Below are 57,671 nucleotides of genomic sequence, written 5' to 3'. Positions count from 1 at the left end.
TTTATTAAACAAAGTCCCCTCCTGATCAAAGGGGACTTTTACTTTCTGTATTAACTCATCAATGAGTTAATACTATTATTATGCGCGAGCTAGCTCTTGCTCTTGTTGTTCGTTAACAACCGCTAAACGTTCACCATAAATTGGACGAAGTGCAGCAAGAACGTCATTTCGTGCTAGCATCCCGACAAATTGACCATTTTCTAATACAGGAAGAACATGGGGCTTACTGACTTTCATGCTTTTCGCTCGTTCTTCGACAGATAATGCATTAAAGCGAGTCGCGATGCCCATATTCGTTGTAGGGAAGAGTTGTTCTTTATCAATACATAAAAACTCGGTAATATCAACGAGCGAATCATTGGCATCAATCGCAATAACATCACGGGTCATCAGATCAACCACTTTTTGTTCTTCATTCGGCAAGTAGTCTTGACACCATAAATCAACCATTACATCGTGAGCAGAGAACATGCCCACCAAACGGCCTTGAATATCTACCACAGGAGCTGCTGTTAGGTGGTTATCAACCAATGCATCGATAGCGAGAGCAATCGGCATCTCAGCATTAAGAGTTATCGGTTGGGTGTTCATCATATCTTTCACAATTATTGAGTTTTTCATGGTGGTTTCCTTAACTGACTGTATTGGAGTGGTTTCGGTGATGGTAGTGATCTGTGCTTCTTTTAGGTAAGGGCGACGGTAAATTGACCAGTTCGTCAATCCAACGAGAACCGCTCCACCGACAATATTTCCTAACGTGACGGGAATTAAGTTTGCTGTGATAAAGCGTGTGATATTTAAATCTGCATACTGTGAGGCTGTCACTCCGATTTGTTGCCAAAAACTATCTGGTGCAAAGTGATGGATAACAATACCAAGCGGCACCATAAACATGTTGGCGACGCAGTGTTCAAATCCACTTGAAACAAACATTGCAACAGGTAAAACGGTCATAGCTGCTTTTGTCATGGCGTTTGCTGAACTAAAGGTTAACCAAATCGCCAAACAAACGAGTAAGTTACATAACACCCCAAGTGAAAATGCTTGAATGGGCGTGTGATGCAGTTTGTGCTGTGCAATGTTGAGAGCATTAAGCCCCCATTGGCCATGATCTAGTTGGTACATCCCTGCGGCTGAAACCAACAACAGCAAAAACATTGCTCCAAGAAAATTACCGACATAAACCTTGCCCCAAATAGACAGCATTTTGCCAAAGCTGATCTGCTTGTTCGCCCAAGAAATGCTAGAAAGGACAGAACTAGTAAACAGTTCACCGCCACAGATAACAATAAGAATTAACCCCATGCTGAAAGCGATGCCTCCTGCGAGTCGGCTTAACCCCCATCCAGAGTTATCACTTCCGGTTGTTACGGTAATATAAAATAGAAAAGCAAGCCCAATGAATGCTCCAGCCATTATGGCTAAGCTCAGTATCATGCCGCTGGTTTTCTTGGCTTTACTCAGGGCAAATTTTTCAGCTTCTGCCATCATTTCATGGGGCGAAAAATAGAGTTGATTTTCAGAGTTCGCTGCTGACATTTTCGCTCCTCAGACTTAGATACATAAATAACTCCTGACTAAATTAAACAACACCTTGTGGGTTGCTTCACCGTTAGATTAGAGAGCGAAAGGAAGAAGGTAAAATTGATAATTCTTTAAAACCTCATCAATTATATTGATATAGTAAAAGCAAGCAGTAGAATGACACTCGTGGCCCAGTGAATTGGGGTTGGTATAAATCGTTCCATAGGATAGGTTGTGCGATATTCATTAAAACAATTGGCCGTCTTTGATGCTGTGGCAGACTTCGGCAGTGTGAGCGCGGCAGCTGAACAGCTAGCTTTAACCCAGTCTGCAACAAGTATGTCTTTAGCACAGTTAGAAAAAATGTTGGGACGCCCGCTCTTTGAGCGTCAAGGAAAACAAATGGCATTGACCCATTGGGGAATGTGGTTACGTCCAAAAGCTAAACGTTTGCTACAAGATGCTCAGCAAATTGAAATGGGCTTTTATGATCAGCATTTGTTAAGTGGCGAAATTCGATTGGGTGCAAGCCAAACTCCAGCGGAACATTTAGTGCCTGACCTTATCAGTATTATTGATAGTGATTTTCCGGAGATTCGCATTGAACTGGGGGTTCGAAGTACCCAAAGTGTGATCGAGGGAATATTAGATTATAAGTACGACTTAGGCATCATTGAAGGGCGTTGCGATGATAATCGAATTCATCAAGAAGTGTGGTGTCGGGATCATTTATGTGTGGTTGCTTCTGCACATCACCCATTCGCTAAACGAGAAGTGGTTAGCTTAGCTCAGCTAGAACAAGCTAAGTGGGTGCTTCGAGAGCAAGGGTCTGGAACTCGTGGCATTTTTGACAGTGCAATCCATAAGTTAATCGCTGATTTGGATGTTTGGCGTGAATACGAGCATGTTCCTGTCTTACGTAGTTTAGTGGCTAATGGCTCTTATTTGACTTGCCTGCCTTATTTAGATGTTGAGCGTTTCATTCAAAGTGGTCAATTGGTTGCGCTTAATGTCCCACAATTAAGTATGGAGCGTACGCTTTCGTTTATCTGGCGAGCCGAGATGGCTGAAAATCCATTAGCTGAATGTATTCGACGTGAAGGCTTGCGAATGATGAAAGGCAAGCCCTATGTGCTATGATACCATCATCTGTTGATTTATCGATTGCATCACTATTTTTTGTATATCAAATAAATTGTTGCACAAAAACTGTGATTTAAATCGTTTGTTGTTTTGCCGCATCGCTTTACTATTCTCTCATTGTCGGTTGTCACATCATTAATGTGTCAACCGCGTTTTATTTAAGGGAGAAGTTATGAATGCGCTTTTTGCTATATCGTTAACGACCGGCATCTTATCCGGTATTTGGGGTTGGATCGCTATCTCCTTTGGCTTACTTTCTTGGGCTGGCTTCTTGGGTTGTACCAGCTATTTTGCGACTCCGCATGCTGGGCTCAAAGGCTTGGCACAAAGTCTATGTTGTAATTTGAGCGGTGTCTTTTGGGCATGGGTGATGATGTTACTCTCTCAGTTTATGACATGGGAGATCATCGGTTATGTTATCACCGCTTTTGCAGCTTTCATGATGTGCATTCAAGCTAAAAATGCTTTACTCGCTTACATTCCTGGTACTTTTATTGGTTGTTGTGCTACGTTTGCTGCAGATGGAAACATAGCACTTGTTATCCCTTCTTTGTTATTAGGTGGCGTGTTTGGTTATACCATGAAAGCGAGCGGAGAGTGGCTGCATAAGAGAAGTGAAGAAAGAAAAGAATCAGAGCATGGGTTAACGTTACGCTGTAATAAAAAAGCAGTCACCCCTCAGTAAAGCGTTCTTCATAAAAGTAAGGCTGGTCAATAAGAGCAAAACGTACTCTAGAGAAAAGCATTATCACTAATATTGATCGGGCGGTTTATCCCCTTTGTAAATGATGATTAACACAGGGAATAAACTTATACCCAAACAACTTGGAGTTGCAGTTAGGCGGCAAGTGAGTGAATCCCCATGAGCATAGACAGGCTATGCGATTGGGGTGAAAGAACGTAGCCAACACCCCAGCAGCTTCAAGTAGGAAGGGTATATTCATTTTGGTTATATATTTCCGTTTGCCAGTGTGACCACTCTTTTTAGCGTCCAACGCAAGAGTAGGGGAATCGACTCGACACCGTTTTCTTCACAATGAGAAACAATGGCCAGGGCAAGATCGGGTTTGGCATGCTTTTTAAGCACCTTATTAACGACTTTTTTTGCCGGTATAGGGTGTTCGTGTGGGATTTTAACCATATCTTTGAAAAAGAACTCAAAACCATGGGAATACAAAAAGTGCTCAATATCACGATCGGGCAATTCAGTAAGACGATGTCGAGCTTGTTCATGTTCTAGCATGTTGAGTACTGTTGCTGCGTATTTTTTACCCGCAGGATCACCATCGGTCACCACATGCCATTCAATCGCAAAAGCTTTTGCAACTTTGATTAACGATTTCAACCCTGATTGTGCAAACTCGATAATCTGTACTCCTTCCGCAGCTAGGTTATAACCACATTGTCTGGCTAACTCACTGAATAGCCAAACTTCTGTTTCTCCTTCAACCAATAACCAACAGCGAGCAAAAAGAGCGCCCGGACGATGAAAGCGAATATGAAAACCAATGCGGCGTAACTCATCACGCCCTAGTCCTCGGCTTGGCATACTTGTCGCGACAACCTTATCTGACGTTCTCACCAAACGTCGAATCGAATGTAGTGGTACCGAGGCGAGTAAATCACCACTATTGGTGGTTAGGATTTTTTGCATAGGAAGTAAATCAAGCAAATTCCAGGCTCGAGCAAGATGCGTCGGGTGTAAACGCCCTTCAGGATCTTCAATAATCAGTATGGGTCGCGCATAGCGTCGTAGATCATTGGGCCCTTTGGCTTGTAAATAAGCATTGAGTAACCCCATCAGTAACAGTCGGGTTTGGCGATTTTTGGTATCATCAACCACTTGCGACAAACTTTTATCATACCCAGGAGGGCCATAAACCAAGCTTTCTCTTTCTCGACGTGGGTTTTTACGCTTTTGATCTTTAAATGAAAAATAATGCTCTATTAATGCCTGCATTGAATTTAAGCTACTGCGCATTTCGCCTTTATTCACATGACCTGGGATAGCCATTAAACGACGACACGTATTATTGATCCGTTTCTCTATGCGTGCATTTTTGCCATTCCCTTCTATAAAAGGTCGATCAAATTGGCGCGAATCTCGTAACCGAATAACCGGATGCAAACTCATTAATGATTGAGCTAATTGCTCACTATCATGAACTGCAATAGTATGCCCTTCTAAATCCAAGAAGGCGTAGTGGGTGGAGATATCATACTGTATGCGTGAGGCATTAACACGGTAAATAATGCGATGGCAGCCATGTTCATCCTGACGCCATACTGGTTTTAATTTCCGATAGCGACCCGCACGATGCTCGTGTTTGTCGGAGGCAATAAAGCTAAGAATAATCTGGATATCTTGAGTTTGTGGATGAGAGAGAGCATAGTCTACGTGAAAGTCTTGCAATTCGAACTGATAAGGCTTTCCATCCGGCGGTAGTATGACGGATAACGCATCCAGTAACGAAGACTTTCCCCATGTATTTTCTCCGATTAATGTGGTGAGTTCATCAAAGGTTAGCGATAAGCGACGAATGCCTCGAAATCCTGATATTTCAATACGTTCTAAATGCATAAAGTGAGTTCCTCTTGCTCAACGTTCTCGACAGCTTGCGTTGAGTTTTTGTTAAGCATAAAGGAAAATGTGTGAATAAACAGACGCTCAAGTCATTAAACTGCCCAGTACTTCACAGAACCTTCATGTTTCAGAATGATTGAAGGCCTTAAGCTTTATATTTTTTCCATGGTCTTGCAAAAATATTTCATAAAAGTCACGACTTTGTCATGATTTTTAAGCTAGGATGGAGGGGAAAGAGAAGAGAAAATATTATGAAAAGAATAAAAGACATGACATCGATTACTCTGGCTCATATCAATGACACCCATTCTTATTTTGAGCCAACCTCACTACAACTATCTTTAAACATTGATCAACAAACTTTAACCCCATTTGTCAGTGCGGGTGGCTTTGCTCGTATTGCGACCCGAATTCATCAGCTTAAAGCCGATGCTCAGCGTATGAAGCGTGGCTTTATTTTTGTCCATGCGGGTGACTGCTTCCAAGGTACTTTATATTTTTCTTTATTTAAAGGTCAGGCTAATGCTGAGATGCTCAATGCGTTAGGTATTGACGCCATGACACTTGGTAATCATGAATTAGATATGGGAAATGAGCCCGTTGCGCAGTTTGCTAAACGTATACAATTTCCGTTATTAGCGGGTAATTGGGATTTGTCCAAAGAGCGGCAAGATAAACAACATCGTCTATCTAACAATTCGCAGGTGTATGCTTTTGATTCACAACGACAGTGTGCTCGTTGGATGGTAAAAGAGGTTGATGGCAGTCAAGTGGCCATTTTTGGTTTATCACTGGATAAGATGGAAGATATCGCCAACCCTGATGGGGATACTCCATTTGTGTCATCGTTGACAACCGCAAGTAAAACCGTTGAAGCTATACATCATTCAGGAATTAATAAAATCATTCTTGCCAGTCACTTGGGATATGAAGCTGACAAAGAACTGGCGGCTAAGATTGACGGCATCAGTGTCATCGTTGGTGGACATAGCCATATATTACAAGGTGACTTTAGTGCACTTGGACTTTCCCAAGAAGAATCTTATGGGCAATTTATTAATGGAACTTATGTCGTTCAAGCTGGGCTTTATGCATTAGCATTAGGGCATTGTCACATTGATTTCGATAAAAATGGCCGAGTTGTCAATTTTACGGGTCGCAATGAATTGCTGTTAGGACGCCGTCTTTTTCTTGATGCCAGTATGAATGAAGCGGGGTGCGATACAACCCACCTTGATGCGTGTGAGTTTGTCAATAATCATCCTCATGTCGTAGTCTGCAAAAAAGATCCAGATGTCCATGGTATTTTACAAAACAAATACATACCCAAAGTCCGTGAGTTACAACATCAAATCATTGCCCATGCATCAGAAAAACTACGCCATGTACGCATCCCGGATGAAGAAGGCCCAAGCCAAGTTGCTCCTTTAGTTGCCAAAGCTTTTGCTTATGCAATGGAAAAGCGAGGCTACCGAGTTCAGTTTGCCATTCATAATGCCGGTGGGGTGAGAACCTCCATTTTGCCGGGTGAAGTTTCTGTGGCCGATATTGCCGGCCAACTATTACCATTTGCCGTTCCGGTTGGTGTCTATAAAATATCCGGAGATGCACTTGCTCGAACATTAGAAGGCGCAATCAATAATGCTTTCAATAATGGTGTAGAAGGAACGGGATCGGGTAGTTACCCTTATACGCATAACCTTTCTTTCGAATACCAAGCGAATAATCCTATTGGCCAAAGAATTCAAAATCTATCCATTTTTATCGATGGAGAGTGGTATTCGGTTAATCCAAACGGGGAGTATTACGGTACTTCATCCGCCTACACCATGAAAGGCAAAGAAGGTTACCATGCTTTGACTGAAATGAAAGGTGAGGGGAAAGTGACCAATGTGTCTATGGCTGATGCTTTTATTGAATTATTAACCGATAAACCTTACTTATTAAGTCAAACTGCGCAAACTAATGTTTCCAACCAATCAAATTAATTTGTTGGTCCACTTTTTGCTCTCTTTTCATACGATGACAGTGAACAGAGGCCGGTTATGTGGAATTATTGGAGTGACCTATTAGCGATTGTAGCTTGGATTAGTGTGTGGGTCGGATTGGTTTATTTTTTACCTTTAAATTAAATTATGTGGTTGTCGCTAGACGAGATAAAACAACCATAGTAAAGTAGCGCTGTTTGGGGAGTAGTCGCCATCATGTTGTTTACTTGTCGTCATCCCGTTAAGCGTTAAGCTTATCCGGCAAGTATAAATAGGTTGCAGCCTAACCTATTTCGACGAGACCAACGCATCCATGCTGTTTTATACAGTATAACTTGGTATGCGGAAGGTTTCGTTTTGCTCTCTAAAACGTTTTTCCTTCCGCTCGTGGAGGAAACATGTCCCTAATGACTTATCTAAGCTTTATGCTTCTTACCGTCACATTGGTTGCGCTAGATATTTGGCAAACTCGTGATAATAAAATTTCTTTGCAGCGTGCATTAAGTTGGAGCTTGTTTTGGATTCTGCTTGCCTTTATTTTTGCGGCAATCATTTTCCTATTTTGGGAGGTTTATTTACCGAATAGTGATTATAGTGCCTCACAGGCGTCGCTAGCCTTTTTAACTGGTTACCTACTAGAAAAATCACTCAGCATCGATAATTTATTCGTGTTTGCTATTATCTTTCATCAATACTCGGTTCCCGCTTCATGTCGACCAAGGGCGCTCTTATATGGTGTGATTGGAGCTTTAATTTTACGAGGTATTATGATTGTGATTGGCGCGCAACTATTGAGTCAATACCATTGGATTTTATATGTATTTGCTGTGTTCTTAATTTGGACAGGGGTTCAATTAGCAAGAGAAAAACAACACAGTGAACTTAACCCACTTCCTGAACGCGTGATGAGACGCTGCTTTAATGTAACGCAAGATTATTCTGGGCATGCATTATTGATTCGTCAACAGCAAGGTTGGTGGGTAACGCCCATGTTTATTGTTGTTGGTATGATTGCTTGCATGGATATTATGTTCGCGCTAGATTCAATTCCAGCTATCTTTGCGGTAACACGAGAGCCCTTTTTGGTGTTAGCAGCAAACGTTTTTGCCTTGTTAGGGCTGCGCTCGTTGTATTTTGTGCTGGAAGGAATGATGAATAAATTTATCTATTTAAAACCGGCACTCGCATTTATTATGTTATTTATTGGTATAAAAATGTTATTAGTTGGCTCGCCGTGGGAGATACCAACCCCAATTTCTTTATTGGTTTTATTGGTAACGATGTTGATTGCGATTGTGGCTTCATGGTTCAAAGGCCACTCAGACAAACTGAATAGTGCGATCAAAGTCGAAAAATAGCCTTTGCATTAAATGTTAAATAAAATAAACAGAAATGCAACCGGTGAGTTTTTATGCAAGAGGTGTGACGGTTTATGATTAGTTAATTGCAGCGAATGCGCGATTACTCATTCAATTGTTAACCATATGTTTTATTAGTTTTATTTATGCAAAAGTCCAAATTTTGTCATTTTATAAATCACAGGGTATTGCTTAAGATCTGTTCATATAAGTTACCGGCTTATCAAGAGAGGCTTCTATGGCACAAGCAATACGTTTCGGTACCGTTCCAGTACCTACCTCTATGGATAAAAAAACCTATTCGGTTAACTTCAAAGGATTGATGGCTCATTTAGTTGATATTCTTTTTGTCGAATCGACTTCGGCACATCGTTATCATGCCGGAGAATTATCTGATCACATACAACGAGATATTGGTTTAATGCGCTAATTAAAAAGCCGACAATTTGTCGGCTTTTTGTTTTTTCTGCTGCCAAATTATTTTTTACGGCAGTATTCCGCAATAATGAACATGGTTTGTCCATTTACCTTTCCTTGAATGTGCTTGGGATCATCCGTTAAGGCAATACCGCGAACAGCGGTACCTTGTTTAATTACCATGCTTGACCCCTTAACTGGGAGATCTTTGATTACCGTCACATCGTCTCCTTTTTTCAGCTCAACACCATTAACATCACGCGGTTTTTCTTCGTCATCGTTCATACCGATTTCAGCCCATTTCTGGACTTCCTCTTCCATGTACATCATATCTAGCAAGTCTTGTCCCCAACCTTTTGCCGCAGACAGACGTTTTAGTTGACGCCAAGCAAGGACTTGAACGGCTGGAACTTGATTCCACATACTGTCATTAAGGCAGCGCCAGTGGTTGATGTCGGCAGATTCTGGCTTTTCAATTTGGTCTTTACAAGTTGCACAAAGCATTACTGCATGGTCAACTGTCACTTGAGTGTGTGGTGCAACCACATAAGGAGAAAGCGCTGACTCTGAAGAGCAGAGTTCACATTTTGATTCACAGCGTTCGAGTAAAGTAGCTTCAGTAGACATTGTTCCCACCTTGTAAAATTAATTTGTGGGTATTATCCACTTTATGCACAAAATTTAAAGAGATATCCTATGGTTAATCATAGTTAATGCTCTATTTTGAGCATTTAAGGGCAATTTGGTGCGGAAAGTAAATAATTTAGCAAACTTTACTCTTGCTATTCCCAAATCACTTGGAGTGAACCAACATGGTTAATGGTGGCAAGTGAGTTTATCCTCACGAGCATAGACCGGCGATGCCATTCGGGTAAACGAACGCCGTCAACACTGTTGCATCTTTAAAGTCAACAGGAGATATCATACCAATCTGTGAGATCATGGGCTTCAACACCTACCTTTTAGCGTTTTGTAATGAGCAACCCCAAGTAGTTTGGGTATATAATCAGGCTGTTTATACTTTGAAAATATTAGGATACGCATGGCCATCTGGAAAAGACCCATCAGTTTAGCTGACTTAAATGCCACATCAAAAAATACGCTGATAGAACACCTCAATATTATTTATACCGATGTTACTGAGAATACCCTTAGTGCCACTATGCCTGTCTGTTCTTTTACTCACCAACCCTTAGGCATGCTGCATGGTGGCGCTTCTGTCGTCTTGGCGGAAACCTTAGGCTCATTAGCCGCCAACTTTTGTGTTGATGACTCCCGTTATTGTGTAGGACTCGATATTAATGCCAATCATATCCGAGCAATGCGTGAAGGGATGGTGATTGGCACAGCAAGTCCAGTTCACTTGGGCATCTCAACGCAAGTCTGGCAAATTGAAATAACGGATGAAAGAGAACGGCTTGTTTGTACTAGCCGTTTAACCATGGCTGTAAAACAGGCGAAATACCCTCGTTCAACATGTCATGAGTCTTAGCGTATGGTTATTGAATTAAAAAGCGGAAAAATCATCGTGACAGCTCATGAAATTTTAATTCGTTTAGAAGGCGCGTCTCGTATTACTTTACATGCTGTTCGTGATGCGGTGAGTTTAATATCAGAGGCAAATATGGTTGTCGCGCACGGTAGTGAAACTAAATGGTCGATTAAACTCGATAATGCCCAACAACTACAAACCCTTGCTCAAGTTTTAGGGTGTGATATCGCTTAAATATCCTGATTCATGACTTGCGAAAAGCATCATAAATAGGGAAACTGGAATAGTTTTTTATTATGGTAAGTTTCCCCTTTATGAGTAGCCCTCGATTGCGTGTTCAGTTTGAGACTCTTTTTGAACATTTTGATGGTCAAAATACAGAGACTCAGTTGGAAGACCTAACAGATATCCTCTTTTGTACTCGACGTAATGCCCGTATTGTTCTCAATAAAATGGAAGATGAAGGTTGGATAGAATGGCATCCGGCTGCCGGGCGCGGAAAATTATCACAACTGATTTTTAAACGAAGTAGAACCGATGTCAGTGAAAATTTAGCCCGTCGATATTTACAAGAAGGGAAAATTGGTCAAGCATTGTCGGTTCTTGATCAGGATGCGGCAAAATTAACCCAGGTGATCCAGAGTTATCTTGGTGTTCAACACCAAGAAGGGCGGCAAGTGGTGCGCCTTCCTTATTATCGACCACTGTCCATGCTCAATCCAACCAAACCGATGCGACGTTCAGAGCTTCACATTGTAAGACAAATCTACAGTGGGCTCACTCGTTTAGATGAAGAAGAACAATTACAAGCGGATTTAGCCCATCATTGGCAAGCGCTGAGTCCTTCACACTGGCGATTTTACTTACGTCCCGGTGTTCGTTTTCATAACGGTGAACCATTAACCACCGAAGGCGTGGTGCAGAGTTTATGGCAGCTTCGGTTCGTCAATTTATTTTCCCATATCGAGCAAGTGACATCACCTGAAGCTTGGGTGGTCGATGTGATACTCACCAAACCAGATTATCATTTGCCTTTATTACTTGCAGAATCTTGCGCCAAAATTTTATTACCGAAAGTGCTGCGCTCAGACGATTTTGATTTAATGCCAATAGGAACCGGGCCTTATAAAGTCATAATTAACGATGAAAAACGTTTAATACTACAAGCGTTTGATGGTTACTTTGGTTTTCGCCCTTTACTGGATCGGGTGGAAGTGTGGGTTATTGATGAAGTGCATTCAACGATGGTATTTCCAAGTTTGACACACCCGATAAAAAGTCAGCGAGGCTCTTTTACTGAAGATGTTGAGTTGGATCCCGGTTGTACCTATTTACTTCTGAATCGTCGTAAAGGTTTAGCCGCCAATATACACTGGGCGAATTATTTTCAAAAAAAACTGAATTCGTTGAATTTATTTCGCTTATTACCAGAGGAAAAAGTTATCGAATTGGGTGTTTTGCCCGCATATGGCTTAAAGCCAGGATGGTATCATCAAACCCCCAATAATAGCGCGATTTCACCACCAGAACAGCGTACAGTAACGATTGCGTATCATGCTAAACACCCGATGTTTCCAACTTTAGCAAAAGTCATTCAACAGATTTTAAAAACCGATAATATTGATGTGAATTTCATAAAATATGAGCTTACGGTTGAAGCCATTGATCAGGTCGATATTTGGATTAAAGCGATGGGGATAGCGAACCACCGAGACGATGCATTAGCTGGCTGGCTACTCAATTATTCTGATATAGAACATATGAGCCAAAGTGATGATTTTAACCAATGGTCTAAACTGGTTGATCAATGGCGGGCTCAAGAGGGAGAGAGCTTCCCTGCGAAAACACTGGGAAAATCATTAATTGAGAAACAACAGATTATCCCAATGTTTCACTGTTGGTTGGGCGTGAGCAAAGATCAATGTGGTTCATTACAAAACGCTAAATGTAATGCCTTAGGATGGTTTGATTTTAGCCAAGTCTGGGTAAAACCTGATATTCTTTCCGAATAACAGCAAAATATAATTAAAAATATCAACAAATTGGAGGCACTTATTGTCGTAGGCAATGGGTGATTCGATAGAAGTGAGGAGAGGCGTTTTGCAAAGTCCAATTACACTAGAAGCCTTACATATTCTTGATGCGATTGATCGGCGAGGAAGTTTTGCTGCGGCAGCCAATGAGCTAAATCGAGCGCCAAGCTCGTTAAGTTATCAAATTCAAAAATTGGAACAAGATCTTGATATTATGATCTTTGATCGTTCTGGTCATAAGGCAAACTTCACGGAAGCGGGAGTATTGATTCTTGAGCGAGGCAGAATGATGCTTGCCGCCGCAGAAAAATTGGTCAATGATGCGACGCTCTTGGCGCATGGGTGGGAGCTCGATATTACGTTGGCCTTTGATGGTCTTATTCCTATTACCCATTTTTTCCCTTTAGTTGAAGCGCTTGGCAACGTGAGTAAAACACGTATCCGCTTACAAGAAGAAATTTTGGCCGGTTGTTGGGAAGCGCTAGCAACGGATCGAGCGGATCTCCTTATTTGTCCCAAAATCGACGTGCTGCCTCACGATGTAAAGGCTGAGCCGCTTGGTAAAATGACGCTAGTTTGGGTCGCGGCTAATAAACACTACGTTCATAAGCGTCGAGGGGTATTTGATGATGCAGCACGGCAAAAATATCGAATTATAGCCATTGCTGATACAGCAAGAGAGCAGCCAGCCATAAGTGTCAATATTCTTGAAAAACAACCTCGTTTAACGGTGACTAATTTTAATGCTAAATGTCAGGCATTGATCGATGGGCTCGGGATTGGTACCTTGCCTTTAATGGTCGCTGAAGACTTGATTGCCAACGGACAACTAAAAATTATTGAAGGCAGTCAAGATAAGTGCATCGATATTATTTTGGCTTGGCGGCGGAATAAAATTGGTGAGGCAAAATCATGGTGTATACAGTATCTTAAAAAAAATTGGCCGAAAAATCATGGATAGTGTGCTTGTCTCGATGGAGCTTCAGTGCTATCAAGCTTGAGCGATATCCTCCCAACTTGAAGCTGTTCTGTAACTCTAAAGGTTTGGCGATATAAAAATACCGCTACCCAAACAACTGAAGGTTGCAGATAGGCGGCAAGGGAGTCCCCATGAGCATAGACAGACGATGCGATTGGGGTAAACCAATGCCAACACCGTTACCATTTCAAGTAGGAAGGGCATATCCACTCGAAAGCGGTAACACCATATTGGCTTCACCGTCTTCAAAATGAATGTCGATACTAAAGCCCATTTTTTGTGCCAAAGTGAGCATGCCTCGGTTACTTGGCATTGTCATTCCTGATAGTTGTAAGGTCTTTTTGCCTTTACAATAATCGATAATTTTTTTCATCAAAACGGTTCCTAACCCTTTACCTTTGAGATCGGAGCGGATCAGTATGGCAAATTCAGCATCACTATTTTCATGATTAATGAGCGCTCGTGAGACACCGATGATTTCAGGCTGGCCATGTTGGTGGCGAATGGCAACAAAGGCCATTTCTCGGTCGTAATCTATCTGGGTAAGGTTGGCGAGCGCTTCATGGTTAAACTCCCCAACATCAGAGAAAAAACGTTTATAGAGATCTTCTTTCGACACTCGTTGAATAAATTCAGCATGCAAAGGTTCGTCTTCCGGTAAAATGGGTCGTAAAATCACTTGCTCGCCATCCTTGTCTATAAACTCATCAATTAATTCAGAAGGATAAGGACGAATGGCTAATCGACTCTGTGCATCACCGCTAAAACGTTTAAGTGTGAGATCGGCGTCTAAAATAGTGAATTGATCACCATTAACCAGAACCGGATGAATATCGAGTTCGTAAACTTGTGGGCAATCAACCACGATTTGTGAAATTCGAACTAAAAACTCAGATAACCCATGAATATCAATAGGCGTTGGCTGTTTCTGCAAACGAATTTTCCCACTGCTGATCGCACGAATAATTAAGTAGCGAGCGAGTGTCATATTTAATGGAGGTAAAGCCGCTTCGGCATCAATGGATTCATCCCATTCTGAGCCACCTTGACCAAGTAATATGACTGGGCCAAATGTGGTATCGTGTTTGACTTTAATTCTCAGCTCTTCTCCTCCGGCTAACTTCGCCATCGCTTGCACAAGTAATCCGTGAATACGTGCTGAGGGATAGGATATCTGACTACGATCAAGAATCGCCTGTGCCGCATTAGCGACTTCACTGCTGTTGCGCAAATTAAGCATGACCCCTTGAACATCAGATTTATGGGCAATATCAGGCGAGCGTAACTTTACTGCAACCGGGTAACCAATCGTCTCGGCAATATGAACCGCTTCACTGGCATCAGAAGCCATCCAAGTTGGTAGTACAGCAAAGTGGAACCATTTAAAAAAAGCCCCAATTTGATGAGTATCAAGATGAATCGACGGTTGTTCGACTAAATGCTCTTCAATCCAATTTTTAGCGCTCGAAACTTCAGAAGAGTGTACCGCTTCAGCGGTACTGGGGGTTTCCATTAAATGTTTTTGATTTCGCCGGTACTCGACCAGATGCATGAAAGCCACAACGGCACTTTCAGGTGTACGGTATGTTGGAATACCAGCGTGAGTAAAAATTTGCCGCGCAGGTCGTGCGGTAAGCTCACCAGACCAATTGGTTAAAATATTAAATCGGCGTGCTCGAGGGTGATTTTTGAGCACCTCTACAATGGCTTGAGCCGTTTGTTGGGAATGAGCAATCGCAGAAGGAGAATGCATAATTAAAATAGCATCAACGTCATCACTCTCTAACACTATGTTTAATGCCGTAATATAACGTTGAGCATCAGCATCACCCACGATATCAATTGGGTTGCCGTGCGACCAACTAGGAGGGAGGTTCTGATTTAGCTCATTGTAGATATCAGGGCTCAATTTAGCCAATTGCCCACCTCTCTCAAGTAAGGCATCAATGGCCATAATAGCAGGCCCGCCGCCATTGGTTATAATGGCAAGTCGTTCCCCTCTTAATGGCACGGCATGAGTTAGGGTTTCAACTGCGGCAAAGAGTTCGTGAGTATTATTCACGCGTAACATCCCTGTGCGTCGAATTGCTGAATCATAAATGCTATCGAGTGTATTATCACCGCCAGTATGTCTTTGGGCGGCTTTTCGTCCAGCGGCCGTTCTTCCACCCTTTAAGACTAATATCCGTCGATTGCGTGACGCGGCACGCGCTGCCGATAAAAAACGGCGAGCATCTTTAATCGTATCAACGTAAAGCAAAATAGCATCAGTATGCCTGTCTGTGCTTAAGCAATCGAGCAGATCGGAAAAATCAATATCACTGGCATTACCGAGGGAAACAAAAGCAGAGAAGCCTATCTGTTTATCATTCGCCCAGTCTAAAATTGTGGTACACACCGCTGCCGATTGAGAAATAAAAGCAAGATTACCTTTAATCGCTGTCACTGGAGAAAAAGAACCATTGAAGTGGCACCAAGGAAGAATCAATCCTAGGCTATTAGGGCCAAGTATTCGCATGCCTGATCGTTTGGCTATATCGTTGCATTGCTGTTGTATTTCATGATCTTGGGCATCGTTGGCATACATATCCGCTGACAAAACGATGACATTAGATACGCCTTTCTCTGCCAATTGCTTGAACAGAGTGACATTCCGTGAAGCATGGGTACAAAGAATCGCGATATCAGGAATAACCGGAAGGGAATCGATAGTTTTATAAGCCAGAACGCCACAAACCGCAGGATAATAGGGGGTAACAGGCATGATTGCCCCCTCAAAACCACCTTGTAGTAAATTTTTCATCACGATATTTCCGGCCCGAAAAGTACGGACAGAAGCGCCAACCACCGCGACAGACTTTGGCGTGAGTAACTGACTCAAATTATTCATAATGCTTACACCTTAAGCGAGGGACACTCACTACTTTAGTGGGGAGATAAATCGTTCGAAAGTGCGCCAGATGGATCTATCCTAGTGAATTTTTCGTATCCCTGTTGGCGAATTTCACATGGATGTGATCATAACGATATAATATGAAAACAAGTTTGTGTCATAAATCACAGGATCACCCGAGATTATGCCAGAGGGTGCTTGATTCTGAGTCTCTCTATCGGCATGATTTACATTACTTTCTACTTAGAGTGTTATGAGTCCATGAAAAACGTTGCAATAGTCAGTTTGTCAGTCCTTCTCGCAGCCTGTGCCTCAGAGAGTTACATTACTGATGTCACTACTGAAAGTCATACAGAAGAGTTTGCGGTCGCGGAAGTACCAAAACCCGTGGTATCGGAACAAGGGACCGCTGAAGGTGTTTCTGAACAGAATGTTGAAATGAATGTCATCAAAATGGCGTCGGCAGAAGAGAAAAAAGTAGTCAAAATCAGTCCACAAACAGAGGCGAAACCAGCCGTTACTATCATTGCTCCAACAGATAAGCAAACTGCAATGAATCCTCGTTATGGGTTTACCATTCAAGTTGTAGCGGTGGGGTCACAAAATAAAGTGGACCAATTTGCCAACCAGCTCCCTAAAAGGGATCAACCAATTTGGGAAAATTATAAAGTCGTCAATGGTACCAAGTGGTATACCGTATTGTATGGAGATTATGCAAGCCGTTATGAGGCCGCTCAAGCGATTGAGACTCTTCCAGCAGAGTTTAAAGCGCTCAAACCATTTGTAAAAAGCCTTGATAGTATCAAAAATTCCGAATATCCAACGTTGAATAAACTGAATTAATCAGAAATATTGGTTTTCAACGGACTATCAACTCAGTGAAGAGGCTTTATCCGTCTCTTTACTGTTTATTCTCTAGGCAGTTAAACCGTGGACAAGGTAATTAATTTATCCCAATAGTGCACGTCTGTTTTTAATTGTCTATCATAGCGCAAGGTTACAAAACCAATTTGGTGTCATGGACAAATTTAATGATAAAAACAACGATCTTACTTCTGTGCGGCGGTGGCTCGTCGGAGCATGAAGTTTCTTTAGTTTCTGCAAATTACATACAGCAACAACTTTTGCTTACGCCTGATTTTAATGTGATTCGTGTGGAGATTAAACCAACAGGCTGGTTTACACTGTCTAATGAGTTAGTTTCACTGGATATCAATACTGCTTCACTTAATGGTGGAAACTGGTCAAAAAAAATTGATTTTGTTGTCCCCTGCATTCATGGTTATCCCGGAGAAACGGGAGATATTCAATCCTTACTTGAGTTAGCAGGTATTCCATATTTAGGCTGTGGACCGGAAGCAAGCTCAAATAGCTTCAATAAAATTACCTCGAAGTTATGGTATGACGCGCTAGGCATTCCCAATACGCCTTATCTGTTTCTGACCGAAAATAGTGCTACAACGAAAAAAAATGCAGAGCAAGCGTTTGAACAGTGGGGGGCTTTGTTTATTAAAGCGGCTAGGCAAGGTTCATCCGTTGGATGCTACAAAGTGACCGAATTAGAACAAGTGAGCCATGCGGTGGAATCCGCTTTTCATTACTCAGAGCAGGTTCTTGTTGAGCAAGCGGTTAAACCTCGCGAATTGGAAGTGGCCGCATATGAGTTAAGTGGTGAGCTTTATATTTCCAAACCGGGTGAAATCATTGCGCCTGATGATGCATTTTATAGTTACGAAGAAAAGTACAGTGCGGATAGTCATTCGAGAACCGAAGTCGAAGCAAAAAATCTCACGGAAGAGCAACGTGCATTAATTCATGCATGTGCTAAAAAAGTCTTTATCCATATGAAATTAAGACATCTTTCTCGAATCGACTTCTTTTTAACTGAGCAAGGGCATATCTATCTTAATGAAGTGAATACCTTTCCAGGCATGACCCCGATTTCGATGTTTCCTAAAATGCTAGAGCATAATGGACATAAATTTAGCGATTTCTTAGCAGATTGCGTTCACCGATCGCTTACTCGCACGGTTTAAAACGAACGAACTTTAGCTTTTCTACTTCTGCGGTGTGCAAATTTCCTAAGTATTGATTTGGCATCGCAGGGCTTAACCAACGGCCAAATTGTTGAATTTCTTTTGTTTTATACCCTTGTCGAGCCAATTCTTTAACCGCACCAATACGAGTCGACTGACCGGAAAAAGGTAATTCAGGCTGAGAAAGAAGCCCTCCGGCTCGCCTTAAAATACGGAAGATAGACGAGTCATCAAGTCGTAGATGAGCGATATTGCCGTGCCGATCGATGGCTCTAAAAACTGGACCACTAGGTTCATTAACTATTTTTATCCATCTAAGTAATGCGCACTGAGCATTGGCAGATAGTGAATATTGCTCCGTACCAATATTCAGACATTGAATATTGATCTCATTTAAATCAATATGCTCAATTGTGAGTTGTTTAAGTTCTGAGCGTTTCATCGCACATTCAAACATCACATGATAAATCGCTAAGTCTCTTATATCTCTACTATTATTGCTACGTATTAATTTTTTATGCAAGCGATTCAAATGCAATCGAGTAAAGGATTCTGCTTGTTTTTCCTCTCCTTTTTTATCCAGACGAAAATGACGAAGTTGATTACGAACCTGAATACTGTTTGTGGGATCAGGCTGATTTAATAAGTAATGCACTATGCTTATAGTTACCACGTAACGTTTTAAGGTGTTATATTTTCTCGTTTTGGCTTGATGATGTATAAATTGATTAACAACTAAGCTTGAAGCGGGCAGTATCTGTACAGCATGTTGTTGGCCGTATTGAATAAATAAATTCCAGTCTTTAGTCAAAGCGAGCAAAGAGTTGTGCTTATAGTACGATTGTGTGAGTAAAACCATCTGCTCAGTGGAAATCGTATTACGAAACCGTTCAACCATTTGTTTTATTTTAATTTCATTACTGAGAGGTGTGAGGTTTTTTTTCATACTAATGCACTATAACTTAAGATATTACCAATAAATATACTTGCTAACCGGTCAGATACAATTATTATTTAACTATTAGCAATAACAAACAGAAGCGGATCTCTATGGCGATAGCAACTTACCGAGGATTTACCTTAAAGTCAGCACCGAATTCCAGTGAGGTCTGGCAAGTTAAAATAAAGACACACGTATTAACCGGAAACTTAGCGGCAGTTAAAAAGAGTATCGATTGGTGGTGTGATACCGCATCAATTATTGATCCAAGCGAATTTGAATCGGTAGGTAAAGCACGCGAAGAGGGTCATAAACCTACACAAGAGCAGTTTAATGGTTTTACTTTGAAAAATGATACAGGAGAGGCGAATGCTTGGTATTGTTTTTTCAATGGTCGCTTAATCAAAGGTTCTAAAATTGCTATTCAAAAACATATTGAAGCTCATCTGCTTGCTAAACAAAAAGCGGAAACTCAACTAAAGAAGTAAGAAAATGTTATGACATTGGTATATTCAACCGAAACAGGCCGTATTCAACCTGAACCAGAAAAAAAAGTACGTCGCCAAGGTGATGGTATTATTCGCATACATAAAGAAACTAAAGGACGCAAAGGCAAAGGTGTTTCAATCATAAAAGGACTAGACCTTGACGATGCACCGTTAAAATTGCTCGCGGCGGAACTTAAAAAAAGCTGCGGCTGTGGCGGCTCACTAAAAGATGGAGAGATTGAGATTCAAGGTGATATGCGTGAGAAATTAAAACAGCTATTAGAGAAAAAAGGATTTGTTGTCAAACTAGCAGGAAGCTGAACTCTGTATTTACAAAGAAATTAATCTTTACTCTGTATCGCATAATTGGCTTTATTGGTCAGCCATGACACAATAAAGCTAATTATATACTTTATGGTAAATAGGTTATGTTTAATGGAAAATAGCGCGAGTGAATAGAAGTCATCTAAGCCTGAAAGGAATAGTCATTTATTGATTATAACCACGTTATCATATTTAACATAATCCATATAATGCGCACTAAAGTGAGGTTTCTTGTAATCGATATCCTGGGCTATTTAAACTCTAATCATAGGAAGTATCATCAATAATTGTTATAAGTGTCGATCCTCAATATGAATTCTAATAATGTATTCCGGTTGTTGATAAGAATACTTTTTTCCTACTCGTATCAATTGCTCGATCTCTTTGCATTGATGTGATGACCCCGTCGAGGTCGCTTTCCTTACTTCTGCCTTTTTAGCAGTGACATGACGCATATATATAAATACGTCACAGTAACCAGATAATGAAAACTGATCCTTTTTTAGCTGCTTAATCAGTTGCTGCTTAATTTTCTTTGCTGTTGGATTCGTTTCAGCGTCATCAGCAAAAGCCGACATCACCATACTACTTAATATCAATCCTAACATGACGCTTTTCTTTATCATCAGACGCTCCTAATCAAATGCAATTGAATACATCATATGCGATTTATTCAGTCTTTCGAGTGTGATTAGGTTAATGTTCGATTCACTTAATAAGGAAATGAAATTAGTGTTGTTACTCAATAAATGCGTTTAGTGACTTTTCTTTGATTTCCCACGACTTTTAAAACCTTGATGAGGAAAAACATTACGAATCCGTTGCTGAACTTTTTTAGGAACGTTTTTAGAGAAAACAAGTTTCATTCCTGCTCTCTGATGATATACCTTCATTTCACCATCAAAAGGTGTGGATTCAGCTATATCACTCACATTGTGTTTAAACGTTGGAGGGAAATGCCCTTTTGCTGTAGTCATCTGGCCGGATTTAAATGTCACCCTTAAAACGGGTCGATCAACAGCAAACAACCAAAAAATGACAATCCCAGCGATAATGATGGCGTAAATCATGTTATTCGTTCCTAATTGGATAGTAATTTACTTAAATCTTCTTTCAAACTTGTCACAGCACGGCTTGCTTTTTCACTACGTGAGGCTTCACTTAGTAAATATTCAATCGCATCTGATAAGGTGCAGCCAAGCTCATTTGCTCTTAGAGATAATTTCTCCCAGACCCGATAATCTAAATCGATAGACTTTTTACGCGTATGAAGCTGCTCTGCATTAAAATGCCGCTTACGCTTCGCTCTTATCGCTTGTTTAAGCTTATTATCCAAAGCAAGCGCCATATGTTTATCAATCCAATCGAGTACTAATGTGGGTTCGTGTTCAAGAGCTTTGAGCTGCAGAACCGCCGCATCGGCTTCACTGCGATCAATATGGCGAGTAATGGCTTCACCATCTTTCCATTTTTTCATTAAATACTGCCATTTCCAACCAGATTCTAGATTTTCGAGTTGTTGATATTTCATATTCGGCAAATCCGTATAAATTTTGAGTGACAGTGTAACCATGCCGGCGCTAACTTTCAATTCTCTCAATCAAAAATACGATAGAGATCATTAATAATAACAACGCTATTCGCAGCGGAGATTTTTCTATATAATTTCAGTTCTTTTAATCACTTCGATGACTCAATGACACAAGATATCTGGCGTTTAGTGACGCCCCAGTATGACGATTTTGACTTGTTATTTGCCCAGTTTGAACAAATTCCGGTACATTCTTTTTTTCAAACCCAGCATCGCCTTTCTCAAGCCATAGAGCGCTTCATACAGATACAGGGTTTTAGCCGGGTTCTGTTAATTAATGCGCCAGATAATTCCGTTTACCGCTCTTTGGTGCAAGAACATATACAAAACAAACGGTTAGGAGTGCCTATCGTTCGTACAGAGAGTTTGGATATGTCCACCCTTTTTGGCCAAATAAAAGCTGAAAATGGGCAGATTACCAGCCAATCCACTGGGTTATTAGAGCAAGCTAATAATGGTTATCTTATTGTTTCTGCTAATTTATTGTTAGCAAATCCTCGTTGCTGGCCACAATTAAAATCTGCCGTACTTGGTGAATCGATTTCTCCTATTAATTGTGATAAACGTTCATTACTTCCCGAGCTACCCAGCCAATCTTATAACATTAAATTGATTATTGTCGGTGATCGCCATCAACTCGGTGACATTGATTTTTTGGACTCAGATATTCATGCCGGTTTATGTTTATTTAGTGAGTTAGAATTAGACATCAAAATCGATCAGCATACTATGCCACTTTATTTAGGCTATCTTCGCTGGATGATTGAACGTTACCGTCTACCGACATTAACCTCAGGTGCTATTGAAGCGGTAATGACCGCAGGGGCAAGATACACCGAAGATCAACACTATGCCCCACTCTGCCTTATGTGGCATCGTGCTTTACTTGAAGAATCAGCAATTGAGTCTCAAGGAAAAAGTATTGAAAAATCACATGTTATTCAAGTTATCGAATCACGCTATTACCGTGCTTCCTATCTTCCAGAGCGGGCGTTAGATGATATTCTTGATGGTCAGGTGATTATCGAAACACAAGGAAAACAAGTAGGTCAGGTTAATGGATTAACCGTCATTGATGTTGCAGGACATCCTATTTCTTATGGAGAACCCGCACGTATTTCGTGTGTTATCCATTTTGGTGATGGGGATATTGCTGATGTAGAACGTAAAGTTGAGCTGGGTGGCAATCTGCATGCCAAAGGTATGATGATCATGCAAGCTTTTGTCAGTAGTGCGCTTGACTTAGATGTACCGTTACCCTTCTCCGCTTCGGTTGTTTTTGAACAATCTTACAGTGAAGTCGATGGCGATAGTGCTTCACTTGCTGAACTTTGTTCTTTAGTCAGTGCGCTCTCTGAATATCCGATAGATCAGCAAATCGCGGTCACCGGTGCCGTGGATCAATTTGGACGAGTTCAAGCCGTTGGTGGGCTAAATGAAAAGATTGAAGGTTTTTACCGAGTCTGTCAGCACCAAGGTTTTACCGGGCAACAAGGTGTTATTTTGCCTAAGAGCAACTTAAAACATCTGGCTCTTCATCCTCAAGTAATCGACAGTATAAAAAATGGCCAATTTACTATTTGGCCTGTCTCAACTGTTGATGAGGCCATTCCCTTGCTTATGAATAAACCATTTAGAGGGGAGGATGAAGACAGTGTGATTAGCAAAATTGCGGCTCGTATTGCTTATTTTGAAAAACATATTCAACCACACGGAATCATGGAACGGATCAAAAACTGGTTTGTCTAGTACTGATCGGAGTTGTTTAGCGTACACCTGTTCACTAACATGCTTCCTATTGGAAATTGGAGTAGTAAAATAATGAATAATAAACGTGATTCATACAATCGTGATGATCTTCTAGCCTCAAGCCGTGGTGAATTGTTTGGTGAAGGCTACCCTCAGTTACCTGCGCCTAATATGTTAATGATGGATCGAGTGACCAAAATGTCAGAAACCGAAGGAGATTTCGGTAAAGGGCTGATTCTTGCAGAATTGGATATTTCCCCTGATCTTTGGTTTTTTGATTGCCATTTCCCCGGAGACCCGGTGATGCCTGGCTGTTTAGGGCTGGATGCCATGTGGCAATTAGTCGGCTTCTTTCTTGGTTGGGTTGGAGGAAAAGGCAAAGGACGCGCACTTGGTGTCGGTGAAGTAAAATTTACTGGGCAAATTCTTCCGACAGCGAAAAAAGTTACCTATGAAATTCATATGAAACGGGTGGTGAATCGTAGGTTGGTCATGGGGTTAGCTGATGGTCGTGTTTTAGTGGATGGTAAAGAAATTTATGTGGCTAAAGATCTAAAAGTTGGTCTTTTTCAAGATACTTCATCATTCTAAAGGTAATTAGGCAGCCGATCCGGCTGCCTAATTTTAGAACAATAAAATTAGTTATAGTGCACTAGGGCCTATTGGCCATAAGTACGTAATAAAAACAAAAAGCCCCTTTCGGGGCTAAGATCCATGGTGTATGTGGAAAATTATTTGTAGAGACCAGAGTTTTTATCATCTCTAGCATCACGCCAACCACCTAACCAATACGAACGAGCGTCAGTTTGTTGATAAGGACATTCATCGGGTGAACGTCCATTCAACCCAGCTTTATATCCTTGAGATTGCGCTCTTTCTAGGCGATCACGCTTTTGTCTCTTCATAGTGCAGTCCTCATACAGTAACTTGTGTTTAACGTACAACTATTAAAACGATGTGGCAAATTGATGACCACATCATTAAGAATTGACCAATAAATGGACTTTCTCAAGGCATAAAAAAGGCACAAGTCCAAATCTGTGAACTTGTGCCCTATTTAACAATTTTCTAGTCTTTCTTACGGAACCCAACGAGCCCAAATAACATCAAAGCCCACAATCCTATCGTTGCTCCTTTACGATCAATCGATTGATCGTCGGTGCCACGTTGAACAATATCTTCACTCGTCGCGCCAGCAATTGGAATAAGCTTAACCGCAACCGTAGTTTCTTGATTACTACAGGTAGCATTGTGAGCGGTTGAATCATAACCACCAACACATTTAAATGCGCTGGCCGCAATAACACCTGCATCATTAATATCAGTTGCATCAATAATGCGGTATTGGTTATTGTTATTTGAGAACTCACCACCATTGGTGAGATCATCTAACCACCAAGCTTGGTTATTAAAGATATTTTTGCGCTCATCATTGCTATTCTTACCATTATATGGGTAAATAAAACCACGTTTACGACGTGGTTTACCACTCACTTCACGAGTATTATCGGCATCGATTTGGCCAACCATTTCATTATAGTTATTCATTGCGCCCGCTTTACCCCCTGCACCTTCAAAGAAAATGCCTCCCGATAAGAATGCAGCGGTTGGTGAAGAAGAGGAAACATCCGGCACAATAAATAATCGATTGGCATACGCCCCTTTCTCTGCGGTTGCTCGTTTTGCTTCACCAATTGCAATTAAATTTGCATTGACTGAAGTTAAAAGGGAATTGGTGTGGATTCTATCTCCACTTGTGCCGCCACCAGAATAGACCGTCGCCCCTTTTACAGCTATCGCTTCTTTTGGAGCTAAATTATCGTCTTGAATGGTTAGTGGAGTAATACTCGCTTGCATATAATGATTTTTATCATAGAAGGTGTTAAAACCAACCGCATAAAGTGTTTTATTATCACCTGAAATAACAAAATCTCTTAAGCTAGCTTGTGCGAGACGTTGATCCCTTTGTTCAGAAACTCCAGCCCCCCAAGGTAACGATGTCATACTGTCTTTAGGACTCGAATTTTTCCAAATCGCTCCTTTCGAAATATAAAAATCCCCTTCATTATTTACTTTTCCGCTTGCTACACTGCCTACAGTATAAGTACCATCCGTTTTCCAAGATCGAGTTTGTAATCCAAGGTCGACATCTTGAGTACCAACGAGTGCAGTGACAGAGTTACGCCTATATCCTGTTACATTACCGAGGTCAGAAACAATACCGACCGGTTGTCCAGCTTCGGTCAAACTATTGACAACAACATTCTTGGTTTCATCAATTGCTATCCCTTCGTCTTCAATAAAAGCGATGGCATTTGGTGTTTGCTCACCATTGATTTCTTTGTGCCAAAGATTCCAACGAATCGATGCCCAACTTTCACAAGTAGAATAACGTAACTCGTTATTACAATAACGCTCAAAATCACGCAGTTCTTGAATATACACGAAGGTATTATCAATTCTAAACGGCACTTCTTCTCGGTAGCTAAGGCCATCTATCGCTTCACCATCATGAGTTTCGATTAACCGCGTTTCACCGGCAAGTTTAAACGATGATGCACAATCTGTTGCTCCATTGGCAAAGCAACCTAATGGTTCATTCACCATACCAGGCTGAATGGCGACACCATAACTACTTTTATAATCCAAGTTTGTTGATGGGCTAACCTCAACCACTTGATACAGTGCTGCTGAGGCTGAGGTTGAAGATAAGATGACGGCACTAATCAGCGTCCGTTTAAACGTATTACTACTCATTCGTTTCATTAACTATCCTGTTGTATCGCTTCAAGCTCTTCCCAACGCTCAAAAGCAACTTCAAGCTCCTGCTCATAAGCAGCCAGCTTCTCTAAAATGGGTTGGGTAATCTCTACAGCTTGGCTGAAAAAGTCGGGAGTATTGACCTCTAACTGTAGCGTTTCAATTTGTTCTTCTAACTGTTCAAGCTGGGCCGGCAAAGCTTCCAGCTCACGTTGTAGTTTATACGATAACTTCTTCGCTTTAGGCTTTGGTGATGTGGCTTTTAGAGGGGGCTCAACCGATTGCTCTTGTTTCTGCCTCACACCTTCATTTGCACGAGCTTGCTGCACTTGTTGACGCTGCTGCTGCGCATCGTGATAACCACCTACAAACTCTTCAATGTGTCCATTACCTTCAAAAATCCAACTGGTCGTCACTGTATTATCAACGAACTCACGATCGTGACTCACTAATAATAATGTGCCCTGATAGTTGGCAAGTAAATCCTCTAAAAGTTCCAATGTTTCGATATCTAAATCGTTAGTGGGCTCATCAAGTACTAATAAGTTATTGGGTTTTAAGAAAATTCTCGCTAGCAATAGCCGGTTTTTCTCACCACCTGACAACGCTTTGACTGGTGTTCTAGCCCGCTTTGGCGCGAAAAGAAAATCTTGTAAATAACTTAAGGCATGACGTTGACGCCCAGCTACCGTCACTTCTTGTTTTCCATCAGCTAAATTATCAATCACGGTTTTTTCAGGATCGAGTAATTCACGATATTGATCAAAGTACGCGACGTCCAATTTTGTCCCGCAGTGCAATCGACCGCTATCAGGGGTCAGCTCACCCAGTAACAGCTTAAGTAACGTACTTTTCCCACAGCCATTTGGACCAATCAGTGCAATACGATCACCTCGCATAATATTAAAACTAAAGTTACGAACAATCGGTTTGCCTTGAATGGAAAAGTTAAGGTTTTCCGCTTCAAATACAATTTTTCCTGAGCGGGATCCATCATCAATTTTAAGATTCACTTTACCTTGAACTTCACGTCGCTCGCTTCGCTCTTGTCGTAACTGCTTTAAGGCTCTCACTCGGCCTTCATTACGTGTTCGGCGCGCTTTTATGCCCTGACGAATCCAGATTTCCTCCTGAGCCAATTTTTTATCAAACTCAGCATTTTGCATCTCTTCAATACGCAATTGCTCTTCTTTTTCAACCAAGTATTGATCGTAGTTACCAGGAAAAGAGTTCAGTTTTCCTCGGTCTAAATCCAAAATACGAGTGGCCATTGCTTTAATAAACGTACGGTCGTGAGAAATAAAAATGATGGAACCACGAAAATCTTTAAGGAAACCTTCCAGCCATTCAATGGTTGTGACATCCAAATGGTTGGTTGGCTCATCAAGGAGTAAAACGTCAGGTTCACATACTAAAGCACGAGCTAAAGCCGCTTTGCGTTGCCAACCTCCGGAAAGTTCACTTAGTTTCGTTTGACCATTGAGTTTTAACGCCGTAAGCACATTGTTAATTCTGTCTTCCAAGCGCCAAGCACCAGAATGTTCTAGTTGCTCTTGAACCGTGGATAATTTCTTAATATTGGCGTCTGTTGGCGAATGAGTCACAAGATCAAGTAGATCGTTATAGATCTTAAGTTGCTCTCCTGCTTCTTTTAAGCCTCCAGCCACATAGTCATATACATTGCCTTGCTGGTTACGTGGCGGATCTTGTTCTAAACGAGAAACCACGACATCTTGCATTACCTGCATTTTGCCATCATCGAGCAAGATCTCACCCGCGAGCACTTTCATTAGGGTCGATTTCCCTGCACCATTACGACCAACAAGACAAACCCGTTCGTTTTCTTGCAGAGCAAAATCTGCATGATCCAGTAAAGGATGGTCACCGAACGCCAGTAACCCGTTATGAATGGTAATTAATGCCATTATTTTCTAACCACTGAGTTAATTCATTAAAATCGAAAGGCCAGTTAAGTTCACTGCCTTGGAATGCAATCACCGGTATGGTGACACCGTAACGAGAGAATAGCTCATCGTCAAAAGCAATATCCACAATAGTGATCGGATCGGCAATATTCGCCTTGGTTAGCAACTGATAAGCTTGCTCACACAAATGACAACCTGAGGTGCTATAAAGTTTAATCACGCTCGCCCCTGCTCTTGTGGTTTATGGGTAATTAACCAGCAGTTATGGATTTGCTTGTTACGCTCAAAATCCATCGGCAAGGTCTGAGTTGAAATATTCTGCGCAAGTAAATCAAGTTCATCTAACCGATCGATATCCATTTTAAAATGGCGCTTATTATTAGAAAATACGATGGTTCCACCGGGGCGTAAAATTCGTTTAAGGTTTTCCATCAATAGAATATGATCTCGTTGCACATCAAATGTCTGCTCCATACGTTTTGAGTTAGAAAACGTAGGAGGATCAATAAAGATTAAATCGTAATGTCCCTGTGCGATGCTTAGCCATTGTAAACAGTCCGCTTGTTCATACTGATGTTGCCGCCCAACCTGCCCATTCAACTTCATGTTTTCTTTCGCCCACTCAAGGTAGGTTTTTGACATATCGACCGTCATGGTGGATTTTGCTCCGCCGCAAGCGGCATGAACCGTTGCCGAGCCGGTATAAGCAAATAAGTTAAGAAAGTCTTTTCCTTTGGCCATTTGTGCAAGACGACGTCGAGTTAACTTATGATCTAAAAATAGCCCCGTATCCAAATAGTCATGCAGGTTAACCAACAATTTGACCCCATATTCATTCACCGTGAATGTCTGAGATTGCTGGGCTAATTTCTGGTACTGAGCCGCGCCTTTCTTACGTTCACGCACTTTGAGTACCACGTTATTTGCATCAGTGCCTGTCACCTGAATCGCCGCACGAATGATGTCTGTTAAGCGACGTTTCGCTTTTTCTTCAGGGATCGTTTTGGGCGGCGCATACTCTTGGATAACGAGTTGATCTAAATAAACATCAATCGCGACGTTGTACTCAGGAAGATCTGCATCATAGATCCGATAGCAGTCTAACCCTTCTCGTTTTGCCCACTTACTGATTTTTGTGAGGTTCTTTTTCAATCGATTAGCGAAATCAGGGGCAATGAGTGACGGGCTTGATGAATCCGTTAATTGAGAAGTATCGCGCTCTGCAATCGTGTAGTTTTTTTGGTGACAAGGTAACGCACCATTATTCAATTTAAACTGCTTTTCTGCCCGCATACGCAAACAACTCAGTAGTTCATCAGAGCTGGAAAAGATAGAAGCCTGACAACCACCAAACTCAGCTTTTAACTGCCCACCAAAGGCAGTATAGAGAGCAATCAAACCAGGATGAGTACCTAGCCGTTCACCATAAGGTGGGTTACATACGATCACACCATGCTCAAAACCTTGTGGACGAGTCAGTTTTGCCGCATCAGCTAACTCAAATTGAATCAGTTCATCAACCCCGGCTCGTCGGGCATTCTCTTTTGCCATTTGCAAAACACGAGGGTCATTATCGGCCCCAAAAAACTTAGTGTCAGCTTTTTTGACACCTTTACGTGCTTGAACGGCCGCTTCTGATTTTATCTCAGCCCAGAGCTCAGGTTGAAAGTCTTCTAAAGCTTCAAAGCACCATTTGGCTCTTTTTAAGCCTGGAGCAATATTAGCCGCCATCATCGCCGCTTCAATTAATAAGGTACCAGAACCACACATGGGATCGAGCAATGGTCGACTAGGCTGCCAGCCACTGCGAAGAAGAATGGCGGCCGCGAGTGTTTCTCGTAAAGGAGCGCGCCCCGATTCAGGACGATAGCCACGAATATGTAACCCTGCCCCAACCATATCAATACCGAGTAAGGCTTTTTCTTTGTGGAGTCGGACGTGAACCCGAAGATCAGGTTGATCTTTACTGATCGATGGCCGAGGTAGATTCTTCTTGTTAAAACAGTCTACGATCGCATCTTTTACTTTCATCGCCCCATATTGACTGTTACGAATTTCACGGTTAGTACCATTAAAGTCCACCACAAACTTCTTTGAACTATGAAAGTGGTTCACCCAGTTCACCGCTGCGGCAGATAGGTATAAATCCATATCATTCTGGCAAGTAAATTCAGCAACAACACGTACGAATCGAGAAGCAAGTCGGCTCCATAAACAGCAGCGATAAATACATTCATTAGAGGCAGTAAATTTAACCCCTGCTTGAACAGGTTTGGCGTCAGAAATCCCAAGTTGGGTAAGTTCTTCTGCTAATAGATTCTCAAGACCGTTGGAGGTCACCGCTAGATATTGATTCATAGTGTTCTTTAACTGCTAAAAATGGTTTCAGATTATAGCTGACAACTAAAGCCCATGGCTAAGCTAAACAACGGATTTTAACAAAAAACTCTCAGTCTGCTTAATCATTAAACAGTTAAGTCATTTAATTTTGCCTAAATCTCATGCTGCAATCACATTTTCAATTTGAGTAAAAATCACCACGATACTGACTCAGCCTTTTTAGTTTCTTTGATAAATATCTATCGTTCTTAGTGCTTCGCATGAGAAGTGAGTATTTATTCACTTAAAATCTGGACTATACCAAACACATAAAGTCGCTGTAATTTAACAACAAACGTTGCTAAAAAGGGAATTTTTCCTTTATTTTGGCTAGAATTATCATAGCTATGCGTCACATCTAACAAAAAAAGAAAAGAAAAAATGCGTAGAATATCGCCTTCTTTAACCAAATTTGAACTGTGTTATAAACGAGAGACCGAACGGTAGGCAAAAAAAATCGGCGAGATGCCGATGGGAAATGAAACAAAGGAACGAAAACAGTTAGGTAAAATTAACCAACCAGTGCCACAGACTCTGGTTGTAAAATATGATTGGCTAATGCCATTCTGTCGTGCATCACCTTAATCACTTGTCCAAACTCTAAGGTTTTAGAGCCGGTTAAAATAAATGGTTGCAGATCAACCAATGCACATAAGCTCGCGCTCTCTCCTACTTCGAGAACAATGAAATACCCTTGATTATGGCCATTTAGTAAACTGACCATATCGCCTTCTTGAGGCGCAAGCTCATCGTCCGATTGCTGGTAATCGAAAAACCAACTTCTGGGTTGAACCGGCTTATGGAACCGTTTAGCTGCCACACAATACAGGGCTAATTCAACTTTACGAGGTTCCGGCAGATCTAAACCACTAACACATTCTTTATAGGTTTGGTAATCCGATGCATCATCAACAGAAAAATGATTTTCTGCAAACGCACAATCAACCAGTAAATTGCGACTAAGATTGGTGCGAAACACCATCTCCTCGCCGAGATCGAGCATCAAATAGCCTTCGCTATCTGAATAGTACCAACGCCATTTATCACTGGGTTTTAGCATTATTCTGGCTCTCTATTTACTTTACTGGAATAATCAAACGATGAGGTAAACGACTTTATTACCTATTAGTGCCATTTTAGGAAGGACATCATAAAAAAAAAGAGGAAATGAATGATTCATCTCCTCTGAAAGTCACCTTGTCACTTTATAAAATATCTCAATGAATTATAAATTTTTAACAATATCGCTCACCAGCTTAGGCCCGTGATAAATGAATCCGCTATAAACTTGAATTAACTTAGCTCCGGCAAGCAATTTTTCTTTCGCTGAAACATAAGAATCTATCCCCCCCACACCAATGATAGGGATCTGTTCACCAAGTTGTTGGTAAAGAAGTTTAATCACTTCTGTACTACGAGATTGTAATGGTCGCCCACTTAGTCCACCAGCCTCATTCGCGAACTTCATCCCTTCGACTAATGTTCGATCTAAGGTTGTATTCGTCGCGATAACTCCGTCTATTTTATACTTTAGTAGCGACTGGCAAATCTGTTTTAGCTCTTGGTCGGTTAAATCTGGTGCAATTTTCAATGTTAACGGAACATACTTATTGTGCTGTTCGGCAAGTTCATTTTGTTTTGCTTTAAGTGTCGCCAATAGTTCATCAAGAGCTTGACCATATTGTAACGTACGCAATCCTGGCGTGTTTGGCGATGAGATATTAATCGCAATATAACCCGCATAAGGATAAACCTTATCCATACAGATTAAGTAATCCTCTACCCCTTTTTCTATCGGCGTGTCTTTATTCTTACCAATATTAATGCCGATAATCCCGTCATAATTTGCTTGTTTAACATTCTCAACCAGATGATCGACACCTAAATTGTTAAACCCCATACGGTTGATGATTCCTTCCGCGTGCACTAAGCGAAATAACCTCGGTTTGTCATTACCCGGTTGAGGGCGAGGAGTCACGGTTCCAACTTCAACAAAACCAAATCCCATCGCTCCAAATGCTTCTATGCATTCACCATTTTTATCAAGCCCAGCAGCCAAGCCCACTGGATTTTTGAAGGTAAGCCCCATGCATTCAACAGGACGTTGAGGAAGGTGTTGACGGTAGAAGAGATCGAGAGGTGTACCAGTGAAACGTTTGAAATTTTGAATGGCGAGATCATGCGCCTTTTCAGCATCCAGTTGAAAAAAGCCAGCTCTGGCTAAGCGGTAAAGCATACTGCCTCCGAAAAAAATAAGCCCCGAATAAACGGGGCGTTATTATTGACTTAATCGGTTAACAATTCAATGCTTATTCTACGCCCTGACAATTTAAGTTCAGTAGCATCAATTCACGCATGGCAACCGAAAATTTAGCAAACTCATGTACTGCTCCAACTTTAAATTCATTAAGAATATTGTCCCAACGCTGCAAAGCATTAGTATTATTTTGCATCCATCGCTCTAGTGCATTGAGTACATCTGACGAGTCAGTGTGACTGAAGCACGCCAAAACTTGCGCGGTTAATTGACGTTGTTGCCAATCCAGATCTTCTCTGAATGCCGCTCGCGCTAACGCTTGCCAGTTGTTTTCGACGGCCTGGTGATTAATTTGTTTCAAAAACCAATGTAATGATAGGCGATCACCTAAATTAAAATAAAGTTTTGCCGTAAGCTCAACCGGAACCTGTTTTTCGTGTGAAACCGCAGAAATGTCTAAAGCAGAATATAAGCTAGATAAGCGCGCAACATAATGGGCTAATTCATGATTGACCCCTTGATTTATCCAGCTTTCAGCAAGAGTATTGTGCTCTAGCACTTCACTTTCGACTAGTACCAGATCCAATTGTTGAGCGATCTTTTGCACATCAGACTGGTAATGCTCCACAACAGAAACAACTGAAGACTGATTTATTCGATTGCGTAATAACCAACGAGATAAACGGCGTAATGTTCGACGAACTTGGAACATCATATCGTATTGTACTGAACTTACCGCTTGATTATCGAGTCCACGAATCTCTTGTAACACTTTCTCTAATTGATAAATCTCACGAACGGCCGAATACGCATTAACAATATCAACGACTTTAGCTCCTGTCTCTTCTTGCAAACGGGTGACAAAGTTGCAGCCCATTTCATTAACCATCTGGTTAGTCAATGCCGTGGCGATAATTTCTTTACGTAGAGGATGTTGTTTCATCTTTTGCGCATAGTGACCGCGTAACTTTGATGGGAAATAATCGATCAATTGCTTAGCATGAAATTCATCATTCGCGACCTCATCGCAGGCAAGCTCCTCTTTCAAGCGCATTTTTCCATAAGCGACTAAAACGGCAAGCTCTGGACGAGTTAACGCTTGCCCTTGTTTTTCTCTTTCAAGCAATGTTTCATCATCTGGAATATACTCTAAGCTTCTATCTAAATAGCCTACTTTTTCCATATGATGGATAAAACGAATCTGCTCTTTTACCGTTTCAAGACCAAGAAATTCAGTCACAGAAATCGATTCAGCCTGTGTATAGGCATCTTGGATAACAATCTGCCCCACCTCATCTTCCATCGATTCAAGCAGTTGATTACGCTGTTTTACCGTTAAATCATCGTGAGCAACTAAACTATTTAAAAGAATTTTTATATTCACTTCGTTATCAGAACAATCAACACCACCGACATTATCGACAAAGTCGGTGTTAACACGGCCTCCAGATAAGGCGTATTCAACCCGCCCTAACTGAGTCATACCTAAATTGCCGCCCTCACCAATAATTTTAGCTTGCACCTCATTGCCATTAATACGCACCATATCATTGGCTCTATCCCCAACATCGGCATGCGACTCGTTAGATGATTTTATATAAGTGCCAATACCACCATTCCACAGTAAATCGACCTTCATTTTCAAGATCAATTTGATCAATTCATTTGGTGCAAGTGAACGCCTTTCGGTTGCTAGCATCGCTTGCATCTGAGTTGAAAGAGAAATCGATTTTGCCTTACGGGAAAATACCCCTCCGCCTTCAGAGATTAAGGCTGGATTGTAATTTTCCCAACTGGATCGAGGGAGTTGAAATAAACGTTGACGCTCTTGCCAACTGACATCAGCATCGGGATTCGGATCAATAAAAATATGCGCATGGTTAAACGCCGCTTGCAGGCGAATATGCTGAGAAAGGAGCATTCCATTTCCAAACACATCCCCTGCCATGTCTCCAATACCAATTGCTGTAAAATCTGTCGTTTGGCAATTAATCCCTAATTCACGAAAATGACGCTTGACCGACTCCCAACCACCTTTTGCGGTGATCCCCATGGATTTATGATCATACCCATTTGATCCTCCTGATGCGAAGGCATCTCCTAGCCAAAAGTGGTCATCGGCTGATACTGCATTTGCTAAATCTGAAAATGTAGCCGTTCCTTTATCAGCGGCAACAACAAGGTAGGGATCGTCCTCATCATGGCGAATCACATTAATGGGAGAAACAATTTTTCCGTCGACAATATTATCTGTCACATCTAATAACGACTGGATGAACCGTTTATAGCATCGCTGGCCTTCGGCAAAAATTTCATCTCGATGATTCAATAAAGGCTGTCTTTTACAAATAAAACCACCTTTGGCTCCGACAGGCACTATCACCGTATTTTTGACTTGCTGGGCTTTGACTAATCCGAGAATCTCGGTACGGAAATCTTCTTGTCGATCCGACCAACGTAGTCCACCACGAGCCACTTTACCAGCTCTGAGATGAACACCTTCAATATCCGGGGCATAAACAAATATTTCAAAAGCTGGCACGGGGGCTGGAATATCTGGAATATCGCGTGGCGTAAACTTTAAAGCAAGGCAAGCTTTTGGTTTTTTATGATGATCTACCTGGAAATAGTTGGTGCGAACGGTCGCACAAATCATTTCCATATAGCGTCGTAAAATACGATCGTCATCAAGGCTTTCAACATGATCAAATTGCTCGGTTAATTGATCGATCAATCTCGCTTGTCCCTTTTCTCTCCCCTTATAACTGGGATCAAAGCGACACATAAATAAGGCGACAAGATCTTGAGCTAACTCTGGATAATGGTTTAACGTCTCCTCAATGTACTGTTGACTAAAAGGAAAACCAACTTGACGCATATAACGTGCATAAGCCCTTAAAATAGACACTTCCCGTCCTGTTAATGATGCGCCTAACACTAAACGGTTAAATCCATCACTCTCTAATTCACCGTGCCAAATTGCAGAAAATGCTTGCTGAAAGCGATCTCGTGCTTCACGAAGATCCACTTGTTTATTACTTTTGTGAAGCATGGAAAAATCGAGAATCCAATACGTTTGTCCATGGTTTTTTTTGATCTCATAGGGAGATTCCCCAATAATCCGCAAACCCAGGTTTTCTAGCATCGGCATCACATCGGATAAATGGATAGGCTCATCACGATGATAAAGTTTAAGTCGAACTGCTTTTGAGTCTTTTTGCTCTTCTTGAGGTCGATAAAAGAGCATTCCCAATTTATGCTCTTCATTTAAAGCTTCTAGACGTTCAAGATCAGAGACGGCAGATCCGGGCATGACACTCTCTTTATAAGATCGAGGAAAAGCGCTTAAATAGGCTTTAGCGAGAGGACGCCCGTGACTTTCGCCAAAATTGGCGATTATCGCTTGAGAAAGTCGATCATCCCAACTGGTTGATGCTTCCATTAAATTTTGCTCTATTTTTTTTACATCAATATTGGCATTATTATTATCCACTCGCACGATGTAGTGGGTTCTTGCTAAGGGACTTTCTGAGAAATAAGTGGTAAATTCAACATCTTGTTCACACCCAAAATAATCTTTCAAAATCCGCTGGGTTTGTTTCCTTAGCTCGGTGTTATAACGCTCTTTGGTCACATAAACCATGCAACTGAAAAAGCGTCCAAAGGGATCTCGTCGTACAAAAAGTCGGATAAGATCTCGGTCTTGCATTTGGACCACTCCCATCCCTACGGCTAATAATTCTTTTTCATTGGCTTGTAGCAGTTCATCGCGGGGATAATTTTCTAAAATATTATGTAACGCTTTATAGGCATAAGACCCGACTCGATATCCACTGGCCAACAAAATACGTTGCACTTTCTCTCGAATAAGGGGAATGCTTTCTACCGTTTGGTTATAAACCGCCGAGGTGTATAAGCCGGTGAAACGATGCTCTCCGATGACTCGGCCATTCTGATCAAACTTTTTAATTCCAATGTAGTCGGTATAAGCGGGTCGATGAATGCGTGATTGTTTATTGCCTTTAGTAATAATGAGTAAAAATGGTTTTTTGGCTTCTAAACGGGCAGCATCCGAAAATTGAGCCAGCTTCACTTTCCGAACCCGCTTTATCTCTGAAAATAGACCTAACCCGACTTCTTGGGTGGGATGCAACTCGGTATCCCCTTCCACATTAACTAAGTCAAACTCTTTATACCCCATAAAGGTAAAATTATGGTCTCCGAGCCAACGTAAAAAGTTTAACGTTTCTTGATAATGGGCTGACTCAACAGGAATAAATTTTTTTTGTTGTTCAAGTTGGTTGATGACCAATTGGAGTTGACTGACCATTGGCTTCCAATCACGTACAACCAAGGTAACATCACTCAACATACCCACTAGTTCATTTTGCAGTGCAAGCATGTCTTGCTTGGTGTTTAACTTGTCTACTTCAATATGGAATAACGACTGGAGTGAACCTTTTCCTTGATGGATACTTTGCACTCCCCCCTGCTTATCATAGTCAATATGAGTGGGGCCGTTGAGCATCAAATGGCACGTTAATCCTAAACGACTTAACGTCATCTTAATTGAATCAACTAAAAATGGACTATCGGGTAAAACTATCTCAACGATCGTGTGAGTCGATTGCCAACCATGCTTACTCACTGTGGGATTAAACACGCGGACTGACAATGCTTGTGAATCTTTCTCGGTAATATGGTGCCAAAGGCTAACTAAAGCCCCATAAAGATCGGATTCATTTCGCTTGGTAAGATCATCTTGTGCGACATTGCTAAATAGATGTTCTCCAAGCTGAGTAACTAGGGGCTGTTGGGCAGGATCAAGTTGGTTTTGAATGAGTTGATACACTTTTTCTAGGAGAACCGGCATCAAACCTTCACGCACAGTCATAAACGACTCCAAATATTAGAATATTAGATAGGTAGGGTTACGCTGTAAGCATAGTTGCTGCTTACAGTAATGCGATGAATATTGTAAAGATTTGCTAACTGAACGTTAACAATCCTAACCTATCGCTGGTCGTGAAATGTTTAAGACTGTGCGCTGTATATCAATTCACATAGCTATATATCCTTCCCACTTTAAGCTGCAGGGGTGTTGGCTACGTTCGTTACCCAATCACAGCATTTCGAGCTTCACAAATTTATGCTGTTGATCCGTCGTTAAACGAAATCGTCCTTTGATGCCAAGTTGGCTAAGAAATGGTCGTAATTTTGCCGCAGACAATTGCAGCTTAAGGCCATTATCAGTCATGACAATGACGTGACTGGCAGCACCTGAATAGTGTGCGAGAAAAGTTTGATAAGAGATATTGAGGGTAAAAAAGTAATGATTCATAGCCCAATTCAGCACCACAGTTGAGTCGGTACTCATGCTAAGCATAGTACCGACTCTGTGCGACTCATTTTTATTATTAATCTAACGCTTTGGTCACTTTTTCAAAAAGATCGTTGGCTAAATTATCTAAGTTCTTTAATGCTTCGAGTTCTTTCTTCATCAAGGTTTGTCGATGTTGATCATATAGACGGAACTTAAGTAATGGATCGATTAACCGTGAAGCAACCTGAGGATTACTGGTATTTAATTCACGTAAGATCTCGCCAGCAAACTGGTACCCTTCTCCTGTTTTTGCATGAAATCTTACCGGGTTCATCGCTAAGAAAGATCCAATAAGACTGCGAATACGATTAGGGTTTTTCATGCTAAACGCTGGATGTTGCATGGTATTTTTAATCACCAATAACGCATCTTTAGCAGGGTTTGTCCCTTGTAGCGTAAACCACTTATCCATCACTAAGCCATCGTGCTGCCATTTAGCACTAAAATCATTCATTAACGCTTCTCGACATGGCAACTGAGCACTATTGGCGGCATTCATGGCCGCCATGGTATCGGTCATATTATTCGCTTGCTGGTATTGATGATTGACTAAACGTTCACCCTGCTCAGTATAAGCAAGATACCCTAAACAGGTATTGCGTAGAGCACGTCGGCCAATCGCCGCATGGGCAATCGAATACTCTTCTTGTTTCAGTAAATGGTAAATCGCACTCAACTCGTCTGCTAATTCCGTCGCTAAAATCACTTTGAATTGATGCAACACTTGCGCGATAGCATCCACATCGACCTGTTTATACCAACCAGATACCTCATTATGATTCGGCAAAGTCAATACTTCTGCAATAAAGGCTGGCTCTAATGTATCGTTGAGCAAAATCCCCCGGAAGGCATCAATCACGCTATCTGGGAGTTCAATCATCCTTCCTTGCTGTATCGATTCAATATGAGTCCGAATATATTTAGCCAGTAACATTTGTCCGGCATCCCAACGTGCAAAATCATTCGTTGCGTGCACCATAAGGAAGCTCAACTCTTGATCGGTATAATCATACTCAAGTTTAACTGGCGCTGAAAATTCACGTAACAAAGAGAGAATCGGCTTTTCTGGCACCTGATCAAAAACAAAAGTTTGCTTTGACTTAGTAACGTTCAACACATGATGAACCACCTCTCCGTTACATTGTAACGGAATAACCGTCCCATCCTGTTGGTAGAGTTCAATATCCAACGGAATATGTAGCGGTTGCTTATAAGGTTGATCCGCCGTTGGTTCGGTAGTTTGCTCTATCGTCAAAGTATAAGTTGATGAGCTGGCTTGATAACTGCTGCTAATTTTGAGTAATGGGGTACCTGATTGGCTATACCAAAGACGAAATTGTTGTAAATCAATACCACTGGCCTCTTCCATAGCAAGCACAAAATCTTCGCAGGTAGCTGCGGTTCCATCATGGCGTGCAATGTAAAGTTTCATTCCTTTCTGGAAATCGTCTTCACCGAGTAAAGTATGTAGCATACGAATGACTTCACTGCCCTTTTCATATACCGTTAAGGTATAGAAGTTATTCATTTCTATCACTTTCTCAGGGCGAATTGGGTGAGACATAGGGCCTGCATCTTCTGCAAATTGTGGCCCACGAATAATACGGACATTATGAATACGATTAACGGCTCGAGAACCGAGATCTGAAGAAAATTCTTGATCTCGGAAAACGGTTAACCCTTCTTTTAAACTCAGTTGAAACCAATCGCGGCAAGTGACTCGGTTTCCCGTCCAGTTATGGAAATATTCGTGTCCAATGACCGACTCAATACCTAAGTAATCGGTATCAGTTGCAGTATTTTCATTAGCTAACACAAATTTGGAGTTGAAAATATTTAATCCTTTATTTTCCATCGCTCCCATGTTGAAAAAATCAACCGCAACGACCATATAAATATCAAGGTCGTATTCCAGCCCAAAGCGCTGTTCGTCCCAACGCATTGAGTTTTTAAGTGATGCCATGGCATGGTTAGCACGATCTAAATTGCCTTTATCAACAAAAATCGCTAACTCAACCTTGCGTCCAGAGCACGTAATAAATTGATCACGTAATACATCAAAATCTCCCGCCACTAACGCAAATAGATAAGCGGGCTTAGGGTGCGGATCTTGCCATTTCACCCAATGTCTGTCGTTCTCTAACTCACCTTGATCGATCTTATTGCCATTACTTAATAAGAATGGATAAAGCGTTCTATCAGCAATGATGGTTGTTGTGTATTTAGCCAGTACATCTGGTCGATCAAGATAATAAGTGATACGACGGAACCCTTCAGCTTCACACTGAGTACAAAAGGCACCACCAGACTTGTATAAACCTTCTAACGCGGTATTCGCTTGCGGATCAATTTCAGTAATGATTTTCAAAGTAAACTGCGTTGGCAGTTGATAAAGCGTCAAACTTGATTCTGTCTGAGTATAATTGCTCCAATCTGCACCATTCACTTGGAGCGATTGTAAAATAAGCGCTTCTCCATCAAGTACTAACGTTGAGCTTTCTGACTGCTGCTGAATGTGAGAAATGGCGGTCACGGAAGTTTGGTTATCATGGAGATCAAAGAGCAACTCAATCTCACTAATGGTGTGCGTAGGGGCTTGGTAATCTTTGCGATATTTTGCTTGCGGGCTTGTCGCCATGGTCGGGATCCTTTTTGACGTAATCACTGTGACTGATAAAGTTCATCACCGTTATCATTATCTTGTGATCTTAAGCTTGTCAGGGTTAATAACAACCCCCCTAGATAAAAAAAATACGATTATTCTTACCTGGTTTTGCCTCATATCGATACACAAATACTACCCTGACTGACTTTTCAAACCGATAGTAAGCTAAGTGGTTGTGATAAAAAAAGAGCGGACGATAAAGTCCACTCTTCATTATCAATCAAACGTATTACAGCTTAAGCATATCCACCATGATCGCGACAGATTCATTCAGATATGCATCAGGCGTTTCATAATCTTTTGGTACATCACTCAACTTAGCAAATGGTGTTAACCCCAAAGATTTTTGACGAATATTAATCCGTTCTAAACGTTGTCGGTCTGCTTTTTCCATTTCTTCTTTACGTTTTTTTTCATTTAAAGACAATAGGTTATCATCTTTTTCAGCTTTATATTTCTCAATATCTTGCAATATAAAACTAAACTCACGATCAGACATCACTCGCGCTTGATGCTGCTCAATCAGTTTGGGAAGCTGTGCTGTAAAATCATATAACTTGTCATATTGAGCTTTGTCTATGCTATCCCAAGGCAGTGCGTTATCTTCTACACTTTCCCCCGTTTCTTCAGCATTGACTGGCGTTGGGAAGATGATATCAGGAATCACGCCTCGATTTTGGGTACTGCCACCATCAATTCGGTAGAACTTTTGTATCGTGTACTGCACATACCCCAGCTCCTGTTCAAATAAATCATAGATATGATTTAAAGAACGGTGCTGCTGAACCGTCCCCTTACCAAAGGAGTTTTCACCAAGAATGATCGCACGTCCATAATCTTGCATTGCTGCGGCGAATATTTCTGAGGCTGATGCACTGTAACGATTAATTAATACCGTCATGGGGCCTTGGTAACTGATTTTTCCATCCGTATCACTATTAACGTTAACTCTGCCATAACTATCACGAACTTGTACCACAGGGCCACTGGTAATAAATAGTCCAGAAAGTGCCGTTGCTTCCGTTAAAGCACCACCACCATTGTTGCGAAGATCAACAATAATACCATCCACTCCAGCCGTTTTTAGTTCAGAAATGAGGGTATCTGTATCTTGTGACAGACCAACATAAAAACTAGGAACTTCCAATACACCTATTTTTTTACCGTCTTTTTCAATAATTTGAGATTTGACGGCTCGATCTTCTAAACGAATCTTATCGCGAACTATAGTGACAATGTAACTTTTAGCCTCTTTCCCTTCAGGTAAAACTTGTAGCTTAACTTTCGTGCCTTTTGGGCCTTTAATCAGTTGAACCACATCGTCTAAACGCCATCCGATAACATCAACCATTTCACCTTTTTCTTGGCCGACCCCAATAATTCGATCACCTTCACTCAGCTGTTTGCTACTTGCGGCAGGCCCACCAACAACAAGAGAGCGAATTACGGTATAATCATCGGTCATTTGTAGTACGGCACCAATACCTTCCAACGATAAATTCATTTCAGACTGAAATTGCTCTGCATTACGAGGAGATAAATAGCTGGTATGTGGATCAATTTGGCGCGCAAAAGCATTGATGTAGACCTGAAAAACATCTTCACTATGCGTTTGGGTCAAACGTTTAATCGCGTTGTTGTAGCGTTTTGCTAACGTTTCTTGAATTTCAGGCCATGTTTTACCCGCTAATTTCAGATTGAGTGCGTCAAATTTAACTCGCTTTTGCCAAAGTGAATCAATTTCGGCTTGATCTTTCGGCCAAGGTGATTGGGTTCTATCTTGCTCAATCGCATCATCTGAATCAAAAGTAATTTCTTTATCTAGTAACGACAGAGCATATTGAAATCGCTCAAATCGCTTACGCATGGATAGATTATAAAGATCAAAGGCTATTTGGTTATTACCTACTTTTAATTGATCATCCAGTTGCAATGACCAATCTTTAAAAGAATCAATATCCGCTTGAGTAAACAAATTACGGTTATAATCTAGCATGCCAATGTAGCGTGCAAAAATTGCTTGAGAAAACGCATCATCTAAAGAGAAATGTTTATAATGAGAACGAGTAAAACGCGAAGTCACTCTTTTACTCGCCGTTTCATGCTGAACTTCTGGCGTTAAATGAGGAAGATCGTTAATTTTGAGGTTGGCTTCAATAGCCTGAACAGAAAAGGCTGCCAGCAGTAAGCTAGCAGCAATTGATGTTAATTTTAAACGGCATTTCATGCGTAGGAATATCTCCTTTATGCGCGCAGGTGCTCCGTCTTCACAACCATTTGTAGGCCGTTACCGAGTTGGACACGCACATCTTCCTTATTAATCTCAACAATGGTCGCTGCCATGTTGCCTTTACCCATGTTCACATTAACTTGCTTACCAACACTGAGTTCATCAGATTGTAAAGCGCGTGTTTCAACTGGTTTTTTCTCATTTTTTGCTGCAGAGCCCTGAGGGCGACGAGCTTGAGGCTTCTTCGCTTTAGGTTTTGCCTTCGCTTCCTCACGAGCTTTTTTTGCTTGCTCCTTACGACGAGCATCCACTCGAGCTTTGCTCTCAGCTAATGCGGTTTGAGCATGTTCAATATGTTGCTCTTCTAGTTCGCCACAAGCATTACCATCAAGATCAATCCGAACTGCACCAGCTTTTACTCCGTGTAGATAACGCCATGACGAGGTGTATTGCCTTAGCGCAGCTCGAAGCTGAGTTTTGCTTACTTTAGGGTCATCATTAAGACGTTCAGCAAGATCTTGAAAAATACCAATTTTAAGAGGCTTTGCCTCACCTTCTAAAGTAAAGCATTTAGGGAAACATTCAGCAATATACGCAATCACTTCTTTGCTGTTTTTTAACTTTTCAGTGTTTTCCATGAGGATTCCTGGTTGATGCGGCTGGTCCGCGGAGCATTAAATATAAATATGTTCGGTATTATAGTGACCTGACAACGAAAAACCACAGGCAAAGGCGAAATTATGCTTTGTTCGCATGTGAATTGAGCACCTTTTCTACTTCAGTCATTAAAAAAACCAATCCTTGTTGATCGATTGGTGAAAAACGCGCAGTCATTGGGCTATCAATATCGAGAACACCGACCACTTGCTGATGGATAGAAAAAGGGATAACCAGCTCAGAAAGGCTGGCGGCATCGCAGGCAATATGTCCAGGGAAAGCATGGACATCATCCACCCGTTGAACCGTATTGCTCGCAACCGCGGTGCCACAAACCCCTCGACCAACAGGGATTCTCACACAAGCAGGTTGGCCTTGAAATGGGCCTAATATCAATTCATCGTTGCGTAATAAATAGAAGCCAACCCAATTAATGTTATCCAGCTCCATATTCAATAGTGCACTTAAATTGGCAAGATTTGCGACTAAATCGGATTCTGATTCCAATAAGGCGATCGCTTGCTGAGTTAAGCGTTGGTAGTCCTCTATGTTCATTACCATTTTCCATTAAAGAGTTGTGCTAAAAAAGATGCAGCCATGATCAAGATAAAACAAGTCATCTTGGCTTCATTGTTGGTGTTATTTACTCTTTTTATCTGCTCGATTTAAAAAACTCAAGAGAAAATCACTTTCTATTTGCTATCACTTCTAAAGATAGTGAGACTTTTCTCTACCAATAAATTCAGCTCAACTACACTTGATACTGTGATTGTTCACTCGGCGAGAAAATTTGGATTCTATTTATGCAAATAAAAGTATCCGTCAACATGCAAGATAAAGAAACACAGATTCAATTGTGCCAGGGCTGTGAGCTTGCCGTTTATCGTGTTGCCATTCAACCAAAGCAAAGTGCCTATTGTCCCCGGTGCGGCTCGCTGTTATATCAAGGTACTCATCCTTCATTATCTGGAAACCTTGCGCTTGCAATAACCTGCCTACTACTACTTATCCTCGCACACTGGTTTAACTTTTTAACCATTCGACTGTTTGGAATAATGATCTCCGCTTCTTTACCTGCTGGAATATGGGCTATCGCTTCTGAAGGTTACCCTGCTTTGGCCCTTCTGGTCTTTTTTTGTAGCTCTTTGGCTCCATTACTGATACTCATGACGATCATGCTGGCGCATTTCGCGCTGCATTATCGCTGGTTTAATATCTTTCGTTATTCACTGCTCGCCATGCAAAAATTAAAACCCTGGTCGATGATTGATGTTTTTCTGGTCAGTGTTGCCGTTACTTGTTTTAAGCTAATCGACTATGCCGATATTTTTATTGGGCCTGCCCTTTACAGCCTATTGCTCCTACAAATATTAACGATTTTGTTAATCAGTAGAATAAGTAATCAACGCTATTGGGAAGCGTGGCAGCCAGAAAGTCATTATCCTAAGTTGAGTCAAAAACGCATGCATTGTCATTATTGCCACTTGTCTCAAGACGTAAACGAGTACTGTATACGCTGTAACCAAAAACTCCATTACCGAAAACCACTATCGATTCAACGTACATGGGCTTATACCTGTTTGGCCGCCATTGCAATTATCCCTGCCAATGTTATTCCTATCTCTATTTTCATTAGTCACGGCCAGCGGCTAGAGGATACTATTTTTTCCGGCGTTGTGACTTTAATCAACAATGGCATGTACGCTATTGCCGCTATTATTTTTATCGCCAGCATTGTGGTACCAGTTGTGAAAATTTTAGCGCTGATTTATCTACTTCTGACTATTCAATATCACTGTACTCGTTATCATCGTCAACGAATGACGATCTATTACATCATTAAGTGGATTGGTAAGTGGTCGGTGATGGATCTTTTTGTTATCTCTATCATGCTATCTTTGATTGACCATGGCCAATTGCTTAATTTTACACCAGGATACGGCGCGGTTGCTTTTGGCTGCGTTGTTATTTTGACCATGCTGGCGACTGAAAGTCTAGATTCCCGTTTAATATGGGACTCTATCGCGGTTAATACAAATCATAGTGAGTCTTCTGATGAATAAGCAGCCCATCTCTTACTCTCCTGAAATTAAGCGGAATACAGGGATTTCCCCGTTGTGGATATTACCCATTATCACCGTTTTATTGGCTGCTTGGTTTATCACAAAAGCTATTCATGATTCCGGAGAACGTATTCAGATCTATTTTTCTAATGCTCAAGGTCTGATCGCTGGTCGCACAACAATTCGTTATCAAGGATTAGAAGTCGGGATCATAAAAGCGATCAAGCTGGCCCCAGAACTTGATCGTATTTACGTTGACGCCGAGATCTATCCAGAAGCCACAACGTTACTTTCGAGCTCAACACGTTTTTGGCTCGTCAAACCGACAGCGAGTTTATCTGGTGTTTCAGGGCTTGATGCGCTCGTATCTGGTAACTACATTGCCATTCATCCCGGTAATACAGAATCAAAACCAATAGAACATCCAAAAGTATTTGCTGCTGATGATAATGCACCATCCGATTTAATCGCGAATGGCGGATTAATTATCTCTCTACTCGCTGATGATTTAGGAGGATTATCGATCGGATCACAAATTATGTATAAGAAGATTCCTATCGGGGAAGTGTTTCGCTATCAACTGGATCAACAGACTCAATTGGTACTCATTCAAGCGTCAATCAAAGAAGCATATCGTCATTTAATTACCTCTAAAAGCCGGTTTTGGAATGTCAGTGGTCTCGGGGCTCATTTAGGTGTTCATGGTATAGATATACAGTTAGAAAGTTTAAGTACCCTGGTAGGTGGAGCCATTGCTGTTGACTCTTCGGAGGGGGGGAAGCAAGTAGCACAACATCACCAATTTAAACTCTACAAAGACTTAAAAGCTGCCGGGCTTGGCATACCGATTACCATCCATTTACCTGATAATAGCGGCATAAATCCATCCGGTACATCCATTATGTATAAGGGGATTAAAATCGGTCAAGTCGTACGTTTACAACTTAGTGATGATCACACTCACGTTATCGCACATGCAGCGATCCAACCGTCATTTAGTCAGATGTTGACTCGCGGTAGTCGATTTATTTTGCAAGAAGCTAACGTTTCCATTTCAGGAATAGAAAACCTCCCCAATCTGGTAAAAGGCAATTATTTAACATTGATCCCAGGTCAGGGCGATCACACTCGACATTTCACCGCTCTAAGAGCAAAAGACGACGCTAAGAGGTACTCACAACAGCTCGAAATAACACTATTGTCAGAAAGTACATATGGCTTGAATGAAGGGTCGCCATTGCTGTATCGAAACTTAACCGTTGGTAAAGTCGAACGCTTTATTCTCACACCTAACGGAATTGAGATTGTAATTAACATCGATGATCAATATCGCCACCTCATCGATGACAATACCGTTTTCTGGAACCAATCGGGCGTCACAATCGATGCTTCTCTCGTTGGCATCCATATCCAAACAGCACCGTTACCAAGCCTATTACAAGGTGGCATCGCCTTTGACAATCTGCCGGGAATAGAAAATAAACATGGGCAATTCTGGAAATTATATGAAAGCTATCAACGCGCGCAAAAATTTGGTGAGTCGATAACGTTAATAGCAGCAACCAACCCAGGAATTAGCCAAGGAACGCCGATCAAATACCGAGGCGTTAAAATTGGTGAAGTGATGGCTGTTTCACCTAACTTTACGGATAAAAGAGTGACAATTTCTGCACGAGTCCAACCGAAATATGCCTCTTTTATTACTCGCACCAATACCGCTTTTTGGGTCGCAGAGGTAAAAGTGGGTTTCAATGGAATTACCAATTTAGATAGCTTGCTCATCAAAACCATTGAAGTTCAGCCCGGTAATGGAAACAAGAGGCACACATTTACCTTAGCGACTCGCCCCTATCACCCCGAAGGCATTCAATTTACTCTACAAAGTGAAGAAAAAGGCTCTGTTTCGATCGATACACCAGTCAGTTATCGAGGCATGGAGGTGGGGAAAGTTATTGATATCCAACTGGGCTCTCTTGCTGATCGGGTGATCTCCACGATAGAAATCGCTCCGCAATATGCCTATCTGGTTCGTAAAAATACCGTGTTCTGGAATACCTCCGGCATGGATGTTTCTATCGGTTTATCTGGCGCTAATATTAAGTCAGGGACTTTTGATAGTTTGGTCCGCGGGGGTATCGCCTTTGCAACCCCAGATCATCAAACATTATTCGAGCCAGCACCACGAGGGCACACTTTCTACTTGCATCCACATGCACAAAAAGATTGGAAAAAATGGAAAACTGCCATTCCCAAACCATGACCATGAAAACCATGACCATGAATGGGTTGAAACTTCTCCTGTGACCGTGTTCAGTATATAATTATGGCCTTTAAATTTTCAAACGAGACTCCGTTTTGCATTCCAACGTTGCCCTACCCGAAGAATTTCTTACCACTATTGCCGAAATTCTTCCTCCCCATTTAAATCTGTCTGACTTTATTCAAGCCTGCCAAAGGCCGTTACGAAAAAGCATTCGAGTTAATACGTTGAAAATCACGGTGTCAGATTTTATGCAGCAGGCACAAAGTAAAGGCTGGCAATTAGACGCTATACCTTGGTGTGATTGCGGGTTTTGGATCACCGCTGATGAAAGTGAAGTTCCGCTTGGAAATACAGCAGAACATATGGCGGGATTGTTTTATATTCAAGAAGCCAGCTCAATGATGCCCGTTTCAGCCCTATTTATGCAGCAAACCGCAACGTTTGATGCGGTATTAGATATGGCTGCAGCGCCTGGTTCAAAAACGACTCAAATGGCGGCATTAATGGATAATCAAGGTGTATTAGTCGCCAATGAATATTCTGCCAGCCGGGTAAAAATTCTTCATGCTAACATTGAGCGTTGCGGAATAAGAAACGTTGCTTTAAGCAACTTTGATGGCCAAGTCTTTGGGGGATGGTTGCCAGAACAGTTTGATGCCGTTTTACTAGATGCCCCTTGTTCGGGAGAAGGAACCGTTCGTAAAGATCCTGATGCGATGAAAAATTGGAGTAAATCTTCAGTACTTTCTATTGCTTGTACCCAAAAAAGCTTAATTGAAAGTGCGTTTCAAGCATTAAAAGTGGGCGGTATCATGGTCTACTCTACTTGTACTTTAAGCCGCGAAGAAAACCAAGACATATGCTGGCATTTAAAGAAAACCTATGGTGATGCAGTGACTTTTGAACGGCTAGATTCGCTATTTGAACAAGCTTCTCATGCCATCACTGAAGAGGGATTTTTACATATATTTCCTCAAATATATGATTGTGAAGGTTTTTTTGTTGCTAGGATAAGAAAAAATGCTGCGGTACCTTCACCACAAGTGAAAAAGCGCTTAGGCCAATTTCCTTTTGAAAAGGCCAACGCTAAAATTTGTGCCGAAATAAATCAACAACTAAAAACGTCTTTAGGGATTACGCTCCCCAACGAAACCAGTCTCTGGTTACGAGATAATGATATTTGGCTATTCCCCACGGCATTAGAACCCATGCTAGGTGAACTCAGGTTTTCTCGCATGGGCATTAAAATCGCAGAGACTCATAAACATGGATACCGCTGGCAGCACCAACTAGCGACCACACTGGCAGTTGGCCATAATATCCATCGTATAGAACTAACAAAAGCACAAGCAAGGGAGTGGTTTATGGGCAGAGACATCCGCCCAGAGCAGAGTCAAAACCAAGGTGAAGTGATCGTCTCTTACCAAGGGCACGCGATCGGATTAGGTAAATGGGTCAGTAACCGAATTAAAAATGGACTTCCAAGAGAGCGAGTCAAGGATAAAAACTTATTTTAGTCCACGAGGCAATGCGATGGTGAAGCCAAGAAGCCAACCTGCATCCTGATCTTCAAAAAATGAACTATACTTGGGTTGTTATTCTCGAATAACGAAGAAGATATTCAGAGAGTAATGCTGTTCCCTTATGAACTAACTTCCCCTAAGGCCCAAAACCTTGAGTTTCGGGCCTTTTTTTATCATTAGACACTACACTAAGCGAATACCATCTTGTTCAATGATGATCTTACCTTGCTTAAATAAACTACCAATCGTTTTCTTAAACGTGCCTTTACTGGTGCGAAAGGTAGCAAAAATAGCTTCTGGAGATGATTTATCGCACAAAGGCAAAAATCCCCCCTTTTTCTCTAATATTTCTAGCACCTTTGAAGTGAGCTCATCCATCTTTTCTACTCCGATCTTTTGTAAGGCAAGATCGATTTTACCGTCAGGACGAACCCCCTTGATGTACCCTTTAAGCTTTTTACCGATAAATAACTTTCCAAACACATCGGAAGGGAAAATCATTCCCCAGTGCGAACCATTGATAATTGCCTTATAGCCAAGTTCAGAACGCTCTGCGATCAAAAGCTCAACTTGTTGGTTACGAGTATAGTGGGCTGGCGTTTTATCCAGCCATTTATTAAATTTTGTGGTTCCAACTATCCGCCCTGAAGCTTTATCGATATAGACATAAACCAAAATCGTTTGTCCGACAGTAAAACGGGCGCGCTGCTCACTAAAAGGAACCAGTAGATCTTTATCTTTAATTCCCCAGCTCACAAAAACCCCAGTACTGTTAACGCTGACAACTTGCATTAACCCCCATTCACCCACTTGTGCAATCGGCATTTCTGTTGTCGCGGCCAGTTGGTTTTCTGAATCCAAAAATAAGAACACATCGATAAACTGCCCTAATTCAACCGCTTCTGGAATATATCGTTTAGGCAACAGTGTGGTACCAAACTCTCCCGCATCCAAAAAGACACCAAAGTCTGTTATCTTTACGACTTCTAAACTATTAATCTGGCCAATGTTAATCATGTAAAACGTCTCACAGCAAATTTGCAGAGATTATACGTGATCTCTGGTATGCTTTCTCCCTATTGTAAAGATAAAATTCAGTAATTTTTCAGGAGCTTTCGTTGATCATTGTAGATAAGCATGACGCGGTTACTTTAAAAATTTCAACCGAAATGTCAAAAAGTAAAAAACTGGATCTCGATGCTTATTTATTTATTCCAGGAGAACTCGGTTTAACACCGGAAGTGATGTCTGAATCTGAGTTTTTCTATAGCTCAATTCATCAAAAGCGTTCCTATTACAGCGATAAAATTCTGCTTCCTCTGGTACACAGTCGCTTGGCACAACGAGGCCGGCTTTCATCCACTCAATATCGTGTCAGCTTAAGTCTTTTTGCCTATCAATACGTGATCGCTTTAGATCGAGCGGTAAGTCAGCTCAACTCAAACAGTGACAACGTTACAGCAGATGAGGTCGATACTGTGATAGAGCTATCGCTTGATATCCTTAAACGTTTGAGACGTACCATTCCTTACGAAGAAAGCATCAAGCGTTATTACGCTAATATCGATAACTATCTTTCTTGGTATACTGAACAAAAGTTTCTTTCTATTATTGCTCATTTAACCCGCGACAGTGATTATAAAACCATCAAAGAGCGATTGATCACTTTAGTAGAAAAAGAACAAGCACACCGAGCACTCAATCATTACAACTCGCCGAAGGCTGATACGGATATCACGCGATTAAGCAATAAAATGCGTTTATTACGCCGCCTCATTGAGCATCCTATTATTCTCAATGAGAAAGTCACCTCCTTGGGCAATAATATGAAGCGAGCGGTTAAAGGCGTAGCCACCGGCTTAATTATGGTCATCGTGACCATTACTGCGGTGTCAGCTCGTGATTATTGGGGCGAAATTACCGCCTCTTTTATTATTGCCATGTCTTTCATTTATGCTTTACGCGAAATATTCAAAGATGATCTACGTGATATGCTTTGGCGCTGGATTCGTAAAGGTAAGCCTAAATGGCGTCGTCGTTACTTTGACCCGAGTACAGCGAAACAGGTAGGACAAAAAGATGAGTGGCTCGATTATCGAAACTTATCCACTTTACCGGAAAAAATTAAAAAACTAAGAAAGAAACGAGTGGTTCAACGAGAAGAACAAATTTTGCACTACTGCTCTAAGGTTGAAATGTCCACCTCGCGCTTTATGAGCGGTTATGAAGAAACTCGAGAATCAATGATGATCGACCTCAGGCCGATTACACGTTTAATGGATAAAGGTTCTAACCGAATTTATCGTCTTAATAACGGCCAAGTCAGCCGAGAGTCCGTTGAAAAACGCCATCTCATTAACTTAATCGTGCGAGAAGATGATCATCAACATCCTCCGGTTTATTACCGTTGGAAAATCGTTCTGAACCGAAGCAAAATTGTAGATATCGAATCAATAACATTAGACTAAGCTTTACTGCATTTTAGTGATAACGTCAGCCAGAACTCAGCCATTGGCTCATTGCCATGCAGCGACGGGCATGTGGCGATAATTTTTATCGCCTTATTTACTCGCTGTCCTGTTGCGATGGTTTGATCTAACATTTCATCAATCACTTTACCTTGATCGCAATGAAAATGAACTGCAGCCTCAGGACGCCTAAAAAACTCCGCTTTGACCCCTTTAAACGCCAGTGAAATCGGTTGGCCACGCAATTGGGCTTTATGCATCGCCATAAATCCACCAGCCACATCAGCACCCACAGCCAATACACCGAAATACATACTGTTGAGATGATTTTTATTACGTCGCTTTAAAGGAATAGAAACTTCTACCGCTTGAGCACTAAGCGAGAGAATTTTTGGCCGACAATACCAAATTAAAGGGACTTTAAGAAAACCAAAATAATTTAAATAAAAATTTGCTTTAGTAAGTGCTGAAAGCATAACCACACATCCTCATTGACTTGTCAGACCAGTAAATTCCAAGCCAAGAAAAATGTCAACAGAATGTTAAAAAATGAGGCGGTTCTACTTTAATTCCACTGCCTTGATCACTTTTTAGTTATCCCGATGCCCATACAATGCATCGGGAAAACCGGTGGGCGGCGGTTCAAAAATTATAAATCGATTCAGCGTGCACATTCTCTGCTAAAAAATTTTGTAGCTTAGGGTAAGCTTGTAGTGCATGAGTTACCACTAATAAAGGCTTTTTCGCTTGCTGAGCGGCTTTGATAGCGGTTTCTGCTAACAACATAATCGCCTCACTATCTGGGTTATAAAGATAATCAAGCTCACGATTGTCTTTATCAACAGCTAAAGTAAATTGTGTTAAATCCTGCCAATCAATCACCATACCATCAAAATATTGCAATAGACGTTCAGCCAAGATTGCAGCAGCTGGGACATGACAAGCGTATAAAACTTTCAAGCCATTAAGCCCACGCGGCAGGCCCTGTTCAGCCAGACGATCAATGATAGTTGCTGCGTCACTCAATGCTCGAACAAAGGGAACAACAATTTCAATATGGTAGCCTTTATCGCGTAATTCTTTGATGACTTGGCACTCTAAATTAAATGCCTTCGCATACGCCTCAGAAGCAAACCGAGAAACACCACGTACGCCCATCGCTGGATTCATTTCTACTGGCTCACGTTCGCCACCAATTAATGTTTTAAATTGTGCACTGTCTACTCCACTAAAACAGATGCGGATCACTTTATGGAACGGACGAATTCCCTCTTCAATCCGGCTAACTAAGGTTGCCACAAAATGCGCTTCGATGGTTTTTCCATCTAATAATGCCGACAACGAGTTTTTTTCTAATTCAGTGACTGAAGCATCCTCAAAAGACACTGCCGGATGATAAAAAACACTATCAGCAATAAGCTCAGAAAGAGAAACAAACAAATCATCACTCGCGGTTTGGGGCGAGGTTTGAGGTAATGTATTTCCTTGTGCCAATTTTGGCACGATCGCTAGTGGTTGCTGTAAACTCATGGTAGCTCCGTTCATCCTTAAATTGATAGACTTGAAAATACCGATATACAGCAAGAAAAACAAGTAAATAAATTAAATAATTATTCATATTAAATGAATAATTAAACGAAAAGTAAATTGTATCACGCCCTTTTGTGTTAAGTGGTTTATTCTGACCGGTAAATTCGTTATCTTTAGCGCTTCGCAATAAAAAGAACAGGCAATCTTATGCCACTGAAAACTGATGAATTACGCACCCAAGCCTTGGGTCCTATGCCCACACCGGCTGAGCTCAGTCAGGCTCACCCTATCACCGATGATATCGCAGATCGTATCGCTCGCTCACGGCAACAAATAGAGCAAATTCTTACTGGCAAAGATGATCGATTACTGGTGATTATTGGCCCTTGTTCCGTTCATGATACTCAGGCCGCTCTCGACTACGCTTTTCGCTTAAGCCAAATTCAAAAAAAATATGATAATGAGCTATTCATTGTCATGCGTACCTATTTTGAAAAACCACGTACGGTCGTCGGCTGGAAAGGCTTGATCACTGACCCCAATCTCGATGGCTCTTATGCCTTGGAAGATGGTTTGAACAAAGCTCGACAATTACTGTTAGAGATCAATAAACTTGGTTTAGCTACAGCCACCGAGTTTCTCGATATGATTACTGGGCAATATATTGCCGATCTTATCAGTTGGGGAGCCATTGGAGCACGTACAACGGAATCACAAATTCATCGAGAAATGGCATCCGCGCTATCTTGCCCAGTCGGGTTTAAAAATGGTACGAATGGCAACATAAAAATCGCTATTGATGCAATTCGAGCCTCTCAAGCCTCTCATTATTTCTATTCACCTGATAAAAATGGGCGAATGACCGTCTATCGTACGAGTGGTAATCCATTTGGTCACATCATTTTACGAGGTGGCGAAACCGGACCAAACTTTGATCAAGCATCAGTAGCGCATGCGTGTGCACAATTGGCTCAATTTCAGTTACCACAACGCCTAGTGGTCGATTTTAGCCATGCAAATTGCCAAAAGCAGCACCGTAAACAGTTGGAGGTTGCAGAAGTCATTTGCCAACAACTGGAATCAGGCAGTACCAAGATTGCTGGCATCATGGCCGAAAGCTTTATTGTCGAAGGCAATCAATCGATGGGTGACTTAAATAATCTCACTTATGGGCAATCGATTACCGACCCTTGTTTAAGTTGGGAAGACACGAACCTCATGATCGCCCGATTAGCAAAAGCGGTAAAAATAAAACGAACTTGTAACGAATAAGGAAACAAACCATGCCTTCTTTTGATATCGTTTCAGAAGTTGATAACGTCGAATTGCGTCATGCGGTCGATAACTCTAATCGAGAACTGGCCACTCGCTTTGATTTTCGTAATGTAGAAGCAAGCTTTGAACTTAAAGAGCAAACCGTAAAATTAGTCGCGGAAGGTGAATTTCAACTGAACCAAATGATGGATATTTTGCGCAATAATTTAGCCAAACGAGGCGTTGATGTTCGCTCGATGGAGTTGAAAGATTCAGTCCACTCCGGCAAAAAATGGTATAAAGAGGTGATATTAAAGCAAGGTATTGAAACATTACTGGCAAAAAAAGTGGTCAAAATGATCAAAGATGCCAAATTGAAAGTTCAAGCTGCTATTCAAGGCGATAAAATTCGAGTCACAGGCAAAAAACGAGATGATTTACAATCAGTGATCGCTTTGCTTCGAGACTCTGAACTAGAACAACCTTTTCAATACAATAACTTTCGTGACTAATTGCGTCAGGTCACCGATGTACAGATAAAGAATCCAGCCTTATTTATTCGGCTGGATTCTTTATTACAAGCCCAAATCTTCCGATAAAGACTTAATTTGCTCTAAATCCATTTGATGGACTCGAAGCATCTGCGCTATCTGGCTAAGTCTCGAGTTTGCATCATCTTGCTTATCACAAGCATCCGATTTAGCATCCCAAGACTGTCCTTGTAGATAAATATCGCACTCTTTTTTAAGTTCCTTTGCAGTTTTAGCTAATTGCTCTTGTTCTTGCTGTAACTGCACGATCGCCTGTTTGACTTTCAATTCTTTTTGAAACAGTTCACGCGAACGTTCAAACAGAACGGCTTGCATATCCGCTTGCCGATTTAAACGAGAATTTTGCGCATCTGCACTCTGCAATGCATCTTTTTGCTTATCTAACTGCTGCTCTAATGAAAGGTTGATTTTTTCCAATTCCACCAGTTGTTTCTCAACCTGCTGAAGTTTGGTTTGATACTCTTTTTGCTGAGCCTCTAATTGTGATTGCAATTTCGCTTGCCATTGTTGTGCTAACTGCTCTGAATTTTGAGCTGTGACAACATTATGCTGCTGCATTTCATCTTTCCATTGCTGAAATTGCACTTGTAAGTTTGAGTAGTTCACTTCCCATTTCGTAGCAGTTAAGCTCGAGCCAATCAGTCCTCCCAAGGCAAGGCCTAAGATTGCGGCAATCGTAATGTATAAATAACTGCGCTTATCACGCTCTTCGATGATAACGACATCATGTTCATCTTGATTTTTTTGATTCACATAAACTCCCAACGATACATCAGCGGATCAATTCAGTGACAACCAGTGAGACGGTATAGAGAGCAAAAGCACTAAGTAAGACTATCACTATCCACTTTTGGAATTTGGCATTCGTTCCATAACGAATAAGTAAAAACGCTAACACAATCAATACTCCAATTGCGATTAGTCTACCCATAACTCACTCCCTCGTTTCTTGTTTACCTAACTTATTTAAGCTTAGGCATAAACACTCCGTTCGACTTAAAGCAGGTCGGTATTATTGGTTTTTATCACAACACCACACTGCTTATAACTGCTTCATGCACACTCTCTGGCAGGCACGTCACGTTAATTCGTTTTACCCTTGCTATTTTATACCACTGATTACGTCTAAATAGTCAGAGAAAAGTTGATTATCTGTATTCAGGATCAAGAAGTTACCCTTCTCTGCCCGATAAATTGTTCAATTTACACACCAAACGTTTATCTGACCAATCAATTACCTGTTACTTTATATTTGTAGATGACATCACAATTTTTTTTCGTTAATATCGCCAAGCAAATTATCACCATATCAGATAATTGTTCCGTTGAAGACTGCAGGAGAGAGGTTGTTAACCTATATGTAACATATAGGCCAAGCAAACCCGCCGAAGAAGTAAATCTTTCAGGTGCTTTATTCTTCTTAGAAGAATTGCGAGGACTGTAGTTGGAGGAACCTCTGGAGAGAACCGTTGAATCGGTCGCCGAAGGAGCAAGTTCTGCTGGTTTACACCATTGCAGAGTGAAACTCTCAGGCAAAAGGACAGAGGAGTGAAAGGTCATTTTTCAAACAAGCCGCTATGGCTTGCTTTTTGAGCGTTATGCTTTATTCCTTTCCTCTTCTCCTTAGATATTACTTATTAAGGGGAATACATGAGTAACCTACAATCACTGCTACAAACCATTGATCACTTTATCTGGGGGCCACCCCTTCTCATTTTACTCGTTGGCACAGGCATCTATTTTACTTTTCGGCTAGGCCTTCTTCAGTTTCGTCGTTTGCCTTCAGCTATAAAAATGGTGTTCAGTAAAGAACCCGGTGATAAGCAGGGTGACGTCTCTAGTTTTGCGGCGTTATGTACGGCGCTTTCGGCAACCATAGGTACAGGTAATATTGTCGGTGTGGCTACCGCTATTAAACTCGGCGGGCCCGGGGCTTTATTTTGGATGTGGCTAGCCGCTTTATTTGGTATGGCAACCAAATATGCGGAATGCTTACTTGCGGTTAAATATCGTAAGGTCGATGACAAAGGCCAAATGGTTGGCGGGCCCATGTACTACTTGCGAGATGGTGTAGGTTCCAAAACACTCGCCGTTTTGTTTGCCGTATTTGCGCTCGGGGTTGCTTGCTTTGGCATTGGTACTTTTCCACAAGTCAACGCGATTCTCGATGCAAGCGAGATCTCTTTGGGAATTCCTCGTGAAATATCCGCCATTGTACTGACTA

48 protein-coding genes and 1 riboswitch (1 of these 49 cut by a window edge) are annotated in these 57,671 nt (G+C 41.4%); of the genes, 22 read left to right on the top strand and 26 right to left on the bottom strand.

The window, feature by feature from the left end; translation table 11 throughout:
• Positions 1-78: 78 nt before the first annotated feature.
• On the bottom strand, positions 79-1,539 hold the full coding sequence (gene focA / locus FKN05_RS10995) for a formate transporter FocA (RefSeq protein ID WP_170887497.1): 1,461 nt from the start codon (positions 1,537-1,539) through the stop codon (positions 79-81).
• A gap of 219 nt (positions 1,540-1,758) precedes the next feature.
• Between focA and FKN05_RS10990 the strand changes: the two genes are divergently transcribed.
• Together FKN05_RS10990 and FKN05_RS10985 are read left to right on the top strand one after the other, a co-directional pair.
• On the top strand, positions 1,759-2,664 hold the full coding sequence (locus FKN05_RS10990) for a LysR substrate-binding domain-containing protein (RefSeq protein ID WP_099611245.1): 906 nt from the start codon (positions 1,759-1,761) through the stop codon (positions 2,662-2,664).
• A gap of 175 nt (positions 2,665-2,839) precedes the next feature.
• On the top strand, positions 2,840-3,352 hold the full coding sequence (locus FKN05_RS10985; protein WP_099611244.1) for a DUF1097 domain-containing protein: 513 nt from the start codon (positions 2,840-2,842) through the stop codon (positions 3,350-3,352).
• 264 nt (positions 3,353-3,616) lie between these two features.
• Here the strand turns inward: FKN05_RS10985 and FKN05_RS10980 are convergent, their stop codons facing one another.
• Positions 3,617-5,248, bottom strand: a complete 1,632-nt coding sequence (locus FKN05_RS10980) for an ATP-dependent endonuclease (protein ID WP_099611243.1) — start codon at positions 5,246-5,248, stop codon at positions 3,617-3,619.
• A gap of 254 nt (positions 5,249-5,502) precedes the next feature.
• On the opposite strand from FKN05_RS10980, the gene FKN05_RS10975 reads away from it, so the two are divergent.
• From FKN05_RS10975 to FKN05_RS10965, 3 genes are all read left to right on the top strand, one after another.
• Positions 5,503-7,239: a bifunctional metallophosphatase/5'-nucleotidase gene (locus tag FKN05_RS10975; protein ID WP_170887496.1), complete on the top strand. Its 1,737-nt coding sequence runs from the start codon at positions 5,503-5,505 to the stop codon at positions 7,237-7,239.
• A gap of 398 nt (positions 7,240-7,637) precedes the next feature.
• Entirely contained in the window at positions 7,638-8,597 is a 960-nt protein-coding gene (locus tag FKN05_RS10970; RefSeq protein WP_170887495.1) for a TerC/Alx family metal homeostasis membrane protein, read from the top strand.
• A 238-nt stretch (positions 8,598-8,835) separates the two neighbouring features.
• On the top strand, positions 8,836-9,027 hold the full coding sequence (locus FKN05_RS10965) for a hypothetical protein (protein WP_099611240.1): 192 nt from the start codon (positions 8,836-8,838) through the stop codon (positions 9,025-9,027).
• Positions 9,028-9,074: 47 nt separating this feature from the next.
• On the opposite strand, the gene FKN05_RS10960 is transcribed toward FKN05_RS10965, so the two are convergent.
• Positions 9,075-9,641, bottom strand: coding sequence for a PhnA domain-containing protein (locus FKN05_RS10960; protein ID WP_170887494.1), 567 nt, complete (start codon positions 9,639-9,641; stop codon positions 9,075-9,077).
• A 415-nt stretch (positions 9,642-10,056) separates the two neighbouring features.
• On the opposite strand from FKN05_RS10960, the gene FKN05_RS10955 reads away from it, so the two are divergent.
• The 4 genes from FKN05_RS10955 to FKN05_RS10940 all read left to right on the top strand — a co-directional run bounded on the left by FKN05_RS10955 (position 10,057) and on the right by FKN05_RS10940 (position 13,500).
• The gene (locus FKN05_RS10955; protein ID WP_170887493.1) at positions 10,057-10,506 is read left to right on the top strand and encodes a hotdog fold thioesterase; all 450 of its coding nucleotides are present in this window, start codon (positions 10,057-10,059) and stop codon (positions 10,504-10,506) included.
• Between the two features lie 3 nt (positions 10,507-10,509).
• Complete coding sequence (locus tag FKN05_RS10950) at positions 10,510-10,740, top strand: DUF3389 family protein (RefSeq protein WP_099611237.1); 231 nt, start codon at positions 10,510-10,512, stop codon at positions 10,738-10,740.
• Between the two features lie 80 nt (positions 10,741-10,820).
• A complete protein-coding gene (locus FKN05_RS10945) occupies positions 10,821-12,518 on the top strand; it encodes an SgrR family transcriptional regulator (RefSeq protein ID WP_170887492.1) in 1,698 nt (565 codons plus the stop codon).
• An 88-nt stretch (positions 12,519-12,606) separates the two neighbouring features.
• Positions 12,607-13,500: a LysR family transcriptional regulator gene (locus FKN05_RS10940; protein WP_161455683.1), complete on the top strand. Its 894-nt coding sequence runs from the start codon at positions 12,607-12,609 to the stop codon at positions 13,498-13,500.
• A gap of 205 nt (positions 13,501-13,705) precedes the next feature.
• On the opposite strand, the gene FKN05_RS10935 is transcribed toward FKN05_RS10940, so the two are convergent.
• Positions 13,706-16,408 carry a bifunctional acetate--CoA ligase family protein/GNAT family N-acetyltransferase gene (locus tag FKN05_RS10935; RefSeq protein ID WP_099611234.1) on the bottom strand — a complete coding sequence of 901 codons (2,703 nt, stop codon included), beginning with the start codon at positions 16,406-16,408 and terminating at the stop codon, positions 13,706-13,708.
• A 264-nt stretch (positions 16,409-16,672) separates the two neighbouring features.
• On the opposite strand from FKN05_RS10935, the gene FKN05_RS10930 reads away from it, so the two are divergent.
• Together FKN05_RS10930 and FKN05_RS10925 are read left to right on the top strand one after the other, a co-directional pair.
• Positions 16,673-17,254 (top strand): SPOR domain-containing protein, encoded by a 582-nt coding sequence (locus FKN05_RS10930; protein WP_099611233.1) that lies wholly within the window; start codon positions 16,673-16,675, stop codon positions 17,252-17,254.
• Between the two features lie 188 nt (positions 17,255-17,442).
• On the top strand, positions 17,443-18,447 hold the full coding sequence (locus tag FKN05_RS10925; RefSeq protein WP_170887491.1) for a D-alanine--D-alanine ligase: 1,005 nt from the start codon (positions 17,443-17,445) through the stop codon (positions 18,445-18,447).
• Here the strand turns inward: FKN05_RS10925 and FKN05_RS10920 are convergent.
• A complete protein-coding gene (locus FKN05_RS10920; RefSeq protein WP_170887490.1) occupies positions 18,431-19,393 on the bottom strand; it encodes a tyrosine-type recombinase/integrase in 963 nt (320 codons plus the stop codon). The genes FKN05_RS10925 and FKN05_RS10920 overlap by 17 nt on opposite strands.
• A 104-nt stretch (positions 19,394-19,497) precedes the next feature.
• Here FKN05_RS10920 and FKN05_RS10915 point away from each other — a divergent pair, with 104 nt between their 5' ends.
• Positions 19,498-19,875 (top strand): DUF3319 domain-containing protein, encoded by a 378-nt coding sequence (locus FKN05_RS10915; RefSeq protein WP_099611231.1) that lies wholly within the window; start codon positions 19,498-19,500, stop codon positions 19,873-19,875.
• A 9-nt stretch (positions 19,876-19,884) separates the two neighbouring features.
• Positions 19,885-20,196, top strand: a complete 312-nt coding sequence (yciH, locus tag FKN05_RS10910) for a stress response translation initiation inhibitor YciH (RefSeq protein WP_099611230.1) — start codon at positions 19,885-19,887, stop codon at positions 20,194-20,196.
• Between the two features lie 293 nt (positions 20,197-20,489).
• On the opposite strand, the gene FKN05_RS10905 is transcribed toward yciH, so the two are convergent.
• The 3 genes from FKN05_RS10905 to matP form a co-directional block, all read right to left on the bottom strand.
• Positions 20,490-20,825, bottom strand: coding sequence for a hypothetical protein (locus FKN05_RS10905; protein WP_099611229.1), 336 nt, complete (start codon positions 20,823-20,825; stop codon positions 20,490-20,492).
• Positions 20,826-20,954: 129 nt separating this feature from the next.
• On the bottom strand, positions 20,955-21,269 hold the full coding sequence (locus tag FKN05_RS10900) for a DUF3634 family protein (protein ID WP_099611228.1): 315 nt from the start codon (positions 21,267-21,269) through the stop codon (positions 20,955-20,957).
• 11 nt (positions 21,270-21,280) lie between these two features.
• On the bottom strand, positions 21,281-21,730 hold the full coding sequence (matP, locus tag FKN05_RS10895) for a macrodomain Ter protein MatP (RefSeq protein ID WP_099611227.1): 450 nt from the start codon (positions 21,728-21,730) through the stop codon (positions 21,281-21,283).
• 165 nt (positions 21,731-21,895) lie between these two features.
• On the opposite strand from matP, the gene FKN05_RS10890 reads away from it, so the two are divergent.
• Entirely contained in the window at positions 21,896-23,539 is a 1,644-nt protein-coding gene (locus tag FKN05_RS10890) for a S16 family serine protease (protein WP_170887489.1), read from the top strand.
• Positions 23,540-23,611: 72 nt separating this feature from the next.
• Positions 23,612-24,130 carry a bifunctional 3-hydroxydecanoyl-ACP dehydratase/trans-2-decenoyl-ACP isomerase gene (gene fabA / locus FKN05_RS10885; protein ID WP_099611225.1) on the top strand — a complete coding sequence of 173 codons (519 nt, stop codon included), beginning with the start codon at positions 23,612-23,614 and terminating at the stop codon, positions 24,128-24,130.
• A 140-nt stretch (positions 24,131-24,270) separates the two neighbouring features.
• Here fabA and rmf read toward each other — a convergent pair whose 3' ends face one another.
• From rmf to msrC, 13 genes are all read right to left on the bottom strand, one after another.
• Complete coding sequence (gene rmf, locus FKN05_RS10880) at positions 24,271-24,444, bottom strand: ribosome modulation factor (RefSeq protein ID WP_099611224.1); 174 nt, start codon at positions 24,442-24,444, stop codon at positions 24,271-24,273.
• A 163-nt stretch (positions 24,445-24,607) separates the two neighbouring features.
• On the bottom strand, positions 24,608-26,296 hold the full coding sequence (locus FKN05_RS10875; protein ID WP_170887562.1) for a DUF3466 family protein: 1,689 nt from the start codon (positions 26,294-26,296) through the stop codon (positions 24,608-24,610).
• 8 nt (positions 26,297-26,304) lie between these two features.
• Positions 26,305-28,224, bottom strand: a complete 1,920-nt coding sequence (locus FKN05_RS10870; protein ID WP_170887488.1) for an ABC transporter ATP-binding protein — start codon at positions 28,222-28,224, stop codon at positions 26,305-26,307.
• Positions 28,202-28,444, bottom strand: a complete 243-nt coding sequence (locus FKN05_RS10865; RefSeq protein WP_170887487.1) for a glutaredoxin family protein — start codon at positions 28,442-28,444, stop codon at positions 28,202-28,204. Before FKN05_RS10865 ends, FKN05_RS10870 begins: the two co-directional genes overlap by 23 nt.
• A complete protein-coding gene (gene rlmKL, locus FKN05_RS10860; protein ID WP_170887486.1) occupies positions 28,441-30,582 on the bottom strand; it encodes a bifunctional 23S rRNA (guanine(2069)-N(7))-methyltransferase RlmK/23S rRNA (guanine(2445)-N(2))-methyltransferase RlmL in 2,142 nt (713 codons plus the stop codon). The genes FKN05_RS10865 and rlmKL overlap by 4 nt, the downstream gene beginning before the upstream one ends.
• Before the next feature lie 532 nt (positions 30,583-31,114).
• Positions 31,115-31,663 (bottom strand): cell division protein ZapC, encoded by a 549-nt coding sequence (locus FKN05_RS10855; protein ID WP_099611221.1) that lies wholly within the window; start codon positions 31,661-31,663, stop codon positions 31,115-31,117.
• Positions 31,664-31,828: 165 nt separating this feature from the next.
• On the bottom strand, positions 31,829-32,839 hold the full coding sequence (gene pyrD / locus FKN05_RS10850; RefSeq protein WP_099611220.1) for a quinone-dependent dihydroorotate dehydrogenase: 1,011 nt from the start codon (positions 32,837-32,839) through the stop codon (positions 31,829-31,831).
• 73 nt (positions 32,840-32,912) lie between these two features.
• Entirely contained in the window at positions 32,913-37,754 is a 4,842-nt protein-coding gene (locus FKN05_RS10845; RefSeq protein ID WP_170887485.1) for an NAD-glutamate dehydrogenase, read from the bottom strand.
• A 228-nt stretch (positions 37,755-37,982) separates the two neighbouring features.
• Entirely contained in the window at positions 37,983-38,201 is a 219-nt protein-coding gene (locus FKN05_RS10840) for a DUF2835 domain-containing protein (protein ID WP_099611343.1), read from the bottom strand.
• Between the two features lie 76 nt (positions 38,202-38,277).
• Entirely contained in the window at positions 38,278-40,881 is a 2,604-nt protein-coding gene (pepN, locus tag FKN05_RS10835) for an aminopeptidase N (protein WP_170887484.1), read from the bottom strand.
• A gap of 256 nt (positions 40,882-41,137) precedes the next feature.
• Positions 41,138-43,135, bottom strand: a complete 1,998-nt coding sequence (gene prc / locus FKN05_RS10830; RefSeq protein WP_170887483.1) for a carboxy terminal-processing peptidase — start codon at positions 43,133-43,135, stop codon at positions 41,138-41,140.
• 17 nt (positions 43,136-43,152) lie between these two features.
• Positions 43,153-43,776, bottom strand: coding sequence for an RNA chaperone ProQ (proQ, locus tag FKN05_RS10825; RefSeq protein ID WP_099611218.1), 624 nt, complete (start codon positions 43,774-43,776; stop codon positions 43,153-43,155).
• A 100-nt stretch (positions 43,777-43,876) separates the two neighbouring features.
• Positions 43,877-44,350, bottom strand: coding sequence for a free L-methionine (R)-S-oxide reductase MsrC (gene msrC / locus FKN05_RS10820; RefSeq protein ID WP_099611217.1), 474 nt, complete (start codon positions 44,348-44,350; stop codon positions 43,877-43,879).
• 248 nt (positions 44,351-44,598) lie between these two features.
• On the opposite strand from msrC, the gene FKN05_RS10815 reads away from it, so the two are divergent.
• The 3 genes from FKN05_RS10815 (at position 44,599) to rsmF (ending at position 49,638) form a co-directional block, all read left to right on the top strand.
• On the top strand, positions 44,599-45,858 hold the full coding sequence (locus tag FKN05_RS10815) for a paraquat-inducible protein A (protein ID WP_170887482.1): 1,260 nt from the start codon (positions 44,599-44,601) through the stop codon (positions 45,856-45,858).
• On the top strand, positions 45,851-48,118 hold the full coding sequence (locus FKN05_RS10810) for a PqiB family protein (RefSeq protein ID WP_170887481.1): 2,268 nt from the start codon (positions 45,851-45,853) through the stop codon (positions 48,116-48,118). The genes FKN05_RS10815 and FKN05_RS10810 overlap by 8 nt, the downstream gene beginning before the upstream one ends.
• Positions 48,119-48,213: 95 nt before the next feature.
• Positions 48,214-49,638, top strand: coding sequence for a 16S rRNA (cytosine(1407)-C(5))-methyltransferase RsmF (gene rsmF, locus FKN05_RS10805; protein WP_099611215.1), 1,425 nt, complete (start codon positions 48,214-48,216; stop codon positions 49,636-49,638).
• 189 nt (positions 49,639-49,827) lie between these two features.
• Here rsmF and FKN05_RS10800 read toward each other — a convergent pair whose 3' ends face one another.
• Complete coding sequence (locus FKN05_RS10800) at positions 49,828-50,661, bottom strand: CvfB family protein (RefSeq protein WP_170887480.1); 834 nt, start codon at positions 50,659-50,661, stop codon at positions 49,828-49,830.
• 101 nt (positions 50,662-50,762) lie between these two features.
• Here FKN05_RS10800 and FKN05_RS10795 point away from each other — a divergent pair, with 101 nt between their 5' ends.
• Positions 50,763-52,112 (top strand): hypothetical protein, encoded by a 1,350-nt coding sequence (locus FKN05_RS10795; RefSeq protein WP_099611213.1) that lies wholly within the window; start codon positions 50,763-50,765, stop codon positions 52,110-52,112.
• Here the strand turns inward: FKN05_RS10795 and FKN05_RS10790 are convergent.
• Both FKN05_RS10790 and FKN05_RS10785 read right to left on the bottom strand, forming a co-directional pair.
• A complete protein-coding gene (locus FKN05_RS10790) occupies positions 52,109-52,588 on the bottom strand; it encodes a DUF4442 domain-containing protein (RefSeq protein ID WP_170887479.1) in 480 nt (159 codons plus the stop codon). The two genes, FKN05_RS10795 and FKN05_RS10790, sit on opposite strands and share 4 nt — an antisense overlap.
• 166 nt (positions 52,589-52,754) lie before the next feature.
• Positions 52,755-53,642 (bottom strand): putative PEP-binding protein, encoded by an 888-nt coding sequence (locus tag FKN05_RS10785; RefSeq protein ID WP_099611212.1) that lies wholly within the window; start codon positions 53,640-53,642, stop codon positions 52,755-52,757.
• A 207-nt stretch (positions 53,643-53,849) separates the two neighbouring features.
• Between FKN05_RS10785 and FKN05_RS10780 the strand changes: the two genes are divergently transcribed.
• Entirely contained in the window at positions 53,850-54,914 is a 1,065-nt protein-coding gene (locus FKN05_RS10780) for a 3-deoxy-7-phosphoheptulonate synthase (protein ID WP_170887478.1), read from the top strand.
• 11 nt (positions 54,915-54,925) lie between these two features.
• Positions 54,926-55,408 (top strand): YajQ family cyclic di-GMP-binding protein, encoded by a 483-nt coding sequence (locus FKN05_RS10775; RefSeq protein ID WP_099611210.1) that lies wholly within the window; start codon positions 54,926-54,928, stop codon positions 55,406-55,408.
• Positions 55,409-55,471: 63 nt separating this feature from the next.
• Here FKN05_RS10775 and FKN05_RS10770 read toward each other — a convergent pair whose 3' ends face one another.
• Together FKN05_RS10770 and FKN05_RS10765 are read right to left on the bottom strand one after the other, a co-directional pair.
• The gene (locus FKN05_RS10770; protein ID WP_099611209.1) at positions 55,472-56,200 is read right to left on the bottom strand and encodes a chromosome partitioning protein ParA; all 729 of its coding nucleotides are present in this window, start codon (positions 56,198-56,200) and stop codon (positions 55,472-55,474) included.
• A 19-nt stretch (positions 56,201-56,219) separates the two neighbouring features.
• Positions 56,220-56,378, bottom strand: a complete 159-nt coding sequence (locus FKN05_RS10765; protein ID WP_099611208.1) for a hypothetical protein — start codon at positions 56,376-56,378, stop codon at positions 56,220-56,222.
• A gap of 515 nt (positions 56,379-56,893) precedes the next feature.
• A riboswitch (glycine riboswitch) is annotated at positions 56,894-57,001 on the top strand.
• Between the two features lie 96 nt (positions 57,002-57,097).
• On the opposite strand from FKN05_RS10765, the gene FKN05_RS10760 reads away from it, so the two are divergent.
• On the top strand, positions 57,098-57,671 hold the 5' portion of the coding sequence (locus tag FKN05_RS10760) for an alanine/glycine:cation symporter family protein (protein ID WP_161427431.1). It continues 800 nt past the right edge of the window; 574 of the gene's 1,374 nt are visible here — the first part of the coding sequence; it begins with the start codon at positions 57,098-57,100; its stop codon lies off the right edge, out of view.

Origin of the sequence: Vibrio sp. 1-1(7) (assembly GCF_013048485.1) — a bacterium.
Taxonomy (GTDB): Bacteria; Pseudomonadota; Gammaproteobacteria; order Enterobacterales; family Vibrionaceae; genus Vibrio; species Vibrio fujianensis.
This window is presented reverse-complemented; position numbering and strand designations above follow the sequence as displayed.

Coding starts and splice junctions, on each gene's coding strand:
- FKN05_RS10950 (WP_099611237.1), top strand. CDS start 10,510: ATGGTTATTGAATTAAAAAGCGGAAAAATCATCGTGACAGCTCATGAA.
- FKN05_RS10800 (WP_170887480.1), bottom strand. CDS start 50,661: ATGATTAACATTGGCCAGATTAATAGTTTAGAAGTCGTAAAGATAACA.
- matP (WP_099611227.1), bottom strand. CDS start 21,730: ATGAAATATCAACAACTCGAAAATCTAGAATCTGGTTGGAAATGGCAG.
- fabA (WP_099611225.1), top strand. CDS start 23,612: ATGAATAATAAACGTGATTCATACAATCGTGATGATCTTCTAGCCTCA.
- focA (WP_170887497.1), bottom strand. CDS start 1,539: ATGTCAGCAGCGAACTCTGAAAATCAACTCTATTTTTCGCCCCATGAA.
- FKN05_RS10810 (WP_170887481.1), top strand. CDS start 45,851: ATGAATAAGCAGCCCATCTCTTACTCTCCTGAAATTAAGCGGAATACA.
- FKN05_RS10965 (WP_099611240.1), top strand. CDS start 8,836: ATGGCACAAGCAATACGTTTCGGTACCGTTCCAGTACCTACCTCTATG.
- FKN05_RS10930 (WP_099611233.1), top strand. CDS start 16,673: ATGAAAAACGTTGCAATAGTCAGTTTGTCAGTCCTTCTCGCAGCCTGT.
- FKN05_RS10780 (WP_170887478.1), top strand. CDS start 53,850: ATGCCACTGAAAACTGATGAATTACGCACCCAAGCCTTGGGTCCTATG.
- FKN05_RS10985 (WP_099611244.1), top strand. CDS start 2,840: ATGAATGCGCTTTTTGCTATATCGTTAACGACCGGCATCTTATCCGGT.
- rmf (WP_099611224.1), bottom strand. CDS start 24,444: ATGAAGAGACAAAAGCGTGATCGCCTAGAAAGAGCGCAATCTCAAGGA.
- proQ (WP_099611218.1), bottom strand. CDS start 43,776: ATGGAAAACACTGAAAAGTTAAAAAACAGCAAAGAAGTGATTGCGTAT.
- yciH (WP_099611230.1), top strand. CDS start 19,885: ATGACATTGGTATATTCAACCGAAACAGGCCGTATTCAACCTGAACCA.
- FKN05_RS10815 (WP_170887482.1), top strand. CDS start 44,599: ATGCAAATAAAAGTATCCGTCAACATGCAAGATAAAGAAACACAGATT.
- FKN05_RS10870 (WP_170887488.1), bottom strand. CDS start 28,224: ATGGCATTAATTACCATTCATAACGGGTTACTGGCGTTCGGTGACCAT.
- FKN05_RS10975 (WP_170887496.1), top strand. CDS start 5,503: ATGAAAAGAATAAAAGACATGACATCGATTACTCTGGCTCATATCAAT.
- msrC (WP_099611217.1), bottom strand. CDS start 44,350: ATGAACATAGAGGACTACCAACGCTTAACTCAGCAAGCGATCGCCTTA.
- FKN05_RS10925 (WP_170887491.1), top strand. CDS start 17,443: ATGATAAAAACAACGATCTTACTTCTGTGCGGCGGTGGCTCGTCGGAG.
- prc (WP_170887483.1), bottom strand. CDS start 43,135: ATGAAATGCCGTTTAAAATTAACATCAATTGCTGCTAGCTTACTGCTG.
- FKN05_RS10905 (WP_099611229.1), bottom strand. CDS start 20,825: ATGATAAAGAAAAGCGTCATGTTAGGATTGATATTAAGTAGTATGGTG.
- FKN05_RS10775 (WP_099611210.1), top strand. CDS start 54,926: ATGCCTTCTTTTGATATCGTTTCAGAAGTTGATAACGTCGAATTGCGT.
- FKN05_RS10855 (WP_099611221.1), bottom strand. CDS start 31,663: ATGCTAAAACCCAGTGATAAATGGCGTTGGTACTATTCAGATAGCGAA.
- FKN05_RS10920 (WP_170887490.1), bottom strand. CDS start 19,393: ATGAAAAAAAACCTCACACCTCTCAGTAATGAAATTAAAATAAAACAA.
- FKN05_RS10765 (WP_099611208.1), bottom strand. CDS start 56,378: ATGGGTAGACTAATCGCAATTGGAGTATTGATTGTGTTAGCGTTTTTA.
- FKN05_RS10790 (WP_170887479.1), bottom strand. CDS start 52,588: ATGCTTTCAGCACTTACTAAAGCAAATTTTTATTTAAATTATTTTGGT.
- FKN05_RS10935 (WP_099611234.1), bottom strand. CDS start 16,408: ATGAATAATTTGAGTCAGTTACTCACGCCAAAGTCTGTCGCGGTGGTT.
- pyrD (WP_099611220.1), bottom strand. CDS start 32,839: ATGCTTTACCGCTTAGCCAGAGCTGGCTTTTTTCAACTGGATGCTGAA.
- FKN05_RS10915 (WP_099611231.1), top strand. CDS start 19,498: ATGGCGATAGCAACTTACCGAGGATTTACCTTAAAGTCAGCACCGAAT.
- FKN05_RS10840 (WP_099611343.1), bottom strand. CDS start 38,201: ATGAATCATTACTTTTTTACCCTCAATATCTCTTATCAAACTTTTCTC.
- FKN05_RS10970 (WP_170887495.1), top strand. CDS start 7,638: ATGTCCCTAATGACTTATCTAAGCTTTATGCTTCTTACCGTCACATTG.
- FKN05_RS10785 (WP_099611212.1), bottom strand. CDS start 53,642: ATGAGTTTACAGCAACCACTAGCGATCGTGCCAAAATTGGCACAAGGA.
- FKN05_RS10945 (WP_170887492.1), top strand. CDS start 10,821: ATGAGTAGCCCTCGATTGCGTGTTCAGTTTGAGACTCTTTTTGAACAT.
- FKN05_RS10955 (WP_170887493.1), top strand. CDS start 10,057: ATGGCCATCTGGAAAAGACCCATCAGTTTAGCTGACTTAAATGCCACA.
- FKN05_RS10900 (WP_099611228.1), bottom strand. CDS start 21,269: ATGATTTACGCCATCATTATCGCTGGGATTGTCATTTTTTGGTTGTTT.
- FKN05_RS10845 (WP_170887485.1), bottom strand. CDS start 37,754: ATGACTGTGCGTGAAGGTTTGATGCCGGTTCTCCTAGAAAAAGTGTAT.
- FKN05_RS10875 (WP_170887562.1), bottom strand. CDS start 26,296: ATGAGTAGTAATACGTTTAAACGGACGCTGATTAGTGCCGTCATCTTA.
- FKN05_RS10960 (WP_170887494.1), bottom strand. CDS start 9,641: ATGTCTACTGAAGCTACTTTACTCGAACGCTGTGAATCAAAATGTGAA.
- FKN05_RS10890 (WP_170887489.1), top strand. CDS start 21,896: ATGACACAAGATATCTGGCGTTTAGTGACGCCCCAGTATGACGATTTT.
- pepN (WP_170887484.1), bottom strand. CDS start 40,881: ATGGCGACAAGCCCGCAAGCAAAATATCGCAAAGATTACCAAGCCCCT.
- rlmKL (WP_170887486.1), bottom strand. CDS start 30,582: ATGAATCAATATCTAGCGGTGACCTCCAACGGTCTTGAGAATCTATTA.
- FKN05_RS10980 (WP_099611243.1), bottom strand. CDS start 5,248: ATGCATTTAGAACGTATTGAAATATCAGGATTTCGAGGCATTCGTCGC.